This is a genomic window from Streptomyces sp. NPDC001714 (assembly GCF_042892755.1).
Taxonomy (GTDB): Bacteria; Actinomycetota; Actinomycetes; order Streptomycetales; family Streptomycetaceae; genus Streptomyces.
Genome location: NZ_JBIAUL010000014.1, coordinates 57672 through 115342, shown reverse-complemented (window position 1 = coordinate 115342; position 57671 = coordinate 57672). Strand labels below are relative to the sequence as shown.

General features: G+C 70.8%; 49 protein-coding genes, 1 tRNA gene, 1 pseudogene and 1 riboswitch (2 of these 52 cut by a window edge). Of the genes and pseudogenes, 33 read left to right on the top strand and 18 right to left on the bottom strand.

Annotated elements, in window-relative coordinates:
• From ACFY0P_RS32525 to ACFY0P_RS32485, 9 genes are all read left to right on the top strand, one after another.
• Window positions 1–379, top strand: the end of a protein-coding gene (locus ACFY0P_RS32525) for a polyprenyl synthetase family protein (protein ID WP_388921124.1). It extends 695 nt beyond the left edge of the window; the window shows 379 of its 1074 coding nt (coding positions 696–1074); its start codon lies beyond the left edge, outside the window; the stop codon is at window positions 377–379.
• Window positions 380–496: 117 nt separating this feature from the next.
• Window positions 497–2488: a squalene--hopene cyclase gene (gene shc / locus ACFY0P_RS32520; RefSeq protein WP_388921121.1), complete on the top strand. Its 1992-nt coding sequence runs from the start codon at window positions 497–499 to the stop codon at window positions 2486–2488.
• On the top strand, window positions 2488–3129 hold the full coding sequence (locus ACFY0P_RS32515) for a 1-hydroxy-2-methyl-2-butenyl 4-diphosphate reductase (RefSeq protein WP_388921118.1): 642 nt from the start codon (window positions 2488–2490) through the stop codon (window positions 3127–3129). Before shc ends, ACFY0P_RS32515 begins: the two co-directional genes overlap by 1 nt.
• Before the next feature lie 5 nt (window positions 3130–3134).
• Window positions 3135–4157: an adenosyl-hopene transferase HpnH gene (hpnH, locus tag ACFY0P_RS32510; protein ID WP_388921115.1), complete on the top strand. Its 1023-nt coding sequence runs from the start codon at window positions 3135–3137 to the stop codon at window positions 4155–4157.
• 4 nt (window positions 4158–4161) lie between these two features.
• Window positions 4162–5319 carry a flavodoxin-dependent (E)-4-hydroxy-3-methylbut-2-enyl-diphosphate synthase gene (ispG, locus tag ACFY0P_RS32505; RefSeq protein ID WP_388921112.1) on the top strand — a complete coding sequence of 386 codons (1158 nt, stop codon included), beginning with the start codon at window positions 4162–4164 and terminating at the stop codon, window positions 5317–5319.
• Between the two features lie 27 nt (window positions 5320–5346).
• Entirely contained in the window at window positions 5347–7359 is a 2013-nt protein-coding gene (dxs, locus tag ACFY0P_RS32500) for a 1-deoxy-D-xylulose-5-phosphate synthase (RefSeq protein ID WP_388921109.1), read from the top strand.
• Window positions 7356–8741 (top strand): aspartate aminotransferase family protein, encoded by a 1386-nt coding sequence (locus ACFY0P_RS32495; RefSeq protein ID WP_388921106.1) that lies wholly within the window; start codon window positions 7356–7358, stop codon window positions 8739–8741. The genes dxs and ACFY0P_RS32495 overlap by 4 nt, the downstream gene beginning before the upstream one ends.
• A 59-nt stretch (window positions 8742–8800) precedes the next feature.
• The gene (locus tag ACFY0P_RS32490) at window positions 8801–9424 is read left to right on the top strand and encodes a helix-turn-helix domain-containing protein (RefSeq protein ID WP_388921103.1); all 624 of its coding nucleotides are present in this window, start codon (window positions 8801–8803) and stop codon (window positions 9422–9424) included.
• The gene (locus ACFY0P_RS32485; protein WP_093497780.1) at window positions 9421–9543 is read left to right on the top strand and encodes a DUF6126 family protein; all 123 of its coding nucleotides are present in this window, start codon (window positions 9421–9423) and stop codon (window positions 9541–9543) included. Before ACFY0P_RS32490 ends, ACFY0P_RS32485 begins: the two co-directional genes overlap by 4 nt.
• Before the next feature lie 21 nt (window positions 9544–9564).
• Here ACFY0P_RS32485 and ACFY0P_RS32480 read toward each other — a convergent pair whose 3' ends face one another.
• The gene (locus tag ACFY0P_RS32480; protein WP_388921100.1) at window positions 9565–10362 is read right to left on the bottom strand and encodes a tyrosine-protein phosphatase; all 798 of its coding nucleotides are present in this window, start codon (window positions 10360–10362) and stop codon (window positions 9565–9567) included.
• A gap of 198 nt (window positions 10363–10560) precedes the next feature.
• Between ACFY0P_RS32480 and ACFY0P_RS32475 the strand changes: the two genes are divergently transcribed.
• The 4 genes from ACFY0P_RS32475 (at window position 10561) to ACFY0P_RS32460 (ending at window position 15894) form a co-directional block, all read left to right on the top strand.
• Window positions 10561–12633: an alpha-galactosidase gene (locus tag ACFY0P_RS32475; RefSeq protein WP_388921097.1), complete on the top strand. Its 2073-nt coding sequence runs from the start codon at window positions 10561–10563 to the stop codon at window positions 12631–12633.
• A 307-nt stretch (window positions 12634–12940) separates the two neighbouring features.
• Window positions 12941–13101: riboswitch (cyclic di-AMP (ydaO/yuaA leader) on the top strand.
• Between the two features lie 4 nt (window positions 13102–13105).
• A complete protein-coding gene (locus tag ACFY0P_RS32470; RefSeq protein WP_388921094.1) occupies window positions 13106–14056 on the top strand; it encodes a peptidoglycan DD-metalloendopeptidase family protein in 951 nt (316 codons plus the stop codon).
• Between the two features lie 190 nt (window positions 14057–14246).
• Window positions 14247–14963, top strand: coding sequence for a DUF6250 domain-containing protein (locus ACFY0P_RS32465; protein WP_388921091.1), 717 nt, complete (start codon window positions 14247–14249; stop codon window positions 14961–14963).
• Between the two features lie 145 nt (window positions 14964–15108).
• On the top strand, window positions 15109–15894 hold the full coding sequence (locus ACFY0P_RS32460; RefSeq protein ID WP_388921088.1) for an SGNH/GDSL hydrolase family protein: 786 nt from the start codon (window positions 15109–15111) through the stop codon (window positions 15892–15894).
• A gap of 44 nt (window positions 15895–15938) precedes the next feature.
• On the opposite strand, the gene ACFY0P_RS32455 is transcribed toward ACFY0P_RS32460, so the two are convergent.
• Both ACFY0P_RS32455 and ACFY0P_RS32450 read right to left on the bottom strand, forming a co-directional pair.
• A complete protein-coding gene (locus tag ACFY0P_RS32455; protein WP_388921085.1) occupies window positions 15939–16544 on the bottom strand; it encodes a TetR/AcrR family transcriptional regulator in 606 nt (201 codons plus the stop codon).
• Window positions 16545–16553: 9 nt separating this feature from the next.
• The gene (locus ACFY0P_RS32450) at window positions 16554–17111 is read right to left on the bottom strand and encodes a GNAT family N-acetyltransferase (RefSeq protein WP_388921082.1); all 558 of its coding nucleotides are present in this window, start codon (window positions 17109–17111) and stop codon (window positions 16554–16556) included.
• Here ACFY0P_RS32450 and ACFY0P_RS32445 point away from each other — a divergent pair.
• A complete protein-coding gene (locus ACFY0P_RS32445) occupies window positions 17110–17721 on the top strand; it encodes a helix-turn-helix domain-containing protein (protein ID WP_388921079.1) in 612 nt (203 codons plus the stop codon). The genes ACFY0P_RS32450 and ACFY0P_RS32445 overlap by 2 nt on opposite strands.
• A complete protein-coding gene (locus ACFY0P_RS32440; protein WP_388921076.1) occupies window positions 17718–17873 on the top strand; it encodes a hypothetical protein in 156 nt (51 codons plus the stop codon). The genes ACFY0P_RS32445 and ACFY0P_RS32440 overlap by 4 nt, the downstream gene beginning before the upstream one ends.
• 4 nt (window positions 17874–17877) lie before the next feature.
• Here the strand turns inward: ACFY0P_RS32440 and ACFY0P_RS32435 are convergent, their stop codons facing one another.
• A complete protein-coding gene (locus tag ACFY0P_RS32435; protein ID WP_388921073.1) occupies window positions 17878–19056 on the bottom strand; it encodes a Glu/Leu/Phe/Val dehydrogenase dimerization domain-containing protein in 1179 nt (392 codons plus the stop codon).
• A 140-nt stretch (window positions 19057–19196) separates the two neighbouring features.
• On the opposite strand from ACFY0P_RS32435, the gene ACFY0P_RS32430 reads away from it, so the two are divergent.
• The 8 genes from ACFY0P_RS32430 (at window position 19197) to ACFY0P_RS32395 (ending at window position 27173) form a co-directional block, all read left to right on the top strand.
• Complete coding sequence (locus ACFY0P_RS32430; RefSeq protein WP_388921070.1) at window positions 19197–20384, top strand: MBL fold metallo-hydrolase; 1188 nt, start codon at window positions 19197–19199, stop codon at window positions 20382–20384.
• A gap of 128 nt (window positions 20385–20512) precedes the next feature.
• Entirely contained in the window at window positions 20513–21673 is a 1161-nt protein-coding gene (locus ACFY0P_RS32425) for a DUF4037 domain-containing protein (RefSeq protein WP_388921068.1), read from the top strand.
• A gap of 415 nt (window positions 21674–22088) precedes the next feature.
• A complete protein-coding gene (locus ACFY0P_RS32420; protein WP_388921065.1) occupies window positions 22089–24419 on the top strand; it encodes an ATP-binding protein in 2331 nt (776 codons plus the stop codon).
• A gap of 68 nt (window positions 24420–24487) precedes the next feature.
• Window positions 24488–24922 carry a roadblock/LC7 domain-containing protein gene (locus ACFY0P_RS32415; protein WP_089107225.1) on the top strand — a complete coding sequence of 145 codons (435 nt, stop codon included), beginning with the start codon at window positions 24488–24490 and terminating at the stop codon, window positions 24920–24922.
• 2 nt (window positions 24923–24924) lie between these two features.
• Entirely contained in the window at window positions 24925–25296 is a 372-nt protein-coding gene (locus tag ACFY0P_RS32410) for a DUF742 domain-containing protein (protein ID WP_351714358.1), read from the top strand.
• Entirely contained in the window at window positions 25274–25873 is a 600-nt protein-coding gene (locus tag ACFY0P_RS32405) for an ATP/GTP-binding protein (RefSeq protein WP_351495158.1), read from the top strand. The genes ACFY0P_RS32410 and ACFY0P_RS32405 overlap by 23 nt, the downstream gene beginning before the upstream one ends.
• A gap of 61 nt (window positions 25874–25934) precedes the next feature.
• A complete protein-coding gene (locus tag ACFY0P_RS32400) occupies window positions 25935–26516 on the top strand; it encodes a GAF domain-containing protein (protein ID WP_388921061.1) in 582 nt (193 codons plus the stop codon).
• Between the two features lie 57 nt (window positions 26517–26573).
• Window positions 26574–27173 (top strand): TetR/AcrR family transcriptional regulator, encoded by a 600-nt coding sequence (locus ACFY0P_RS32395; protein WP_388921058.1) that lies wholly within the window; start codon window positions 26574–26576, stop codon window positions 27171–27173.
• 31 nt (window positions 27174–27204) lie between these two features.
• On the opposite strand, the gene ACFY0P_RS32390 is transcribed toward ACFY0P_RS32395, so the two are convergent.
• Window positions 27205–28350 (bottom strand): YbfB/YjiJ family MFS transporter, encoded by a 1146-nt coding sequence (locus tag ACFY0P_RS32390; RefSeq protein WP_388921631.1) that lies wholly within the window; start codon window positions 28348–28350, stop codon window positions 27205–27207.
• A 62-nt stretch (window positions 28351–28412) separates the two neighbouring features.
• Window positions 28413–28715: a muconolactone Delta-isomerase family protein gene (locus tag ACFY0P_RS32385; protein ID WP_384041824.1), complete on the bottom strand. Its 303-nt coding sequence runs from the start codon at window positions 28713–28715 to the stop codon at window positions 28413–28415.
• Window positions 28716–28822: 107 nt separating this feature from the next.
• On the opposite strand from ACFY0P_RS32385, the gene ACFY0P_RS32380 reads away from it, so the two are divergent.
• The 10 genes from ACFY0P_RS32380 to ACFY0P_RS32335 all read left to right on the top strand — a co-directional run bounded on the left by ACFY0P_RS32380 (window position 28823) and on the right by ACFY0P_RS32335 (window position 36282).
• Window positions 28823–29752 carry a LysR family transcriptional regulator gene (locus ACFY0P_RS32380; RefSeq protein WP_388921055.1) on the top strand — a complete coding sequence of 310 codons (930 nt, stop codon included), beginning with the start codon at window positions 28823–28825 and terminating at the stop codon, window positions 29750–29752.
• Between the two features lie 130 nt (window positions 29753–29882).
• Entirely contained in the window at window positions 29883–30596 is a 714-nt protein-coding gene (locus tag ACFY0P_RS32375; protein ID WP_388921052.1) for an SDR family NAD(P)-dependent oxidoreductase, read from the top strand.
• Between the two features lie 92 nt (window positions 30597–30688).
• Window positions 30689–31060, top strand: coding sequence for a YybH family protein (locus ACFY0P_RS32370; RefSeq protein WP_388921049.1), 372 nt, complete (start codon window positions 30689–30691; stop codon window positions 31058–31060).
• A gap of 176 nt (window positions 31061–31236) precedes the next feature.
• Window positions 31237–32265, top strand: coding sequence for an L-threonine 3-dehydrogenase (tdh, locus tag ACFY0P_RS32365; protein ID WP_388921046.1), 1029 nt, complete (start codon window positions 31237–31239; stop codon window positions 32263–32265).
• Window positions 32266–32296: 31 nt separating this feature from the next.
• On the top strand, window positions 32297–33490 hold the full coding sequence (locus ACFY0P_RS32360) for a glycine C-acetyltransferase (protein ID WP_388921043.1): 1194 nt from the start codon (window positions 32297–32299) through the stop codon (window positions 33488–33490).
• 102 nt (window positions 33491–33592) lie between these two features.
• Window positions 33593–34495: a LysR family transcriptional regulator gene (locus ACFY0P_RS32355; RefSeq protein WP_388921040.1), complete on the top strand. Its 903-nt coding sequence runs from the start codon at window positions 33593–33595 to the stop codon at window positions 34493–34495.
• A 61-nt stretch (window positions 34496–34556) separates the two neighbouring features.
• Window positions 34557–35168: a helix-turn-helix domain-containing protein gene (locus ACFY0P_RS32350; protein WP_388921628.1), complete on the top strand. Its 612-nt coding sequence runs from the start codon at window positions 34557–34559 to the stop codon at window positions 35166–35168.
• The gene (locus ACFY0P_RS32345; RefSeq protein ID WP_388921037.1) at window positions 35165–35701 is read left to right on the top strand and encodes a GNAT family N-acetyltransferase; all 537 of its coding nucleotides are present in this window, start codon (window positions 35165–35167) and stop codon (window positions 35699–35701) included. The genes ACFY0P_RS32350 and ACFY0P_RS32345 overlap by 4 nt, the downstream gene beginning before the upstream one ends.
• A gap of 30 nt (window positions 35702–35731) precedes the next feature.
• Entirely contained in the window at window positions 35732–36091 is a 360-nt protein-coding gene (locus ACFY0P_RS32340) for an MmcQ/YjbR family DNA-binding protein (RefSeq protein ID WP_388921035.1), read from the top strand.
• A 117-nt stretch (window positions 36092–36208) separates the two neighbouring features.
• Window positions 36209–36282 (top strand) — tRNA-Pro (locus tag ACFY0P_RS32335).
• 102 nt (window positions 36283–36384) lie between these two features.
• On the opposite strand, the gene ACFY0P_RS32330 is transcribed toward ACFY0P_RS32335, so the two are convergent.
• The 12 genes and pseudogenes from ACFY0P_RS32330 to ACFY0P_RS32275 all read right to left on the bottom strand — a co-directional run.
• A complete protein-coding gene (locus ACFY0P_RS32330; RefSeq protein WP_388921032.1) occupies window positions 36385–37752 on the bottom strand; it encodes a ricin-type beta-trefoil lectin domain protein in 1368 nt (455 codons plus the stop codon).
• Between the two features lie 56 nt (window positions 37753–37808).
• On the bottom strand, window positions 37809–39791 hold the full coding sequence (locus ACFY0P_RS32325; RefSeq protein WP_388921029.1) for an alpha-L-fucosidase: 1983 nt from the start codon (window positions 39789–39791) through the stop codon (window positions 37809–37811).
• 63 nt (window positions 39792–39854) lie between these two features.
• Window positions 39855–42263 carry a ricin-type beta-trefoil lectin domain protein gene (locus tag ACFY0P_RS32320; protein WP_388921026.1) on the bottom strand — a complete coding sequence of 803 codons (2409 nt, stop codon included), beginning with the start codon at window positions 42261–42263 and terminating at the stop codon, window positions 39855–39857.
• Between the two features lie 69 nt (window positions 42264–42332).
• Complete coding sequence (locus ACFY0P_RS32315) at window positions 42333–44165, bottom strand: RICIN domain-containing protein (RefSeq protein ID WP_388921023.1); 1833 nt, start codon at window positions 44163–44165, stop codon at window positions 42333–42335.
• 74 nt (window positions 44166–44239) lie between these two features.
• Window positions 44240–45700 carry an arabinofuranosidase catalytic domain-containing protein gene (locus tag ACFY0P_RS32310; RefSeq protein ID WP_388921626.1) on the bottom strand — a complete coding sequence of 487 codons (1461 nt, stop codon included), beginning with the start codon at window positions 45698–45700 and terminating at the stop codon, window positions 44240–44242.
• A 137-nt stretch (window positions 45701–45837) separates the two neighbouring features.
• A complete protein-coding gene (locus ACFY0P_RS32305; RefSeq protein WP_388921020.1) occupies window positions 45838–47484 on the bottom strand; it encodes a glycoside hydrolase family 27 protein in 1647 nt (548 codons plus the stop codon).
• Window positions 47485–47532: 48 nt separating this feature from the next.
• Window positions 47533–48960 carry an arabinofuranosidase catalytic domain-containing protein gene (locus ACFY0P_RS32300; protein WP_388921017.1) on the bottom strand — a complete coding sequence of 476 codons (1428 nt, stop codon included), beginning with the start codon at window positions 48958–48960 and terminating at the stop codon, window positions 47533–47535.
• A gap of 350 nt (window positions 48961–49310) precedes the next feature.
• Window positions 49311–50786 (bottom strand): annotated as a pseudogene (locus ACFY0P_RS32295) (endo-1,4-beta-xylanase); the annotation flags it as partial.
• A 78-nt stretch (window positions 50787–50864) separates the two neighbouring features.
• Window positions 50865–52022 carry a ricin-type beta-trefoil lectin domain protein gene (locus ACFY0P_RS32290; protein ID WP_388921014.1) on the bottom strand — a complete coding sequence of 386 codons (1158 nt, stop codon included), beginning with the start codon at window positions 52020–52022 and terminating at the stop codon, window positions 50865–50867.
• 59 nt (window positions 52023–52081) lie between these two features.
• Window positions 52082–54538, bottom strand: coding sequence for an RICIN domain-containing protein (locus ACFY0P_RS32285; protein WP_388921011.1), 2457 nt, complete (start codon window positions 54536–54538; stop codon window positions 52082–52084).
• Window positions 54539–54615: 77 nt separating this feature from the next.
• Window positions 54616–56205: an arabinofuranosidase catalytic domain-containing protein gene (locus ACFY0P_RS32280; protein WP_388921008.1), complete on the bottom strand. Its 1590-nt coding sequence runs from the start codon at window positions 56203–56205 to the stop codon at window positions 54616–54618.
• Window positions 56206–57074: 869 nt separating this feature from the next.
• Window positions 57075–57671, bottom strand: partial view of a TetR/AcrR family transcriptional regulator gene (locus ACFY0P_RS32275; protein WP_388921005.1) — the 3' portion only. The gene runs 48 nt beyond the window's last position; only the last 597 of its 645 coding nucleotides appear in the window; its start codon lies off the right edge, out of view; the stop codon is at window positions 57075–57077.

Sequence of the window (57671 nt, the reverse complement as noted above, 5' to 3'; positions counted from 1 at the left end):
CTTCCAGGCCGTCGACGACCTGCTCGGCATCTGGGGCGACCCGGAGTCCACCGGCAAGCAGACCTGGAGCGACCTGCGCCAGCGCAAGAAGTCCCTGCCGGTCGTCGCCGCGCTCGCCGCGGGCGGCCCCGCCTCCGAGCGGCTCGGCGAGATCCTCGCCGCCGACGCCAAGAGCAGCGACTTCGAGAACTTCTCCGAGGAGGAGTTCGCCGCCCGTGCCGCCCTCATCGAGGAGGCCGGCGGCCGCGAGTGGACTGCCGAGGAGGCGCGCCGCCAGCACACCATCGCCATCGAGGCCCTGCACGCCATCGACATGCCCGACCGGGTACGGGCACAGTTCACGGCGCTCGCCGACTTCGTCGTCGTACGAAAGAGATGATCATTATCGGTCGAATAGTCCTCGCGTAGTCGCCGGCCGGTGCGAACGCGCAGCCAGCACCGGCCGACGGCGGACCCACAGCAGAACGATTTCGCACGACTGCACGAAGGGGAAGCCATGACAGCGACGACCGACGGAAGCACCGGGGCCACCCTGCCGCCCCGGGCCGACTCGGCCAGCACCGACCTCACCACCCCTGCGGCGGCCGGGGTGCACGAAGCCGCCGAACGCGCGGTACGGCGCGCCACCGAGCATCTGCTCGCCCAGCAGGACGCGCAAGGCTGGTGGAAAGGCGACCTGGAGACCAACGTCACCATGGACGCCGAGGACCTGCTGCTCCGTCAGTTCCTGGGCATCCGGGACGAGTCCACGACCGCCGCCGCCGCGCTCTTCATCCGCGGCGAGCAGCGCGAGGACGGCACCTGGGCCACCTTCTACGGCGGACCCGGCGAACTCTCCACCACCATCGAGGCGTACGTCGCCCTGCGGCTGGCCGGGGACGCCCCGGACGCCCCCCACATGGCAAAGGCCTCGGCCTGGATCCGCGAGCGTGGCGGGATCGCCGCCGCCCGGGTCTTCACCCGGATCTGGCTGGCCCTGTTCGGCTGGTGGAAATGGGAGGACCTGCCCGAACTCCCGCCAGAACTCCTGTACTTCCCCAAGTGGTTCCCGCTCAGCATCTACAACTTCGGCCAGTGGGCCCGCCAGACCATCGTGCCGCTCACCGTGGTCTCGGCCAAGCGCCCGGTGCGCCCGGCCCCCTTCCCGCTGGACGAGCTCCACACCGACCCGGCCAACCCGAACCCGCCCCAGCCCCTTGCCCCGGTGGTGAGCTGGGAGGGCGTCTTCCAGCGGCTCGACAAGGTTGTCCGAGGCTACCGCAGGGTCGCGCTGGGCCGGCTGCGCGGCTCCGCCCTGAGGTCCGCCGCCCGCTGGATCGTCGAGCGCCAGGAGAACGACGGCGCCTGGGGCGGCATCCAGCCCCCGGCCGTGTACTCGGTGATCGCCCTCCACCTGCTCGGGTACGACCTCGAACACCCCGTGATGCGCGCCGGTCTGGAGTCGCTGGATCGTTACGCCGTGTGGCGCGAGGACGGCGCCCGGATGATCGAGGCCTGCCAGTCACCAGTGTGGGACACCTGTCTGGCGACCATCGCCCTCGCCGACGCCGGGCTGCCCGCCGACCACCCGCAACTGGTCAAGGCCGCCGACTGGATGCTCGGCGAGCAGATTGTCCGCCCCGGCGACTGGGCGGTCAAGCGGCCCCAGCTCCCGCCGGGCGGCTGGGCGTTCGAGTTCCACAACGACAACTACCCCGACATCGACGACACCGCCGAGGTCGTCCTCGCACTGCGCCGGGTCAGGCACCACGACCCGGAGCGGATGGAGAAGGCCATCGGGCGCGGGGTGCGCTGGAACCTCGGCATGCAGTCGAAGAACGGCGCCTGGGGCGCCTTCGACGTGGACAACACCAGCCCGTTCCCCAACCGGCTGCCGTTCTGCGACTTCGGCGAGGTCATCGACCCGCCGTCGGCCGACGTCACCGCGCATGTGGTGGAGATGCTCGCCTTCGAGGGCATGTCCCACGACCCGCGCACCCGGCGCGCCATCGAGTGGCTGCTCGCCGAACAGGAGCCGAACGGTTCGTGGTTCGGCCGCTGGGGCGTGAACTACGTGTACGGCACCGGATCCGTGGTACCCGCGCTCACGGCCGCTGGGCTGCCCGCCTCGCACCCGGCGATCCGGCGGGCGGTGACCTGGCTGGAGCAGGTCCAGAACGAGGACGGCGGCTGGGGCGAGGACCTGCGCTCCTACAAGTACGCCGACGACTGGAGCGGCCGCGGCGCCTCCACCGCCTCCCAGACGGCCTGGGCGCTGATGGCGCTGCTCGCGGCGGGGGAGAAGGACGCCAAGGCCGTCGAGCGGGGCGTCCGCTGGCTCGCCGAGACGCAGGCCGAGGACGGCTCCTGGGACGAGCCGTACTTCACCGGTACCGGCTTCCCGTGGGACTTCTCCATCAACTACCACCTCTACCGGCAGGTCTTCCCGCTCACCGCACTCGGCCGCTACGTGCACGGAGAGCCCACCCCCGAGGCAGAGGGGGACTGATGAGCGCCACGCCCGCGCCGGCCCCACTGCTGATCGCCTGCGCACTCGGCATCGAGCACCTCGCCCTGCGCGCCGGCGAACGCGGGGGCGCGGGCGGACCCGTCACCGTGCTGCGCACCGGCATGGGTCCCAGGGCGGCGGAACGGTCCGTCACCCGGGTCCTGGCCGACCCCGCGCTCGCCGCCGCCGCGGTCCTGGCGACGGGCTTCTGCGCGGGACTCGCCCCCGGGATGCACCCCGGCGACCTGGTCGTCGCCGAGGAGACCCGGGACCCCCGCGGCAGCGTCCCGTGCGTGGGCACCGAACTCCTCGTGAAGGAACTCGTACGGACGCTGCCCGGCCGTACCGTCCACACCGGCCCTCTCACCGGCTCCGACCACGTCGTCCGCGGTCACGAGAGGTCGGATCTGCTCGCGACCGGCGCTATCGCGGTCGACATGGAATCGGCGGCCACGCTCCTGAGCGCCGTGCACGCGGGCGAGCGCCCGGTTGCGGCCGTACGAGTGGTCGTGGACGCTCCTGAACATGAACTCGTCCGGATCGGCACGGTGCGCGGTGGAATATCTGCTTTCCGCGTTCTTCGATCCGTTCTTCCAGCTTTCTTCGAATGGCACCGTTCCTTGCTGCTCCCCCGGAGGTGAGCCAGATGGCCATGCCGCTGCGCCAGTCGATCAAGGTCGCTACCTACTTGGCTGAACAGAAGCTCCGCAAGCGGGACAAGTTCCCGCTGATCGTGGAGCTGGAACCCCTCTTCGCGTGCAACCTGAAATGTGAGGGCTGCGGCAAGATCCAGCACCCGGCCGGGGTGCTGAAGCAGCGCATGCCGGTCGCGCAGGCGGTCGGGGCGGTGCTGGAGTCCGGTGCGCCGATGGTGTCCATCGCGGGCGGCGAGCCCCTGATGCACCCTCAGATCGACGAGATCGTGCGGCAGTTGGTGGCGAAGCGGAAGTACGTCTTCCTGTGCACCAACGCGATGCTGCTGCGCAAGAAGATGGACAAGTTCTCGCCCTCGCCCTACTTCGCCTTCGCGGTGCACATCGACGGGCTGCGCGAGCGGCACGACGAGTCCGTTGCGAAGGAAGGCGTCTTCGACGAGGCGGTGGAGGCCATCAAGGAGGCCAAGCGGCGCGGCTTCCGGGTGACCACCAACTCGACCTTCTTCAACACGGACACCCCGCAGACCATCATCGAGGTGCTCAACTTCCTCAACGACGACCTCAAGGTCGACGAGATGATGATCTCGCCCGCCTACGCCTACGAGAAGGCCCCCGACCAGGAGCACTTCCTCGGCGTGGAGCAGACCCGCGAGCTCTTCAAGAAGGCCTTCGCGGGCGGCAACCGCAAGAAGTGGCGGCTCAACCACTCCCCGCTCTTCCTGGACTTCCTGGAGGGCAAGGTCGATTTCCCGTGCACGGCCTGGGCGATCCCGAACTACTCGCTCTTCGGCTGGCAGCGCCCCTGCTACCTGATGAGCGACGGGTACGTGCCGACGTACCGCGAACTCATCGAGGAGACCGACTGGGACAAGTACGGCCGCGGCAAGGACCCGCGCTGCGCCAACTGCATGGCGCACTGCGGTTACGAGCCCACCGCCGTCCTCGCCACCATGGGGTCGCTCAAGGAGTCGCTGCGCGCGATGCGCGAGACGGTCTCCGGGAACCGGGAGTGACCGCATGACCGCCATTTCCCTGGGCCTCCCCGAGGTCCCGGCCCGGCCGGCCGCCGGGCGGCGCGTGTCCCGGCAGATCCACGTCGGGCCCGTGGCGGTCGGCGGGGACGCCCCGGTCTCGGTGCAGTCGATGACCACGACCCGCACCTCCGACATCGGCGCCACCCTCCAGCAGATCGCCGAACTCACCGCGTCCGGCTGCCAGATCGTCCGCGTCGCCTGCCCCACGCAGGACGACGCGGACGCCCTGGCGACCATCGCGCGGAAGTCCCAGATCCCGGTGATCGCGGACATCCACTTCCAGCCGAAGTACGTGTTCGCGGCGATCGAGGCCGGCTGTGCCGCGGTCCGGGTGAACCCCGGCAACATCAAGCAGTTCGACGACAAGGTCAAGGAGATCGCGCGGGCCGCCAAGGATCACGGCACGCCGATCCGGATCGGGGTCAACGCGGGCTCGCTCGACCGCCGCCTGCTGGAGAAGTACGGCAAGGCGACTCCGGAGGCGCTCGTGGAGAGCGCTCTCTGGGAGGCCTCGCTCTTCGAGGAGCACGACTTCCGGGACATCAAGATCTCCGTCAAGCACAACGACCCGGTCGTGATGATCGAGGCGTACCGGCAGCTTGCCGCCCAGTGCGACTACCCGCTGCACCTCGGCGTCACCGAGGCGGGCCCGGCGTTCCAGGGCACGATCAAGTCGGCGGTCGCCTTCGGAGCATTGCTGTCCCAGGGCATCGGTGACACGATCCGCGTCTCGCTGTCCGCCCCGCCCGCGGAGGAGGTCAAGGTCGGCATCCAGATCCTGGAGTCGCTTAACCTGCGGCAACGGCGTCTGGAGATCGTCTCCTGCCCGTCCTGCGGGCGCGCCCAGGTGGACGTCTACAAGCTGGCGGACGAGGTGACGGCAGGTCTTGAGGGCATGGAGGTGCCGCTGCGCGTCGCCGTCATGGGATGCGTGGTCAACGGTCCCGGCGAGGCGCGGGAGGCCGATCTGGGGGTCGCCTCCGGCAACGGCAAGGGGCAGATCTTCGTCAAGGGCGAGGTCGTCAAGACCGTGCCCGAGTCGAAGATCGTGGAGACCCTCATCGAGGAAGCGATGAAGATCGCCGAGCAGATGGAGCAGGACGGCGCCGGGTCCGGAGCACCCGCCGTCACGGTGAGCTGAACAGCACGGACCGAGAGGGGGCCGAGCGTGACGATTCTGGAGACCATCCGGGGACCACGCGACCTGAAGGCGCTGTCCGAGGCGGAACTCGGCGAACTGTCCGAAGAAATACGCGAGTTCCTGGTGCACGCGGTCGCCAGGACCGGCGGCCACCTCGGGCCCAACCTGGGCGTCGTGGAGCTGACCGTCGCGCTGCACCGGGTCTTCGAGTCCCCGGTCGACCGCATCCTCTGGGACACCGGCCACCAGAGCTACGTCCACAAGCTGCTGACCGGCCGTCAGGACTTCTCCAAGCTGCGCGGCAAGGGCGGCCTGTCCGGCTACCCCTCGCGCGAGGAGTCCGAGCACGACGTCATCGAGAACAGCCACGCCTCCACCGCGCTCGGCTGGGCCGACGGCCTCGCCAAGGCCCGCCAGGTGCAGGGGGAGAAGGGCCATGTCGTCGCGGTGATCGGCGACGGCGCGCTGACCGGCGGGATGGCCTGGGAGGCGCTCAACAACATCGCGGCCGCCAAGGACCGGCCGCTGATCATCGTCGTCAACGACAACGAGCGGTCGTACGCCCCCACCATCGGCGGCCTCGCCAACCACCTCGCCACGCTGCGGACGACCGACAGCTACGAGCAGGTGCTGGCGTGGGGCAAGGACGTGCTCCTGCGCACCCCGATCGTGGGCAACACCATCTACGAGTCCCTGCACGGCGCCAAGAAGGGCTTCAAGGACGCCTTCGCCCCGCAGGGCATGTTCGAGGACCTGGGCCTGAAGTACGTCGGCCCGATCGACGGTCACGACATCAAGGCGGTCGAGTCGGCGCTCCGGCGCGCGAAACGTTTCCACGGGCCGGTGCTCGTGCACTGCCTCACGGAGAAGGGCCGCGGCTACGAGCCCGCCCTCGCCCACGAGGAGGACCACTTCCACACCGTCGGCGTGATGGACCCGCTCACCTGTGAGCCGCTCACGCCGTCCAACGGCCCTTCCTGGACCTCGGTGTTCGGCGACGAGATCGTCCGGATCGGCGAGGAACGGGACGACGTCGTGGCCATCACCGCGGCCATGCTGCACCCCGTCGGCCTCGGCAAGTTCGCCGAGCGCTTCCCCGACCGGGTCTGGGACGTCGGCATCGCCGAGCAGCACGCGGCGGTCTCGGCGGCCGGCCTCGCGACCGGCGGACTGCACCCGGTCGTCGCCGTCTACGCCACCTTCCTGAACCGTGCCTTCGACCAGTTGCTGATGGACGTGGCGCTGCACCGGTGCGGGGTGACGTTCGTCCTGGACCGCGCCGGTGTGACGGGCGTCGACGGGGCGTCGCACAACGGCATGTGGGACATGTCCGTCCTCCAGGTGGTGCCGGGCCTCAGGATCGCCGCCCCGCGCGACGCCGAACAACTGCGGCTCCAGCTGCGCGAGGCCGTCGCCGTGGACGACGCGCCCACCCTGGTGCGGTTCCCGAAGGAGTCGGTGGGCCCGGAGATCCCGGCGGTCGACCGGGTCGGAGGGATCGACGTCCTGCACCGCGGGGAGGACCCGCGGGCGTTGCTGGTCGCGGTCGGCGTGATGGCCCCGGTGTGCCTCCAGGCCGCGGAGCTGCTGGCCGCGCGGGGCATCGCCTGCACGGTGGTGGACCCCCGCTGGGTCAAGCCCGTGGATCCCGCGCTGCCGCTGCTGGCGGCCCGGCACGAGCTGGTGGCCGTGGTCGAGGACAACAGCCGGGCGGCCGGGGTGGGCGCGGCGGTGGCGCTGGCGCTGGGCGACGCCGAAGTGGATGTGCCGGTACGGCGGTTCGGGATTCCGGAACAGTTCCTGGCGCATGCGAAGCGGGGGGAGGTGCTCGCCGACATCGGGCTGACGCCGGTGGAGATCGCCGGTGCCATCGGGGCGAGTTTCGACAGGCGGGCCGTTGAGGGCGCCCAAGGGGGTGCCGTGGGGGGTCGTGCGGCGGGTGCGGCGGCGTCCGGGACGGCCGTGCAGATCCCCGCGCCCCTTCAGGGCGCCGAAGCCGAGGGCGCTTTCATCGACGGCGCCGTCAAGGAGAAAGAATGAGTACGGAGTTCGACCTCGGTGCGCTGCTCGCCGCGCGTGGCGGTGAGCGGTACGAGCTGCACGGGAAGTACCTGAACCACCAGCTGCCGCGCATGCTGCACACCATCGGCTTCGACAAGGTCTACGAGCGGGCCGAGGGCGCGCACTTCTGGGACGCGGACGGCAACGACTACCTGGACATGCTCGCCGGGTTCGGGGTGATGGGGCTGGGCCGTCACCACCCCGTCGTCCGCAAGGCACTGCACGACGTCCTGGACGCCCAGCTGGCCGACCTCACCCGCTTCGACTGCCAGCCGCTGCCCGGACTGCTCGCCGAGCGGCTCCTGGCGCACAGCCCCCACCTGGACCGGGTGTTCTTCGGCAACAGCGGCACCGAGTCGGTCGAGACGGCCCTGAAGTTCGCCCGCTTCGCCACCGGCAGACCCCGCGTCCTCTACTGCGACCACGCCTTCCACGGCCTGACCACCGGTTCGCTGTCGGTCAACGGCGAGGACGGCTTCCGGGACGGCTTCGCCCCGCTGCTGCCCGACACCGCCGTACCCCTCGGTGACCTGGACGCGCTCGCCCGGGAGCTGAAGAAGGGCGATGTGGCCGCCCTGATCGTCGAGCCGATCCAGGGCAAGGGCGTGCACGAGGCCCCGCCCGGCTATCTGCGCGCCGCACAGGAACTGCTGCACAAGCACAAGGCGCTGCTGATCGCCGACGAGGTGCAGACCGGTCTCGGCCGCACCGGCGACTTCTACGCCTACCAGCACGAGGAGGGCGTGGAGCCGGACCTGGTCTGCGTGGCGAAGGCACTGTCCGGCGGGTACGTGCCGGTCGGCGCCACCCTCGGCAAGGACTGGATCTTCAAGAAGGTCTACTCGTCCATGGACCGGGTCCTGGTCCACTCGGCCAGCTTCGGCGCCAACGCCCAGGCCATGGCGGCCGGGCTCGCCGTTCTCTCGGTCATGGAGAACGAGCAGATCGTCGCCAACTCCCGGGCCGTGGGGGAGCAGCTCAAGTCCCGGCTCGCCGCGCTGACGGACAAGTACGAGCTGCTCGCCGAGGTACGCGGCCGGGGCCTGATGATCGGCATCGAGTTCGGCCGGCCCAGTTCGCTGAAGCTGCGCAGCCGCTGGACCATGCTCCAGGCTGCCCGCAGGGGTCTGTTCGCCCAGATGGTCGTCGTGCCGCTGCTGCAACGGCACCGGATCCTCACCCAGGTCTCCGGCGACCACCTGGAGGTGATCAAGCTCATCCCGCCGCTGATCGTCGACGAGACGGACGTGGACCGCTTCGTGGACGCCTTCACTGACGTCATGGACGACGCCCACAGCGGCGGCGGCCTGATGTGGGACTTCGGCAAGACCCTGATCAAGCAGGCCGTGGCCAACCGCTAGCTTTTTGTCTCTGAGGCAAGAAAATTGCCTCGGAGACAAAGCTGCGGCTGAATGGAGGCATGACCTCCTCCGACGACAAGAGCGCCGGCGGGCCGGTCGACGACCTGCCCGCAGTCGCCCCGCAGCTGCGCTCCCTGCGCCGCCGCGCAGGCCTCACCCTGGAGGCCGCTGCCCGGGACGCGGGACTGTCGCCCGCGCATCTGTCCCGGCTGGAGACCGGACAGCGGCAGCCCTCGCTGCCGATGCTGCTCGCGCTCGCGCGTGTCTACAGTACGACGGTATCGGACCTGCTGGGTGAGACCGTCGCCGACCGGGACGCGATCGTGCGTTCCGGCGACATGGAACCGACCCGCGCCGGTGGCTGGACGTACTGGCAGGCCGGGGCGCCCGGCCGGGGGATGCAGGCGCTGCGCGTCCGGGTGCCCTACGGCTCCCAGGGCGACATCGTGCGGGTGCATCCCGGGGAGGAGTGGCTGTACGTCCTGCGCGGCCGGCTCCGGCTGCGCCTCGGTGACACCACCCATGTGGTCGCGGCCGGCGACAGCGCGCACTTCGACTCGCTGACCCCGCACCGGCTCGCCGCCGAGGATCAGGACGGGGTCGAGCTCCTGTTCGTCCATACCCTGCTGCAGAGTCCCACGGCCGCGCTGTGCCTGGGACCGATCACTGGAGAGATGCCGTGAGCAACATCGAGGAGAAGTTCCCCCGGTCCCTGTGGATCCGACTGGTCATCTACCTCGCCGTCGGGCACGTACTGGCCGGTTTCCTCTACCTGCTGTTCGCCCTCGGCGGCAAGGGCTGAGCCGCCGCCCTCCGCCCGGCCTCAGTCGAGCAGGCGCTCGCGCAGCCGCTCCCGGGTCTCCGGGGTCAGCTTCAGGCCCTGCTCCAGGTAGGTGTCGACGTCGCCCCACGTCTCCTCGATGCTCTCGAAGGCCGCCGACAGGTACTCCGCGCGGGCGTCGAAGAGCGGGCTGAGCAGGTCCATCACCTCGGGGCTGTACGCACTGTCCCCGCCGCCGCTGCGCCGCACCTTGTAGCGGCGGTGCTTGGCGTTGGACTCCAGGTAGTCGGCGAGGATCGCGTCCCGCTCCACACCCACCGCCAGCAGCGTCACGGCTATGGAGATGCCCGCCCGGTCCTTGCCGGCCGCGCAGTGCATCAGCGCCGGGACGCTGTCCTCGGCGAGCGCGTGCAGCACGCGCGAGTGCTCGTCGGTGCGGTCCTTGACGATCGTGCGGTACGAGCCGACCATCCGGGCCGCCGCCTTGCCTTCCCCCAGGAGCCCGCGCAGCTGGTCGATCTCCCCCTCACGGACCATCTTCCAGAAGTCCGCGCCGTGCGCCGGGTCGGTCAGCGGCAGGTTCAGGTTCCGCACACCGGGCAGCTCGACGTCCGGGCCCTCCAGCTTCTGGTCGGCCGCGTTGCGGAAGTCGAAGATCGTGTGCAGGCCGAGCGAGGCGAGGAACTCCGCGTCCTGCTCCGTCGCGTGCGCCAGATGCCCGCTGCGGAACAGCACACCCGGCCGCACCCGGCGCCCGTCCCCGGTCGGCAGGCCGCCCACGTCACGGAAGTTGCGCACCCCGGCCAGCTCGGGCTCGGTCGACGGGACCTGCTGCGTCACGGGGGGCTCCTCCCGGCCGGCCCCGTCGGCGCTGCTCGTCGACGGGCACTGGATCGACCATACGACATCGGTTTCCACGGGCAATGAGTTGTCCACAGGCATCGCACGTGCGGCCCATGCCCCTTGCTTCCGGAGCCCGTGGCCATTGATGATGTTGGGGCTTGAGCGGATCTGTTGGCCCCTGTGTGAGGTTTCTCGATGGTGGACATCGCCGAAAACGGTCGTACCTGGCTCCTGTCGGGCCCCGGCAGCAGCTACGCGCTGCATCTGACGGAGGCCGACGAACTGCTCCACCTGCACTGGGGGCCCAGGATCCGGCTCGCCGACGCCGAGGAGCTCAGCACCCGGGCACTGCCCGGCTACTGGCCCTTCGAGTCCACCCTGGACGGCCGGGAGGAGTACCCCGTCGAGGGCGGCCCCCGCTTCGTCCGTCCCGCGCTGTCCGTGCGGACCGAGGAGCGCCGGGGCACCGAGTGGACCTTCGACGCGTACGAGGTCGAGGAGGACGGGCTCCGGCTGCGCTTCACGGACGACGGGATCGTCATCACCCTGCACTACCGGATGCGCGGCGACGTCGTCGAGCGCTGGGTGACCGTCGACAACGAGGCGCACACGCGCGTGGAGCTGCTGCGGGCCGACCCCGCCACCTGGACGCTCCCCGACCGCGAGGGCTGGCGGCTCTCCCAGCTGCACGGCCGCTGGGCCGCCGAGTCCCGGCTCACCAGCGCCCCGCTCACCTACGGCGAGAAGGTCATCGGCAGCCGCCGCGGCCACACCGGCCACCAGCACCTGCCCTGGGTCGCCCTCGACACCGACGCCACCGAGGAGCGCGGCGAGGTCTGGGGCTGCGCCCTCGGCTGGTCCGGCTCCTGGCGGATCGCGGTCGCCCAGCTCCCCGACGCGCGCGTGCAGATCACCGGCGGCGCCGGCTACGACGACTCGGGCCTGCTGATGCTGGCCGAGGGCGAGTCGTACACCAGCCCCGTCTTCGCGGGCCTGTGGAGCGACGGCGGCTTCGGCGGGGCCAGCCGTGCCTGGCACGCCTACCAGCGGGCGTACATCATCCCGGACGCCGACCAGGACCGGCCGGTGCTGTTCAACTCCTGGGAGGCCACCACCTTCGACATCTCCGAGGAGCAGCAGGCGACCCTCGCCCGCCGGGCCGCCGCGATCGGCGTCGAGCTGTTCGTGGTGGACGACGGCTGGTTCGGCGCCCGCACCAGCGACCGCGCCGGCCTCGGTGACTGGACGCCCAATCCGGACCGCTTCCCCAAGGGCCTCAAGCCCCTCGCCGACTACGTGCACGCCCTCGGCATGCAGTTCGGCATCTGGGTCGAGCCCGAGATGGTCAACCCGGACAGCGACCTGTACCGCGCCCACCCCGACTGGGTGCAGTACCAGCAGGGACGAAAGCGGACGGAATTCCGCAATCAGCTCATCCTCAACCTCGCGCGCGAGGACGTCCAGGAGTATCTCTGGGAGCAGCTCGACGCCCTTCTGTCCAGCGCCCCGATCGACTACGTCAAGTGGGACTTCAACCGGTGCTTCACCGACGCGGGCTGGCCCGGCGAGCCCTACCCGCAGCGCCTGTGGGTCGACCACGTGCGCGGGCTGTACGCCCTGCTCGACCGGCTTCGCGCGGCCCACCCGAACGTCGCCATCGAGTCGTGCTCCGGCGGTGGCGGGCGGATCGACCTCGGCATCATGAGCCGCACCGACGAGGTGTGGACCTCCGACAACACCGACCCGCTGGACCGGCTCGCCATCCAGCACGGGTTCAGTCAGATCCACCCCGCCCGGGTGATGTCCGCCTGGGTCACCGACAGCCCGAACCACCAGCTCAACGGCAGGGTCAGCAGCCTGCGCTTCCGGTTCATCAGCTCCATGGCCGGTGCGCTCGGGGTCGGCGGCGACCTCTCGCGGTGGACCGAGGAGGAGCTCGCCGAGGCCGGCCGCTGGGTGGAGCTCTACAAGGAGATCCGGCCCCTGGTGCAGCGCGGCGACCAGTTCCGGCTGCGGCCGCCGGCCGGTGGGCTCAGTGCGGTGCAGTACACCCTCGGCGACGAGACCGCCGTCCTCGCCTGGTTGCAGGCGCAGAGCTACGGCGAACCGGCGCCGGCGCTCAGGCTGCAGGGACTCGATCCCACAGCCTCGTACGAATGCCGCGAAACGGGCGAAGTGCACCGGGGTGCCGTTCTGTTGCACCACGGGCTGCGCACCGGACTCACGGGTGACCTGGATGCGGCAGTCATCCGACTCCGCCGCATCTGATGCATCTGCCCGAATTGATGCCTTCGTTATAGCTAGCTCTGAAATAAGAGGACGTGGCATGACGTGCGTGAGGAGCGTCATATTCGTGACCGTCCGTCGCGCGTCATGCTCACGTAATTCCAGTGCTTCGCAAGAGGATTGGAACACCGAACAGGCCGGAATTCACGGAGGGTGACCGGGAATTCCGACAAGGGATCAAGTGAAACACGGACGGGTGGAACCGGCCGCTTGTCCACGTCCGTCCTACTCGCTTACGTTCGCCACACATCCGGTCGGAACGCCGAATCCTGCCGCCGCCCGGAGTCCCCACACACACTCACCCGTGCCCGGCAGGAGCGGGGGACCCACCAGGTAAGACCGCCTGTTCCGGTTCCCGGGACGGCTTGGGGTGTAGTCACGTTCTCCCGCGTGGCCGGGCAGCTCCAGCCCGAACCCGACAGCTCACCTCGCAGGCGCCGGAGAGGAATGCGTCATGCCCGCGAAGGGTAAGCACCGCCGCCCCAAGTCCCAGCGTCTCACCCGCTCGATGGCCGTCGCCGGAACCGGTGGCGCCGCGCTGGCTCTGCCGCTCATGGGGGCCACCGGCGCCCACGCGGCCACTACGCAGTCCGTTTCCGAAAAGGCCACGCAGTCGCTTCCGGCGGTCCAGAAGACCGCGGTGAAGGAGGCGCTCGCCGGGAATTCCGGGGCCGCGCATTCCGCGCACCGCATCTACACGGTGGTGCCCGGTGACTATCTCTCGAAGATCGCCCGCGAGCAGAACGTCCGCGGCGGCTGGCACCGGCTCTACGCCGACAACCGGCAGGCCGTCGGCGACAACCCCTCGCTGATCCACCCCGGCCTCAAGCTCGCCCTCGGCGGCCGGCACGCCGCGACGACGGACGCAACGGGCTCCGGCTCCCGCTGGCAGCCACAGTCGAACCCGCAGTCGTCCACCTCGTCTTCGTCTTCGTCTTCGGCCTCATCCTCATCCTCGTCCTCGGACGGCTCGGACGGCTCGGCGACGACCGCCTCCGGCTTCACCCTCCCGGTCGCCGGCGGCGCCGTCGGCACCGGCTATCACGTGGCCGGCAGCATGTGGTCCAGCGGCTACCACACGGGCGTCGACTTCGTCGTCCCGACCGGCACCCCGGTCAAGGCCGCCGGCGCCGGCACGGTCGTCACGGCCGGCTGGGGCGGCGCCTACGGCAACCAGGTCGTCATCCGGCTCACCGACGGCTACTACGCGCAGTACGGCCACCTCTCCGCCCTCTCCGTCTCGGTCGGCCAGACCGTGACCGTGGGCCAGCAGGTCGGCCTCTCCGGCGCGACCGGCAACGTGACCGGCCCGCACCTCCACTTCGAGATCCGCACCACCCCCGACTACGGCTCGGACGTGGACCCGGTCGCCTACCTCCGCTCCAAGGGTGTCGCCGTCGGCTGACCCGGCGCCTCCACTCGTCCGACACGCACTCCGAAGGCCGGACCCCCGATCCCCGGGTCCGGCCTTCGGTATGTCCTTCTCGTGGCGGGAGTGCTCAGGGCATCGACAGGGGCGGCAGCGCGGCGGCACAGTGAACCCGTTTGGTGCAAGCGCTTTCCATCATTCCCGCACCGCGGAGGGAACCCGCCGTATGACGACCACCCGCCGAGCCTTCGGAACCCTGGCCGCCGGAGCCGCCCTCGCGGCCCTCGGCCCCGCCGTGCCCGCGACTGCCGCGCCCCGGCGCCGTCGGCTGCTCGCCCACGACGACTTCCGCCACGGCCTCGGCCAGTGGTTCGTGGAGTTGGAGCAGGGAGGTACGGTCACCGCCTCGCGTGGGACCCTGGAGGTCGACGTGCCCGCCGGCGCGACCCTCTGGTTCCGGCGCCGGCTCGAAGGACCGTACGTCCTGGAGTACACCGCCACCCCGGTCTCGGCGGGCGGTGCCGACGACCGCGTCTCGGACCTCAACAACTTCTGGAACGCCACCGACGTCCGCTCCCCGGACGACCTGTTCGCCACCCCGCGCGGGGGCGCCCTCGCCGAGTACGACTACCTCACGACGTACTACGCCGGCTATGGCGCCAACTACAACACCACGACCAGACTGCGCCGTTACGTCGGCGAGCCCGGTGTGCGTCCGTTGATCTACGACTACACCGAGCCGCTGCTCGTCGCCAACGAACCCAACCACGTCCGGATCCTCTCCGACGGCCCGGCCGTGCGATGGTGGAACAACGGTCGGCTGGTGTTCGACTACACCGACCCGGAGCCTTATACCGGCGGGCACTTCGCGTTCCGGACCACCTGGAGCCACTTTCGGATCAACGACTTCCGCGTCTGGCGATCGACTCCTCAACGTCGCTGATCAGGGCCTTATTCCGGGCTTGGCAAAGTATTTAAAAGTGTCTTATCTCACCGAGCGTCAACCCCTTATTACGGTCGCGTAGGTCACAGTCGAAGGTGAATCATGGTCCGATGTGGGAGACGACGCGAAGAGTGACAATGCATCAGTGATCGGGTCGTACGCGGCGGTGGGGGACAGCTTCACCGAGGGCGTGGGCGACCCCGGCCCCGACGGGGCGTTCGTCGGCTGGGCCGACCGGTTCGCGGTACTGCTGTCGGACCGGCGGCCCGAAGGCGACTTCAGTTACACCAACCTCGCCGTGCGCGGCAAACTGCTCGACCAGATCGTGGCGGACCAGGTGCCGCAGGCCCTGGAACTCGCCCCCGACCTGGTCTCCTTCTGCGCGGGCGGCAACGACATCATCCGCCCCGGCACCGACCCCGACGAGGTGGCCGAGCGGTTCGAGCGGGCCGTGGCCCAACTGACCGAGGCCGTCGGCACGGTGCTGGTGACCACCGGGTTCGACACCCGGGGCGTGCCCGTCCTCAAGCATCTGCGCGGCAAGATCGCCACGTACAACGGGCATGTCCGGGCCATCGCCGACCGGTACGGCTGCCCGGTCCTGGACCTGTGGTCCCTCAAGACCGTGCAGGACCGGCGGGCCTGGGACGGCGACCGCCTGCACCTGTCCCCCGAGGGGCACACGCGCGTGGCCCTGCGCGCAGGGCAGGTGCTCGGCATCGAGGTGCCGGCCGACCCTGACCAGCCATGGCCCCCGCTGCCGCCCCGCGGCACCCTGGAGGTCCGCCGCGACGACGTGCACTGGGCCCGCGAGTACCTCGTCCCGTGGATCGGGCGCCGGCTGCGCGGCGAGTCGTCCGGCGACCACGTGACGGCCAAGGGGGCGCTCTCCCCGGACGACATCAAGATGCGGATCGCTTCGGTGGCTTGAGGCGCAACCGGCGGGTAAGGGGTGGCCTCATGGCGGGTCGCCCCTTACCGCTGCTCGGGCAGCAGCCCCAGTTCGCGTGCCAGCGCCTCGTCGACCCACTCCTGCGCCCGGGCCCGGGGTACGGCGCCGGGGTAGGACGTCAGCTGGACGGCGAGCCCGTCGAGCAGCGCGGTCAGCCGCAGCGCCGCGGCCGTGGGGTCGGGGCACCGGAACTCGCCCGCGGCCACCCCTTCGGCGATGACCTCGGCGATCGCCGCTTTCCACTGCTGGTCCAGGCCCTTGGTGACATCCCGCAGCGCGGGCTCCCGCAACGCCACCGCCCAGCCCTCGATCCACAGCCGCCAGCCCTTGGCCTGGCCGGTCGGCGCGTACCAGCGCACCGCGGCCCGCAGCCGGCGCAGCGCCGACGTGCGGCGGCCCAGCAGCTTGCGCAGATGCGCCAGGTCGTCCTCGGCGGCATAGGTGAAGGCGGCGGCGACCAGCTTCTCCTTCGTCGAGAAGTGGTACAGCACCAGCGCGTTGCTCACGCCGAGGGCCGAGGCCACATCGGCGATCCGCACCGCCGCCACGCCCCGCGCCTCGATCTGCTCGATGGCGGCCCGCAGCAGTTCCTCCCGCCGCTCCGCCACGCTCAACCGCACTCTCGCCACGCGGTCACCCTAATCGGTCGTCCCCCCGGCCGCGTCGCCGTCCCAGGCCAGCGGCAGCCGCATGATCGTCAGGTCCAGCCAGCGGCCGAACTTGGTGCCCACCTCGCGGACGGTGCCGACGTGCTCGAAGCCGAACCGGTCGTGCAGCCGGATCGACGCGGCGTTCCGGGCCTCGATGCCGGCGATCATCACATGGTGACCGGCCCCGCGCGCCGAGGCGATGAGCGGGCCGAGGAGCGCGGAGCCGACCCCCAGCCCATGGCTGCCCTCGCGGACGTAGACGGAGTTCTCCACCGTATGCCGGTAGCCGTCCAGCGCGCGCCACGGGCCGTAGACCGCGAACCCGGCCACCTCGCCCGGTGCGTCGGCCGTCTCGGCCACGAGGGCCGAGCCGCGTTCGAGGTGGGCGGCGAACCAGGCCGCGCCCTCGGCGGGAGACTGCGGGGTCTCGGTCCACAGGGCCGTCGAGTGCTCGATCGCGTGGTTGCGGATCGCACGGACGGCCTCCTCGTCACCGGGCCGGGCCGGCCGTACCGTCACCACGCTTCTCTCATATATTGGATTCATGTCCAACATAGTAGAACCACCGGCGGACGCCTTGGCGCGGCAGATCGCCGCCCGGGTCCGCGTCGAGCGGGAGCGCCGCCGCTGGACGCTGGCGCAGCTCGGGGACGCCTCCGGTGTCTCCCCGGCGATGATCAGCCGGATCGAACGCGGCGAGAGCAGCCCCACCGCGGTCGTGCTGGGCAAGCTGTCCGCCGCCTTCCAGCTCAGCGTCGCCTCGCTGCTGGCCCTCGCGGAAGGCACGCAGGACGTGCAGGAGCCCGTGGCCGACACCCCGGGCGTGCGGCGCGGCGCCGACGCCGCCGAGTGGCGCGACCCCGGCACCGGTTACCGACGCCGGCAGGTCACCGGCCCGCGCTTCCCGGCGGAGATCGCCGAGATCCGGCTGCCCGCCGGAGCCCGGGTGCCCTACCCGGCCGCGGCCTTCGCCTTCGTACGACAGCTCGTCTGGGTCCTCGACGGCCGGCTCACCTTCCACGACGGCGACACGGTCCACGAACTCGATGCCGGCGACACCATCGAACTCGGCGCACCGGCCGAGCGGGTCTTCGCCAACACCACCGACGCCGAGTGCCGTTACGCCGTCGTCCTCACCCGTGACACCCGGCCGTGAGCCGGCCGCTGCCCCGGGGCGGCACGTTCCTGCCGGCCGCCATAGCCGTCCCGGCGGTCGCCGCGCCCCTGCTCGACGCGTTCGGCCGGCAGGGCACCAGCCTCACCGCCCTGAGCGCGTTGCTGCTCGCGACTGCTCTCGGACGCCGCTGATCCGTCACCGGTACCAGCCGAAGCGCTCCGCGATCACCGGCAGCCGGTCGGTCACCAGGGCGTGGGCCGCGGCGCGGGGCGTCGTGCCGTCGCACTCCGCGCGGTCCAGCATCAGCTCCACCAGGGCCCGCATCGAGCGGCGGATGTGGGCGAACGCCTCGTCGGCGTCGGGGCCGATGTCGCCGAACAGGGTCCACCACCACCAGGCGTTGGTGCCCGAGTTGACCACCACGTCCGGCAGCACGGTCACCCCGCGCGCGGTGAGCCGTTCCTCCGCCTCGGGGAGCACCGGCATGTTGGCCGCCTCCACGATCCAGCGGGCGGTGACCAGGTGCTCGTTGGCGGCGTCGACCACGTACGACACCGCCGCCGGCACCAGCACCTCCGCGTCGGCGGACAGCCAGGCGTCACCCGGCAGTTCCACGTCTCCGTAGCGCAGCACCGCGCGGTCGACGGTGCCGTACGCGTCCCTCGCGTGCAGCAGCGCCTCGACGTCCAGCCCCGACGGGTTGGCGATCGTGCCCTTGACGTCGGCGACCGCCACGACCGTGAGCCCCGCGTGGCTGAGGAACCGCGCCGTGGCCCCGCCCATCGTGCCGAGGCCCTGCACGGCGACCCGCGTCCCCGCGTAGGGCACCCCGGCCCGGTCCAGCGCCGTCAGGGCGGACTCGGCGACTCCGCAGCCGCCGGCCAGCTCGTCGAGGCCGATCCCGTCCACCTCGACGGCGAAGGCGTCCGCCAGCCGCCGCCGGGCCGCCGCCTCGTCGTCCAGCAGCGGGTACACGGCCTGGATCGAGGAGACCAGCCCCGCCTCGGCCGCCGCCCGGTCCACCAGGTCCTGGGTGAGCCCGAGGTCCTCGCCGGTGGTCCAGAAACCCTCCACGTACGGCCGCATGGCGCGCAGGTAGCGGACCAGCAGGGCGTACGCCCCCGGGTCCTGCGGATCACAGTCGATGCCGCCCTTGGCGCCGCCAAGGGGAACGTAGCGGCCCTCGGGGTTGTAGTGCAGGGCCTCCTTCATCGTCATTCCGCGCGCGAGCCCGGTCACCTCCTCCAGGGTGCAGCCCGGCCGCATCCGGAGGCCGCCGCTGGCCACACCCCGCACCAGCCGGTCGACGACCAGGAATCCCCGGCGGCCGGTGACGTGGTCGGTCCAGACCAGGGACATCAGGGGAGCGGTCACGGGGGCTCCTCGGGAGCGGTGTGAAGAAACGGTGTTACTGAACAGTGGGTCAGTATCAGGAGGGCGGTGGGGCGGTGTCAACGCCGACTGTCTGACGGGCCGACCATAATGGGGGCCTCGGCGACACCACTGGAGGTACCGTGACCGGCTTGCGTTCCCTGAGCTCCGGGCTCCGCGTGCTGCGGCCCGCTGCCTTCGGCGTGGACCCCGGCGGCGAGCGGCTGGCCCGCATCCAGGGCTCCCCGCACTTCAAGGACGGCGTCTTCCAGAACCCCGGCGGCACCACCCGGATGCGGCCCTCGGGCTCGATGCTGGAGTTCGCGAAGACGTACTTCGAGAAGGAACAGCGCGCCCGCAGAGCCCCCCGGGGCACCGTCCCGGTGCACCCCACCACCGTCGCCGACCTCGCCGTGCCCGCCGCCACCGGCCTGCGGGTGACGTGGATGGGCCACTCCAGCGTCCTCGCCGAGATCGACGGGCACCGCGTCCTGTTCGACCCGGTCTGGGGTGATCGCTGCTCCCCGTTCCCGTTCGCCGGGCCCAAGCGGCTGCACCCCGTACCGCTGCCGCTGGCCGCGCTCGGCCCGGTCGACGTCGTGGTCATCTCGCACGACCACTACGACCACCTCGACCTGCCCACCATCAAGGCGCTGGCCGGCACGGACACCGTGTTCGCCGTGCCGCTCGGCGTCGGCGCCCACCTCGAACACTGGGGTGTCCCCGCCGACCGGCTGCGCGAGCTGGACTGGCACGAGGAGACCAAGGTCGGCGGGCTCACCCTGACGGCCACCCCCGCCCGCCACTTCTGCGGCCGGGGACTGCGCAACACCCAGCACACCCTGTGGGCGTCCTGGGCCGTCGCCGGCGAGGAGCACCGGATCTACCACAGCGGTGACACCGGCTACTTCGACGGCTTCAAGGACATCGGCGCCGACCACGGGCCCTTCGACGTGACGATGATCCAGATCGGTGCGTACAGCGAGTTCTGGCCCGACATACACATGACGCCTCAGGAGGGCATGCGCGCCCACCTCGACCTCCAGGGCGGGCAGCCGCACGGGGTGCTGCTGCCGATCCACTGGGGGACCTTCAACCTCGCCCCGCACGCCTGGGCCGAGCCGGGGGAGTGGACCAAGGACGCCGGCGACGAGGCGGGTCAGGCGGTCGCGCTGCCGCGCCCCGGCGAGCCCTTCGAGCCGTCCGGGAAGCTGCCCGCGGACCCCTGGTGGCGTTCGGTCTCGGCGCCGATCGCCCGGCCGTGGCACCACGGGAAGCAGCCGGAGGGCGCGCCCGGGCAGGGGGATCTCGGCCTCGCGGGCGACCTGTGACGAAGGGCCTGTGGGCAGGAGACGTGACGAACGGCCTGTGACGCCGTCACCGGTGTGGCGGTGCCGTGAAAGTGGCGTGCATGCCCCTGCACAACCTGGGCAGGGGCATCGTCATGAGCCATGCACATATGCCAAGTCGCACTTTTTTACCGGGACTTGAGCTGTCCCGGCGCTTCTACACCGAGGCCGTACGCCCCCTGCTGGAGGAGGCCGCTCCCGGCATACCCCACTCCGCGGCCCGCATCGGCACGGGCTCCGAGGTGCTCGGTTACGACACCGAGCGCTCCGTCGACCACGAATGGGGTCCACGGCTCCAGCTCTTCCTGCACTCCCACGATGTGAACCGCCACGCCGGACGCATCAGACATGTGCTCGCCGAACACCTTCCGAAGACCTTCCACGGCTGGCCCACCCGTTTCGCCGCCACCGAGGACCGCGACATCCGCGTCATGCGGGTCACGGGCGGCCCCGTGCACCACCGCGTCGAGGTGACCGGCGTCTCCTCCTGGTTCCGGGCCGCTCTCGGCTTCGACCCCGCCGCCGGAGTCACCGTGTCGGCCTGGCTCGCCCTGCCCACCCAGCTCCTCGCCGAGGTCACCGCCGGCGCCGTCTTCCACGACGGCCTCCACACCCTCACCCCGGCCCGCGCCGCCCTGCGCTGGTACCCCCACGACCTCTGGCTCCACGTCCTCGCCTGCCAGTGGCAGCGCATCTTCCAGGAGGAGGCCTTCGTCGGCCGCTGCGGCGAGGCCGGCGACGAACTGGGCTCCGCCGTCGAGGCCGCCCGCCTGGTCCGCGACCTCATGCGGCTCTGCCTGCTGATGGACCGGCGCTACCCGCCGTACGGCAAATGGCTCGGCAGCGCCTTCGCCCGCACCCCGGCGGCCCCGCGGCTCACCGCCGAACTCAACGCCGTTCTCGCCGCCACCGACTGGCACCTGCGCGAGCGTCATCTGGTCCAGGCGTACGAGATCGTCGCCCACCTGCACAACGAACTGGAGCTCACCGACCGGGTCGACCCGGCCGCGCGCACCTACCACTCCCGGCCCTTCCGGGTGCTGCGCGCCGACCGCTTCACCCGGGCCCTCGTCGCCCGCATCAAGGACCCCGAGATACGGGAGCTGCGCAGGGTCGGCGCGGTGGACCAGTTCATCGACAGCACGGAGGTCCTGAGCCGCCCGGACCTGACCCGGGCCGCGACCGACGCCGTGACGGGCGTCGACGCCCACGACGGTCCGCCCCGCGTGCCGACGAAGCGCCGGCGAGGCCGAGTCGGTGACTGTGGGTGACGTTCTGGGGTGTGGTGGCGGGGGTGGGGGTGGCCCTGCGGCCGTCCCGGGAGGCCGACCGGGGGCGTGCGCGCCGACCGGGGAAGGCGGGACGGATGACCGGAAGCCCCGGCTCGCGCCTTCTGCGTGTGACCGTTTCTGAGCAGGTCGGATCAGTGGGTGACAGTTCGAGGGCGGGGCGGTGAGGGGGTTATCGGTCTTTCGTACGACGGCTCATACCAGAGCGGGACCATCTCCGGGGGACTTTGTCAACTGCCCACCGCACATGATGCGTCGGCGACTACTGTGAGTGTCCGCCGGACGGCACGGGGCCGAATTCTTTTGCGGTCCCCTCGCCCGGCACCGCGATGGCGCATGCCCGACTCGCGCGACCCGCGCGAGAAACCAGGCCCGACGGACCAGTACGAGGACGCAGATGTCTCACCTCCGTGCACCGGCCGCCCGCGCCGACCGCCGTGAGGGCGGCCGGCACGGACGACCGGTCGCCCGACCCGTTCCCGCGCTGCCCGAGACCATACGGCCTCAGCTCATGCGACTGGCGGTGCTGCCACCGGTCGCGGTGGCGCTCAGCGGCTGCGCGGCCGTCCTGTTCACCGTCCGCTCCACCGGCGCCCGGCCCAGCCTCACCCTGCTGGCCGTGCTCGCCGGGGCGGTCTCGGTGACGGCTGCGGGCATCGTGATCGCCGCCGTGGCCGCCGGGCGCGCCGCCCGCTCGGTCAGCGACCGCGTCGGCATCCTGCGCCGCAACGCCGCCCGCGGCGAGGCCGATCTGCTGGCCCTCGTCGACGCACTGCGCCGCGGCGAGACCCCGCCCCAGCGCAAGCCGCGCGGCGGACCGCCCGGGGACGCGGACGACTTCGAGCTGCTCGCCGCCGACCTGTCCCGCGCGCACGACGGCGCCGTCACCGCCGTCGTGCAGGCGGCCCAGCTCTCCAGCCAGGCCGGCAGCGAACAGAAGCTGGAGGTCTTCGTCAACCTGGCACGGCGGCTTCAGTCCCTCGTGCACCGGGAAATCTCGATCCTCGACGAACTGGAGAACGAGATCGAGGACCCGGACCTCCTCAAGGGTCTCTTCCACGTCGACCACCTGGCCACCCGGATCCGACGCCACGCCGAGAACCTCGCCGTCCTCGGCGGTGCCGTGTCCCGGCGACAGTGGAGCAACCCCGTCTCCATGACGGAGGTGCTGCGCTCCGCCATCGCCGAGGTCGAGCAGTACTCCCGGGTCAAACTCGTCCCGCCGATCGACGGCGAACTGCGTGGGCACGCCGTCGCGGACGTCATCCACCTCCTCGCCGAACTCGTCGAGAACGCCACGGTGTTCTCCGCCCCGCACACCCAGGTGCTGCTCCGTGCCAACCTCGTCACCTCGGGCCTCGCGGTCGAGGTCGAGGACCGCGGACTCGGCATGCCGGTCGGCGAGCAGTCCAGGATGAACGCCCTGCTCGCCGACCCCGACCAGGTCAACGTCGCCAGCCTGCTGGCCGACGGCCGCATCGGCCTCTTCGTCGTCTCCCAGCTCGCCCGCCGGCACGGCATCAACGTCCGCCTCCAGACCAACATCTACGGCGGCGTCCAGGCCGTCCTCGTCGTCCCGCAGGGCCTGCTGGGTACGGCACCGGGCGCGACCGGGGCGCCCGGTGCCGTACCGCAGCCGCGCGACGCGGCGAACGGGGGCGGTGCGCCGGCGGCGCCCACCGGTGCGCCCGGAGCCGGGGCAGCCCGCCGGTCCGACGGCACCGGGGCGCCGACGGGCGTCCGCGGCGGCGCCACCGGGCCGGACACGGGAGCCGGAATCAGAGCCGTCGCGGGCGGAGCGCCGGCCGGCCGAGGGCCCGGGCCGCAGCAGGGTCCCGCCACGGCCGCCGGCGGCGGGCGGCGGCGGCATGCCCAGCAGGGGGGCGCGCCCGCGCCGCTGCCGGTGCGCGGCACCCAGGAGACCCGCCCGAACCCGGCCGAGGCACTGCCCGGTATCCGCCCCGAGGACCGGCCGGCGGTCGCCGAGCACGCGGGTACCGCGCCGGTACCGCGCGTCGGCGCCGTGCGCGGCACGATGGGCAAACCCCAACTGCCCCGCCGCCGCGCCCAGGAGCACATCGTTCCGCAACTCCGTGGCGGGCCGGCACCCCGCCAGGAGAACGAGAACCCGGCCGGACACGACCCCGGTCTGATGGCCGCCTTCCAGCGCGGCATCGGCCTAGCCGAGGCCCAGCAGCACCTCGAGGCGACCGAGACGGAGCCGACCGCCGCCGAGCCTATGGGCGGGGCACATGGTGCATCCCCCCATGACGGGTTCACCGGTACGGGCTTCGCCGACATGGCCACCCGCGAGGTATCCGGCGATCGGCCGAGCAACACGTCCCATGCCACGCACATGGATGCAGCGCACATGGACGCCCCGCACATGCAGGCGGCACACGTGGAGGCCGGGTACCTGACCCCGGACCACACAGCTCCGGACCACACGGCCCCAGACCACACAGTCCCGGACCAGTCGGTCCGGGACCACATGACGCCAGACCCCATGGCACTGGACCCCCTGGCCCCAGGCCACCTGACCTCGGGCCACATGACCACAGGCCGGCCGGCCACGGACCACATGGCCCCCACACACATGAGCCGGACCCACCGGGACCCCGCCGACACCCAGTCCGCGTCCCGTCCCCAGTCGTACTCCCAGGCCCTGCGCCCGGTGCACACCTCCGAAGTCACCGCCCGGCCCGACGGGAGCGCACCGGCCGGATGACCAGCACCGTTTTCACCCCCACCCCCAGCGCTCCCGCAGATCTTCGTACCCCAAGGAGTCGATCCACCATGGCGAGCGATGCGCCGACCGCCCAGGTATCCGACCTCGACTGGCTGATGAGCGGCCTAGTGCAGCGCGTACCGCACACCACCAGCGCGGTGCTCCTGTCCTGCGACGGACTGGTGAAGTCCGTCCACGGCCTGGACCCGGACAGCGCCGACCACATGGCGGCGCTCGCCTCCGGCCTGTACTCGCTCGGCCGCAGCGCGGGCGTCCGGTTCGGCGACGGCGGGGACGTCCGCCAGGTCGTCGTCGAACTCGACTCGACGCTGCTGTTCGTCACCACCGCCGGCTCCGGCACCTGCCTCGCCGTGCTGGCGGGCCGCGAGGCCGACGCCGCCGTCCTCGGCTACGAGATGGCGATGCTGGTCAAGAGCGTCCGCCCCTACCTCGTCACCGCGCCCCGGCAGCACGCCGTCGAATCCACGGCGATGAGGCCTTGAGGGTGGCGGCAGCCGGCGACGGGCCCTGGCTCGACGACGCGGCCGGGCGCCTCGTGCGCCCGTTCACGGTCAGCAACGGCCGGACCGAGCCCAGCATCGCCCTCGACCTCATGTCGCAGGTGATGGCGACCGGGTCCACGCCCCTCGGCTACCTCGGCCCCGAACACGCGCAGGCCCTCGACCTGTGCCGCGCCCCCGTCTCGGTCGCCGAGGTCGCCGCGCACCTCAAACTGCCCGCCGTGGTCACCAAGGTGCTGCTCTCCGACCTGGTCGACTGCGGGGCGCTGACCGCCAAGCCCCCCGTGTTCCACCACAACCCCACTGACCGGTCCCTCCTGGAGGCAGTACTCGATGGACTACGACGACAGCTCTGATCCCTTCCCCACCGCGCTGAAGATCCTGGTGGCCGGTGGGTTCGGGGTCGGCAAGACCACCTTCGTGGGCGCGGTCAGCGAGATCGCGCCGCTGTCCACGGAGGAACTCCTCACCACGGTCAGCGCCGCGACCGACAGCCTCGACGGGATCGAGAACAAGGTCGAGACGACCGTGGCCATGGACTTCGGCCGCATCACCCTGGACCCGGAACACGTGCTCTACCTGTTCGGCACGCCCGGACAGGAGCGGTTCTGGTTCATGTGGGACGAGCTGTCCGAGGGCGCGCTCGGCGCGGTCATCCTCGCCGACACCCGACGCCTGGAGGACTGCTTCGCGGCCGTCGACTTCTTCGAGGAGCGCGGCCTCGGCTTCATCGTCGCCATCAACGAGTTCGACGGTTCCTACCGCTACGACCCCGAGGAGGTGCGCGCCGCCATCGACCTCGACCCGGAGGTCCCGGTGGTGCGCTGCGACGCCCGTATCTCCAGCTCCGGAGTCCAGACCCTGCTCACTCTCGTCCGCCATCTCATCGCCCACGCTCCGGTCTCCGCGCCGAGCCACGGCGCCCACATGTGAATCTCATACACCCCTCACGGAGCCCATATATGACCCACGTCCACTGCGACGGAGCCCGCGCATGAGGTACGACCCGTCACGCCCGGCCGGCCGGCTGCTGCTCACGCCGGAGGACAAGGAGGCCCCCGAGCGCACCCGGCGCCTAGGCCAACTGCGTCTGGGCGCAGACCCGGACCCCGCCCTCGACGCCTACGCGGACCGGCTCGCCGAGGTCACCCGGGCGCCGTACGCCATGGTCAACTTCATCGACCTGAACCGTCAGTTCTTCGCGGGCCTGCACCTGCCGGACGTGGCACCGCCCGTGGTACGGGCCGACGGCAGCACCCCGGTCCTGGGCCGCGAGCTGTCCCGCGACCACGGTTTCTGCCCCCATGTGGTGGTCCGGCGCAAGGCGCTGGTGCTGGAGGACGTCTGCGACTACCCGCGGTTCGCGGGCAACCCCGTCGTCGACGAGTTCGGCATCCGGTCCTACCTGGGCGCCCCGCTGATCGACAGCACGGGGACGGTGCTCGGCACGGTGTGCGTGGTCGACGTGGAGCCACGGCCCTGGGGCCGGCCCGGTCTGGAGACCATCAAGTCGTCGGCGGCGGAGCTGGTGGCCCGCATCGAGCGCCGCGAGGCGGACGGGCTGCCGCTGCTGTGACGACGGGAACAGCCCCTTCACTAGCCGACCGGTCTAGTACCTCCGTACGCTGGTCGCATGGGACGTACCAGTGACGCCAGGCGGAAGATTCTGGACGCCGCTCGCTCGCTGATCGAAGGGCGCGGCTACTCCGCACTCGGCGTGGCCGAGATCTGCAAGGCCGCCGGGGTGCCGAAGGGCAGTTTCTACTACTTCTTCGAGTCCAAGGAGGCCCTCGCGCTCGCGGTCGTCGACGAGCACTGGGCGGCCCAGAAGCGCGACTGGACCCGGGCCCTGACCGCAGACGCGGCGCCGCTGCGGCGGCTGCGACGGCTGTTGGAGGAGACCGAGGCCGGTCAGCTGGCCGGTCAGCAGGGCTGCGGGACCGTGGCGGGCTGTCTGTTCGGAAACCTCGCCCTGGAGCTGAGCAACCAGACCGAGGCGGTCCGCGGGCGGCTGCAGGACATCTTCGACGCGCAGGTGGACATGGTGGAGTCCGTGGTCGCCGAGGCCCGGGAGCGCGGCGAGGTGGACGTGACCGACACCCGGGAAGCGGCGCGGGCGGTGGTGGCCCAGCTGGAGGGCCAGGTGATGTTCGCCAAGCTGTACAACAGCACCCGGCGGCTGAGCCCGCTCTGGGACAACTGCCGGGCGCTGCTCGGCGTGACAGCGGCCTAGGGGGCAGGGGCCAGGAGCCAGGTGTCCGGGCTTAGGGCCTGGGGACGGTTGTCTCGGTCGGCCGCGGCTGTCGTAGGGCCACAGTGTGGTCCCCGCCCATGTGGTGCGGAAAGCCGATCCGCAGCACGGCGGCCGCGACGGCGGCCATGAGGACCACCAGGGCGGCCAGGAGCAGGGCCTGGTGGTAGCCGTGCCGCAGCAACGGGGCGACGACCAGGGGGCCGAGGATCTGGCCGACGGAGTAGCCGGCGGTCAGCAGGGCGACGGAGCGCGGGAAGCGCAGGTGCGCGCCGGTGGCCAGGGCGAGGGTGCTCACCCCCAGGAACGTGGCGCCGAACAGTAGGGCCGAGCCGAGGGCGGCGGCCGTACTCCCGGTCAGCGCCGGCAGCGCGATGCCGGCCGCCTGGATCGTGAGCGCGGTGAGCAGCAGGCCGGGGCGGGACCAGCGGCGCCCCAGCCGGGCCCACAGCGCCGAGGACGGTACGGCGGCCAGCCCCACCAGCACCCATGCGCCACTGCCGACCCAGCCGGGGGAGCCCTGGCCGATCGCCGCGACCAGGAAGGTACCGGCGACGATGTAGCCGACGCCCTCCAGGAAGTAGCTGACGAAGAGTGCGCCGAACCAGCGGTGGGTGCGGCCCCCGGGCCGCCCTTCGTCGGTTCCGCTCGCGGTTGGCGCGTCCTCGGTCCGCAGCCGCCAGGAGGCCGCCGCCAGCACCCCGGTGAGCGCGGCGGCCGCCCACCAGGCCGCCCGCCAGTCGGCGACGGACCGCAGGGCCAGGACCAGCAGACCGGACAGGGCGATGCCGGCACCCACCCCGCCGAAGGCCCAGCCGGGCAGGTGCGCCGGGTGGTCCCGCAGATGGTGCAGCAGGGAGGCGACGGCGATCACGAACACCAGGGCGCTGGCCACGCCGGCCAGCAGCCGCAGCGTGCCCCACACCGCCGTGCTGTGGGTGAGGGGCATCGCGGCGAGCGTGGCGGCCAGCAGGAGCAGGCAACCGCGCAGCACCGCGCGCGACCGGACCAGCGCGGGGGCCAGGGTGCCGGCGAGCGCGCCGACGAGATAGCCGGCGTAGTTGGCGGTGGCCAGGTTCGCCCCGGCACCGGCGGACAGGCCCGCCTGGTCGTGCATCAGGGGCAGGATCGGGGTGTAGACGAAGCGGCCGACGCCCATGCCCGCGGCGAGCGCGGCGGCGGCCCTGGCGACATGCGTCCAGGGGGAGGGAGAGGTGAGGGTCATCGGGTGCCGTCGGCCCGGCCCGGGTCGTTGGGGTGGGACTCCAGGGGGGTGACGGTGAGCGTCATCCACGGGCGCAGCGGCAGGGTGCCGAGCACCTTCTCGTGGAGTTCCTCCTCGTCGGCGGCGCGCCAGACACCGATGCTGCGCAACTCGCCCACCGGGCGCCACAGCCGGGCCAGATGACCCGTCGCGGCCAGTTCCCTCGCCCGGACGGCCTCCGCGGCCCGCCGCCGGTCGACCTCGTCCTGGCCCGTGCCCTCGGGGATGTCGGTGGTGATCTCGACCAGGAACTCGCGCACGATGTGCTCCCTTCGTCGTCGGTCACTCCATCGTGCGCCGCCACCGGCACCCCTGCCACGACCGGCTGACTCGCTGCTGAGAGGCGTGGCCTCCCAGCGCGCGTAGCATGACGCGCGTGGAACTGCGCCAGCTGCGGTACTTCGTCGCGGTCGCCGAGGAGCTGAACTTCGGCAGGGCCGCCGAGCGGCTGCTCATCGCTGGCCCCTCGCTCTCCCAGCAGATCAAGGCGCTCGAACGGGACCTGGGCGTCCGGCTGTTCGACCGGGACCGCCGCTCGGTCTCCCTGACCCCCGCCGGCGCCGCGCTGCTCCCGCACACCCGGGACCTGCTGGAGCGGGCCGACGACCTCAAGCGCCGGGCGGGCCGCCTCTCGGGCTCCGAGGCGGTACGGCTCGGCTACGTCAACTGGCTTCCGCCGGACCTGGGTGCGCGGACGGCCACGGTGGCCCGGGTGCATGTGGACGCCTGGGTCGCGCCCTCCCACACCCAGGCCGCCCGGGTCGCCGACGGCAGTCTGGACCTGGCCGTCTGCTGGGTGCGTACCGAGGACCTCGAACGGCACGGGCTGCGCGCCCGGCTGATCGGCGCGGACCGGCTGTACGCCGTCGCGAAGGGCACCGACAGGAGCGACCTGCCGGCCCGGGACACCGACATCCTGATCGACGACGACGTCACCTCCTGGGCCTCCTGGAACGTGTACGCACAGGAGCTCACGCAGGCCGTCGGCGCCCGCCCGGTGCGGATCTCCGACGGAGCCGTCACCGGCCCCGCCTACTTCGACCACGTCCGGCGCTGCACCCGGCCCGTCCTCAACTCGCCGAAGGGCCAGACCGCTCCGCTCCCGCCCGACCTGGTCCGCCGCGAGATCGTCGCGCCGAAGGTGTACTGGACCTGGTCCCTGGTCTGGCGCGCGGGCGAGGACCGGGCCGGCGTCCTGGCCGTCGTCGACGCCCTGTGCGACGGCGTCGGCGACCTCGGGATCCACGCCCCGGACGCCTGGCTGCCCGCGGGCGACCCGTACGCACTCCGCGGCTGAGCTGCGCTGGGAGGCCGCGCCTCCCAGCCGGGAGGAAACCGATCCTGGCAGCTGCGACGGACCCGGCCTAGCTTCCGAATAGTCGACCGGTCGGCTAGTGACACGGTCAGCCACTACGGAGAAGGTCATCATGAGCACGCAGCAGCAGAAGGTCGCGATCGTCACCGGTGCCTCGCAGGGCATCGGCGCCGCCCTCGTCGAGGGCTACCGCAAGCTCGGCTTCGCGGTCGTCGCCACCTCGCGCACCATCGCCCCCGCCGACGACGCGGACGTCCTGACCGTCCAGGGCGACATCGCCGACCCGGCGACCGCCGAGCGGGTCGTGGCCGCCGCCGTCGAGCGGTTCGGCCGGATCGACACCGTGGTCAACAACGCCGGCGTCTTCGTCGCGAAGCCCTTCACCGAGTACACCGCCGCGGACTACGCCGCCGTGACCGGCATCAACGTCGCCGGCTTCTTCCACCTCACCCAGCAGGCGGTCCCGCACCTGCTGGCCCAGGGCGGCGGGCACGTCGTCAGCGTCACCACCAGCCTGGTCGACAGCGCGGACGCCCGGGTCCCGTCCGTCCTGGCCTCGCTGACCAAGGGCGGCCTGCAGTCCGCGACCAAGTCCCTGGCGATCGAGTACGCCACCCGCGGCATCCGCGTCAACGCGGTGTCGCCCGGCACCATCAAGACCCCCATGCACCCGGCGGAGACCCACGAGTTCCTCGCCGCTCTGCACCCGGTCGGCCGGATGGGTGAAGTGAGCGACATCGTCGACGCGGTGCTCTTCCTGGAGACCGCGCCGTTCGTCACCGGCGAGATCCTGCACGTCGACGGCGGTATGAGCGCCGGACACTGACGGCACGGCACGTCACCCCAGCACCTCACCCCAGCACCTCACCCCAGCACCTCACCCCAGCGCCTCACCAGGGCACACGAAAAGGAGCGGACATGACCAGCACCGCGGACGACACGGCGATCCTGACCGGGGTCCTCGACCGGTGGAAGGCGGCCGTCGACGCACACCAACCCGAGAGCGTCGCGGCCCAGTTCACCGAGGACGCCGTCTTCCAGGGACTGCATCCCTACAGCGTCGGACGAGAGGGCGTCGCCGCTTACTACGACTCCCAGCCCCTCGGGATGAAGGCGGCGTACCGCGTCCTGGAGACCCGGCGGCCCGCCGACGGCGTCGTCCTCGGCTATCTGGCCGTCGAGTTCTCGTTCACGGACCGGCCCCCGCTGGACGTGAAGCTCTCCGTCCTCGTCACCCGGACGGGCGAGGACTGGCACATCGCCCACTACCAGGTCTCCCGCCTCGACTAGCCGTCTCCTGCCGGGTGTTCCGGGGGTGTGAAGCCGAGCTGTGGCGGCGCTTAAGAAATCCTCGATGGACCGATGTGCCCCGGCGCGGCAGATTGCAGTGAGATTCCACCCCCTCCCCGGCCGCGGGCCGCTTCGGCGTCCCCGCGGCCGGGACCTCACGCACAGGAGCCGTAGCGTTGAAGGCGCTGGTCAAGGAGAAGGCGGAGCCCGGGCTGTGGCTCACGGACGTGCCGGAGCCCACGGTCGGTCCCGGTGACGTGTTGATCAAGGTCCTGCGGACCGGCATCTGCGGCACGGATCTGCACATCCGGGCCTGGGACGGCTGGGCCCAGCAGGCCATCACCACCCCGCTCGTGGTCGGGCACGAGTTCGTCGGCGAGGTCGTGGCGACCGGCCGGGACGTCACCGACGTCAAGGCGGGCGACCGCGTCAGCGGCGAGGGCCACCTCGTCTGCGGCAAGTGCCGCAACTGCCAGGCCGGACGGCGCCATCTGTGCCGGGCCACGGTGGGCCTCGGCGTCGGCCGGGACGGCGCGTTCGCCGAGTACGTCGCGCTGCCCGCCGGCAACGTCTGGGTGCACCGCGTCCCCGTCGACCTCGACGTGGCCGCGATCTTCGACCCGTTCGGCAACGCCGTGCACACCGCGCTCTCCTTCCCGCTGGTCGGCGAGGACGTCCTGATCACCGGCGCGGGGCCGATCGGTCTCATGGCCGCCGCCGTGGCCCGGCACGCGGGCGCCCGGCACGTCGTGATCACCGACGTCAGCGAGGAGCGCCTCGACCTGGCCCGCAAGATCGGCGTGAGCCTCGCCCTGAACGTGTCGCAGGCCGAGATCGCCGACGGACAGCGGGAGCTGGGGCTGCGCGAGGGCTTCGACATCGGCCTGGAGATGTCCGGCCGGCCCGAGGCCATGCGCGACATGATCGCCAACATGACGCACGGCGGCCGGATCGCCGTGCTCGGCCTGCCCGCCCAGGAGTTCCCCGTCGACTGGGCCCGGATCGTCACCTCGATGATCACCATCAAGGGCATCTACGGCCGTGAGATGTTCGAGACCTGGTACGCGATGTCGGTGCTGCTGGAAGGCGGACTCGACCTCGCACCCGTGATCACCGGCCGCTACGGCTACCGCGACTTCGAGGCGGCCTTCGCCGACGCGGCCAGCGGCCGCGGCGGCAAGGTCATCCTCGACTGGACCGTGTAATTCTTCGCGTCGTTCCTTAGGAGCTTCTGGAATGTTCGACTCCGTGCGCGACGACCTGCGCGTCACCCTCGACGAGATCCGCGCCGCCGGCCTGCACAAGCCCGAGCGTGTGATCGGCACCCCGCAGTCCGCGACCGTCGCCGTCACCGCGGGCGGCCGCCCCGGCGAGGTCCTCAACTTCTGCGCCAACAACTACCTCGGCCTCGCCGACCACCCCGAGGTGATCGCCGCCGCCCACCAGGCCCTGGACCGCTGGGGCTACGGCATGGCCTCCGTCCGCTTCATCTGCGGCACCCAGGAGGTCCACAAGGAGCTGGAGGCCCGCCTGTCGGCGTTCCTCGGCCAGGAGGACACGATCCTCTACTCCTCCTGCTTCGACGCCAACGGCGGCGTCTTCGAGACCCTCCTCGGCGAGGAGGACGCGGTGATCTCCGACGCCCTCAACCACGCCTCCATCATCGACGGCATCCGCCTCTCCAAGGCCCGCCGCCACCGCTACGCCAACCGCGACCTGGCCGACCTGGAACGGCAGCTGAAGGAGGCGCAGGGCGCCCGGCGCCGGCTGGTCGTCACCGACGGCGTGTTCTCCATGGACGGTTACGTGGCCCCGCTGCGCGAGATCTGCGACCTCGCCGACCGCTACGACGCGATGGTCATGGTCGACGACTCGCACGCCGTCGGCTTCGTCGGCCCGTCCGGCCGCGGCACCCCCGAGCTGCACGGCGTGATGGACCGCGTCGACATCGTCACCGGGACCCTCGGCAAGGCCCTCGGCGGCGCCTCCGGCGGATATGTCGCGGCCCGCGCCGAGATCGTCGCGCTGCTCCGCCAGCGCTCCCGCCCCTACCTCTTCTCCAACACCCTCGCCCCGGTGATCGCGGCGGCCTCGCTGAAGGTCCTCGACCTGCTGGAGGCGGCGGACGACCTGCGGGTCCGGCTCGCCGAGAACACCGCCCTGTTCCGCCGCCGGATGACCGAGGAGGGCTTCGACATCCTCCCCGGCGACCACGCCATCGCCCCCGTGATGATCGGCGACGCGGCGCAGGCGGGCCGGATGGCCGAGCTGCTGCTCGAGCGGGGCGTGTACGTGATCGGCTTCTCCTACCCGGTGGTCCCGCAGGGGCAGGCCCGGATCCGGGTCCAGCTGTCCGCGGCCCACTCGACGGCGGACGTCGACCGCGCGGTGGACGCCTTCGTCGCGGCCCGGGCGCAGCTGGCGGGCTGAACGGAGCCGGCAGGCGAACGGAATCGGCGGGCTGAGCGGAGCCGACGGCTCGAACGGCTCCGCCGGTCCGAGCGGCTCCGACATATTGCGATAATCGACCTCATGATCGAAGCGCGGCGGCTCCACATCCTCCGTGCGGTGGCCGACCACCGCACGGTGACGGCGGCTGCCGCCGCGCTGTATCTGACCCCCTCGGCCGTCTCCCAGCAGCTGGCGGCCCTCGAGCAGGAGACCGGCCACCGCCTCGTCGAGCGCAGCGCCAAGGGGGTACGGCTGACCGCGGCCGGCGAGATCCTGCTCGCCCACACCAACGCGGTCCTCGCCCAGCTGGAGCGGGCCGAGGCCGAGCTGGCCGCGTACGGCTCCGGCGAGGCAGGCACGGTCACCGTCGCCGCCTTCGCCACCGGCATCGCCCAGGTGGTCGCCCCGGCCGTGGCCCACCTGGCCCGCACCGCCCCCGGCATCCGCATCCGCGTCCAGGACGCCGAGGGCGACGCCAGCCTCCCGATGGTCCTGGACCGGCAGGTCGACGTCGCGGTCGCCGTCGAGTACCGAGGGGCCCCGCCCGCCGACGACCCCCGGCTCACGCACGTGCCGCTGTACGCCGAGCCGTTCGACTCCGTCGTCCCGCTCCACCACCGGCTGGCCGAGGCCTCCGAGGTCCCCCTCGCCGAACTGGCCAAGGACACCTGGATCGGCCCCTATCCCGGCAACCCCTGCCACGACGTGGTCGTCCTGGCCTGCGAGAGCGCCGGCTTCCAGCCCCGCCTCGAACACTCCTCCGACGACTTCCGTGCCGTGGTGGCGCTGGCCGCGGCCGACGCGGGCGTGGCCCTCGTCCCGCGCTCGGCGCTCCGCGGCATGGACCTGACCGGCGTGGTCGTACGCCCCGTGGACGGCGTCGCTCCGACCCGCCGCGTCTTCGCGGCCGTACGACGCGGAGCCGAGGACCATCCGCTGATCCGTCCGGTGCTGACGGCCCTGGGCGAGGCGGCCCGCCTGTGAGCCTTCCTTGACACTGGCGTTTCACATCAGGGATATCGTCCCGGATATGAAACAAGTCGAGATGGCCGCCCCCCAACCCGAGGTCCCCGAGCCCGGCGTCCCCGGTCTCGCCGCCCCCGACCCCGTCGACGCCCGCCTCGGCAGCCGCCTCGCCGAACTGCGGACCGAACACGGCTGGTCCCTGGGCGAGTTGGCGGAGCGCACCGGGGTCAGCAAGTCCACCCTGTCCCGGGCCGAACGGGCCGAGACCAGCCCCACGGCAGCCCTCCTCAACCGCCTCTGCAACGTCTACGGCCGGACCATGTCCCAGCTGCTCAGCGAGGTCGAGGCGGAACCCGCGCCCGTGCTGCGCGCCGCCGAACAGCAGGTGTGGGAGGACCGTGCCTCCGGCTTCGTACGCCGGTCCGTGTCACCGCCGCACGGCGGACTGCGCGGCGAACTCGTCGAGGGCCGCCTCGCGGCGGGGGCGGACATCGCCTACGACCGCCCGCCCGTGCCCGGCCTGGAGCAGCACATCTGGGTGCTCGACGGGAGCCTGGCCGTGACGGCGGAGGGGGCCGAGCACCTCCTGGACCGCGGCGACTGCCTGCGGCTGCGGGTGTGGGGGCCGACGCGGTTCCGGTGTGCCGGGCCGGGGGAGGCGCGGTACGTGCTGGCGGTGGTGCGGCCGTGAGGACCCTGCGGCTGGAAGCGGATCAACTGCAGGAACATGTGGGGGAGTTGGCCGAGCTGCTGGCCGACACGGTGAACGGTGGGGCGTCCGTCGGCTTCCTCGCCCCCTTCGAGCGGGAGCAGGCCGTCGCCTGGTGGCGGGAGCGGGCGGCCGCCGTGGCCGCCGGCCGACTCGCCGTCTGGGCCGCGCTGGACGGCGCCGGCCGGACCGTCGGCACGGTCGGCCTCGCCTTCCCCTACCCCGGCAAACCCAACAGCCCGCACCGCGCCGAGCTGGTGAAGCTGATGGTCCACCGCGACGCCCGGGGTCAGGGCATCGGACGCGGGCTGCTGGCCGTCGCCGAGGAGGCCGCGGCCGCCGCCGGGATCACCCTGCTCCATCTGGACACCGAGACGGACAGCGCCGCCGAGCACCTCTACCGCTCGGCCGGCTGGACCCGCGCCGGCGTCATCCCCGACTACGCCCTCGACCCCGCCGGGGTGCTGCGCCCGACGACCCTCTACTACAAGCACGTGGGCGCTCCGGCCAGGTGACTGTCGGTGGCAGGGGCTACGGTTCGGGGCATGCCGGAAGCCGAAGACGTACGCCGTGTCGCCCTGTCCCTGCCGGACACCAGCGAGAAGATCGCCTGGAGCATGCCCACGTTCCGGGTCGCCGGGAAGATGTTCGCCACGCTGCCCGAGGACGAGACCTCCATCGCCGTGCGCTGCCCCAAGGAGGAGCGCGACGAACTGGTGCTCGCCGAGCCGGGCAAGTTCTGGATCGCCGACCACGAGGCCCAGTTCGCCTGGGTCCGGGTCCGGCTCGCCGCGCTGGAGGACGAGGGCGAGCTGCGCGACATCCTCGCCGACTCCTGGCGGCAGGCGGCCCCGCCCCGACTGCTCGACTCCTACCCGGCGTTGGGGCTGCCGGACGGAAAGTGATCACCCCATCCGCACCGTCGCGGCCGGCCGGGGCAAAAGGCGTGCGCGACCACCGAGCCGAGTGCGGTATTGTTTCCCTGCACGTTTCGCCCGGGGAAACCCCAGGTCAAACGGCACCGGGACGTGGCGCAGCTTGGTAGCGCACTTGACTGGGGGTCAAGGGGTCGCAGGTTCAAATCCTGTCGTCCCGACTTTACGAAGTCGCAGGTCAGAGGCCATGTCGGAGCAATCCGGCATGGCCTCTTGATCATTTTTGGTGAGACCTCGGGCACCGAGGCGCCTGGCCCCGGTGGTCAGTTCTCGAGCCGCCAGTGCTGGTTCGCGCCGCCCGTGCAGTTCCACAGCTGGACTTTCGTTCCGTTCACGGTCCCCTGGCCGTTGGCGTCCAGGCAGAGTCCCGACTGCGCTGCGGTGATCGTGCCGTCGGGATTGACGTTCCATTGCTGGTCCGGCTGCCCGGTGCAGTCCCAGATCGCCGCGGGGGTGCCGTTGCCCGCGGACTGGCCGACGCCCAGGCACTTGGTGCCGTAGACCGTCAGCTGCTTTCCGGTGCTGTAGGTCCACCGTTGGTTGGAGCCGCCGTTGCAGTCCCACAGTTGTGCCTGCGTGCCGTTGGCCGTCGTGGAGTTGTTGATGTCCAGGCAGCGCCCCGACTGCTGCCCGACGATCTCCTGGTTGCCGGAGGGCGGTGGCGGCGGCTGGTTCGAGCCGAACTGTGTGAAGAACTGCCACACCGCTGCCGACGTCCAGGTGCGCCAGCCGTCACCGGTGGAACCGTCTATGGGACCGGGGTCATGGCCCGCTCCGTCGAACGCGGCCCAGACGACGGGGTATCCGGACCTGCATCCGGAGTAGGTGGTGATGATGTGCGTCAGGCTTCCGTAGGCCGGCTCGGGCGGGTTCTGCGGGGTGCAGCCGTTGTTCCGGACGAAGGTGTCGCGCAGGTCCCGTCCCGACTGGATGGGCAGCACGTTGTCCCTGAGGCCGTGCAGACCCATGTAGGCGATGGGCTGGTTGCCGCCGTCGCACCCGCTGAGGTTCGCGCCGGAGTAGACCGCGACCGCACGGAAGACCGTCGCCCGGGAGCAGGCGAGGGCGTAGGACATGGCACCGCCGTAGCTGAAGCCCGCGGAGAACAACTGGGTGGTGTCGACGCACAGACCTGCTTCGATCTGGCTGACCATGGCGTCGACGAAGGCCACGTCCTGGCCGCCGGGATTGGCCCAGCCGTTGCCGTTGCCCTGGGGGGCGACGAAGATCGTGCCGTTGCCCGCGTTGCCCGCGTTGCCCGCGTTGCCCGCGTTGTCCGCCAGGCGCCGCAGGCCGTAGTAGGACCAGTTGTATCCGTCCGTTCCGCCCGAGTCGACGTCGTTGGCCGTGCCGCCCCGCCAGTGGAAGCCGAAGATCAGCCGGTAGGGGTGGTTGTTGTCGTAGCCGGCCGGGACCCGCAGGATGTAACTGCGCGTCTGGCCGCCGCTCTGGATCGTGTGGGTGCCACTGGTCAGGGCCGGGGCCTTGCCGCAGCCGGCGGTCGCACTGAGGGCGCCGGGAGTCGTGGTCGACGCGGGCGTCCCGGGGCCGCTGCCGAACGAGGAGCCCGCGGCCGACAGGACGAGAAGTAACGCAGCCGCGATGGACGTCAGGAGTGGTGTGCGTTTCATGCGCTCCTTCTTCCGTGGTGGGGGGTTGGACAGGGCGCGTCGGTCACCGGGGCGGCTCACACGCCGGTGATGGTCCATGCGTTGTTGGTGCTGGAGTTCGGCGTCCACAGCACCGCGGTCGAGCCCACCGCGGTGCTGCCGCTGCCGTCGAGCGCGGTGCCGGTGCCGCGGTTGACGATCTGGTAGCGGTCGCCGCCGAGGCCGACCAGCGACCACTGCTGGTTGTTGCCCCCGTTCCACGCCTCCTGCCGGGCGGGAGCACCGTTGGCGGAGTTGCCCCAGCTGTCGGCGGCCATGCCGTTGGTGCGGTTGATGATGCGGTAGTAGCCGTTGCCGAGGTCGATCAACTGCCACTGCAGGTTGGCGCTGCCGTCGTAGTTCCACTGCTTGAGGTTGGAGCCGGCGGCGACGTTGCCCCCGCTGTCGAGCACCAGCCCGCTGGTCACGTTGGCGATCTTCACCCAGGTCGTCGAGCCGCCCGGTGCGCCCAGGACGGGAATCTCACCGGAGAAGGTGAGCTTGACCGTGTACGCCAGTGCGCTGAACGGCGGGTTCGACGAGGGCATGGCCAGATGAAGGCCGCTGCCGTCCTGCGTCGGGGTGGGCAGGTTGACGTAGGTGCCGGCCGCGTTGTCGAGCAGTTGAGCGCCGGTCAGGCTGCTGAGGTTGATCCGGTTGGAGTTCAGCGTCGTGATGGTCGTGGTGCCGCCCTGCCAGCCCAGCGTGGTGGCGTAGAGCACCTTGTTGTCCTGGCTGCGGGTGAACCGGATGTCCTTCGGAGTGCCGGCCACCGGGCCGCTGAACGAGCCACCGCCCATCGGCGTGGGGCCCTCGCCGTAACTGGTCCAGGAGCGGGTGCCGTAGATCGCCTCTCCGAAGCGGCCGAGCCAGTCGCCCATGGCGAGCAGGATCGACTGCTGTCCGGAGGGGATGGTGCCGTCGGCCATCGGGGCGATGTTCAGCAGCATGGTGCCGCCCTTGCTGACGCGGTCGATCAGCGAGTGCAGCAGTGCCTGCGTCGAGTAGTAGCCGATCCCCACCGTGTAGCACCAGCTGGAGGAGGAGATGCTGTCGTCGGTCAGCCAGTAGGGGGTGAGCAGTCCGGCCGGGCCGCCGCGCTCGAAGTCGAAGACCTCGCCCTTGTTGTCGAGGCCGTCCTTGTAGGTCGCGGCCACGTCCTTGTTCCAGGAGACGGCCTGGTTGTAGTAGTGCGCGAGGAACTGGAGCCGGTAGGACTCCTGTACCAGGTTCAGGTCGAAGTCCTGCCAGAGCAGGTCCGGCTGGTAGGTGTCGATGACCTCGACCAGCTTGTCGTACCAGAGCTTGTTCTCCGCGGCCGAGCCCTGCTGGCCGAAGAGGACGCGCAGGGCCGGGTCCGACTGGGACGGCACGTGGTCGTAGTAGCCGTTGAAGTGGTAGGCGTGGTGCAGGGACGCCATGAACTTCAGGCCCTGCCCTCGGATGGCCTGCGCGTGCAGCCCCACGAGGTCGAGTCGGGGGCCGTGCTGGACGGAGTTCCACGGGTTGGCGCGGCTGTTCCACATGGAGAAGCCGTCGTGGTGCTCGGCGACCGGGCCTGCGAACCGCGCGCCCGCGGCCTTGAACAGCCGCGCCCAGGCGTCCGGGTCCCAACGGCCGCCCTGCGAGGCGAGCTTGGGGGCGAACTGCACGAAGTTGCCCGCCTTGTCGCGGGCTCCGTCGATGAAGTTGTTGTACGGCCACGCCGAGGGGTCGCCGTAGGTGGCGATGTGGTGCTGGTTCTCGGCCGAGCCGCCCACGTACATGTTGCGCGGGTACCACTCGTTGCCGAACGCGGGGACGCTGAAGACGCCCCAGTGGTAGTAGATGCCGAACTTGGCGTCCTTGAACCAGGCCGGAGCCGGGGGGTGTTGGTCCACGGAGGGCCAGCTCGCGGTGTAGCTCGTGGGGCCGTCGGTCGCGGCGGCCTCGGGGGCGAACCGCAGCAGGCCGAGGGCCGTGGCCGCGCCGGCCGCCGCCAGCAGCCGGCGGCGGCTGATCGGAAGGGGTGAGGAAGTCATGCGGACCTCTCGGCGTCATTGACGGGGTGGGTGTTCGCAGATCTCACAGGGCACCGGATCAGTTCAGTTGCGCGCCCACTTCTGGTTGCTGCCGCCGCTGCAGGTCCACAGCTCCAGCAGCGTGCCGTTGGCCGTTCCCGCGCCGGTGGCGTCCAGGCACAGGCCGGACTGGGCGCCGGTGATCGTGCCGTCGGTGTTGAGCGTCCACTGCTGGTTGCCGCCGCCGTCGCAGGTCCAGATGTCGACCTTGGTGCCGGGGCTGGTGCCGCCGCCCGAGGCGTCCAGGCAGGCGTTGCCGTAGACCCGCAGTTCACCGGCGGGGGTGCTCGTCCACTGCTGGTTGCTGCCGCCGTTGCAGTCCCACAGCTCCACCTGGGTGCCGGACGTCTGCGACTGGTTCGGCACGTCCACGCACCGGCCGGAGCCTGCCCCGACGATCGCCGCGGTCGTGCCGCCGCCGGGTCCGCCGCTGCCGGGGGTGAGGGACAGGTTGTCGAACTGTGCCGTCTCGCCCTGGCTGGTCGCGTAGCCGACCTGTCCGGAGGCCCAGGTGCGGTCGCTGACGGAACCGACCGTGGAACCGTCGACGACGGCGGTGAGGGTGGTGCCGGAGAAGGCCAGCGCCAGGGTGTGCCACCGGTTGGTGCCCAGTGCCGCGGTATTGCCGTGGGCGAGGGTGGAGACATTGCCATTGGTGTCGGAGTTCAGGATCGACCAGGCACCGGTGTCGCTGACCCGCAGGTGGTAGGCGTTCAGTCCTCCGGTGCTGCTGTAGTCCTGGCCGCCCGCGCGCCCTATCAGCTCGGCGTATCCCGGCTGTTCCAGCAACACGTCGGACGAGACTGTGTAGTTGCTCCAGCCGGTGTCACCGAGCAGGGCGTGCGGGTCGGACAGCGCGTCCCAGGTGATCGGTTTCTGCGGGCTCATCTGGCGCACGCACTTGCCGCTGCGGCCGCCGCCGCAGGCCGCCACCTCGAAGGCGCCCTGCCAGTCCAAGAGGTACTTCGCCTCGGTGCCGGTGGCGTAGCCGTCGAAGGAGTCGCTGTACGGCATGCTCATCGTGCCCTGGGCGGGGCCGGTGGCAGTGCCCTTGCCCTGGCCGGTCGTGGTGGTCAGGGTGTAGACGTGATGGGGCTGCACGGTCAGGCTGAAGCCGCCGCCGGACGGGGTGATGTCCGTGGCGTGCACGAAGTAGTCGGCCTGGTTGCCGGAGTTGACGTCGGTCGACCAGACGTGGACGGCTCCGGTGGACAGCCCTCCGGTGACGTCGAAGTTCAGAGTCTGGGCGCTGCCGGCGTCCATGGTCTCGATGACCGTGGAGTAGTCGGAGTTGTTCGGGGACTTCAGCGAGACGTAGCTGCCGTTGTTCCGGTTGCCGCCGATGTAGCCGCTGGAGGCGTCGAGGTACTTCCAGCCCGGGGCTGTGAACTGGCTGGTGTGCGCCATCACCCAGGTGTTCTTGCCGATCGCGTAGTGGCCGGACCAGGGCTGCGAGGCCAGCGCGAGCCCCATGGTGGGATACGGCAGGTTGGGCGTGATCGCCGCGACCACCGGCCAGTTGAGGTACGCGGTCATGCGGCCGTCGATGTATCCGCGGTTGATCCCGCGGGCCATGGCCGACGCTCCCGCGTTGTAGTCGTCGGAGCCGTTCTCGCTCGCCCACAGAGACTTTCCGGACGACGTGGCGGCCGACGGAACCGAGCAGTTGGACTGGGAGGAGCGGTAGCCGCAGGGGTAGTGCGTGCCGATGACGCTCACCGCGGCGGCGAACGCCGGGTTGGAGTTGACGTCGCCCGCCACGTTCCAGTCCGAGTCGGCCGCTACGATCTTGACGCTGCCGTAGCCGTTGGAGTTGAGCGCGCTGCGCAACTGCTCGTACCAGGAGATGTTGTAGCCGCGCTCGTTCCAGCCGCCGAGGTAGTCGATGGTGAGGCCGTGCTGTTTGGCGCAACCCAGCCATGAGACCAGGTAGTTGACCATGTCGGTGGACCAGAAGTTCCCGCCGCCGATCCAGCCGGGAGCGCCCCAGGCGAGGCCGTACAGCTTGATGTTCGGGTTGCGGGCCTTGGCCTGCTCCATCAGCCACCATTCGTAGCCGCGGTCGCAGTTCAGGTCGGAGCGGGTGTGCTGGTGGCTGGGCTCGGCTCCCGAGGTGGAGTTGGTGTCTCCGCCGATCTCGGCCTTGAGGATCTGCAGGGAGGCGCCGTAACCGGGCTTGAAGAGGTAGTCGAGGACCTGGCCGCGTTCGGGCTCGGGGTAGTCGATCAGGAGTCTGCTGTTGCCGCCTCCGCCGCTGATCGCGCCGACGCCGTCGAAGGTCCGTCCGCCGGACGCGCCGTTGACGGTGATGGAGGTGGCGGCGTGGGCCGTGGCGGCGGCCGTGCCGACGAGGCCGCCGGCGGCCAGGACGAGGCCCGCGAGCACGGCCGTCGAGGCGCGCAGGCGCCGTAACAGCCGTCTGAATGCTGACACGGTGGGGGGTTCCTTTCGCAGGTCGGTGGGGTTCGCGGTCGGTGGGGTCCGCGTCGGGTGCGGTATGTATCAGCGGACGGCGAAGTCCTGGTTGGTGCCCGGCGCGTTCTTGCACTGCCACTGGTCCAGTTGCTGTCCCGCGGTGCCGCCGGCGCCGTAGACGTCCAGGCACAGACCGCTGTTGCGGTTCTGGAAGGCGTAGGTCCCGTCGGACTGGCGCACGGGCAGCCAGAGGGCGTTCGCCGCCGTGCCGGGGGCCTGCTGGACGATGTCCGGGGTGCCCGCCGCCGTGGAGCCGCCGGCGACCGCCACGTCCTGGCCGGAGCTCTGGGTGCGCAGTTCGCCGTAGCCGTCCGAGGCCGGCACGAACCGGAACTGCTGGTTGCTCTGCCCGTTGCAGGTCCACTGGTCGATCGCGGCGCCCGCGGTGCCGGAGTTGCCGTACACGTCAAGGCACAACTGGTCGCTCGCGACCACGAGCTGGTGGTAGCCGTCCGGGAAGCTCCCGCCGCCGGACGTTGCCGGGGTGAGATGGACGGCGAAGGCGTCGTGCGCGCTCTGGAACGTGAACGGCACGGTGACCGAGCCGCCGGAGGTGCTGACGTTCTGGTCGTACACGGTCTGTGGGGCGGCGAGCGGCGCCTGGTCCGGGATGCGGTGCACGGTGACGTGGACGCTGCCGGCGTTCGTCAGCCACGGGACGGACGACAGCCCGTTGAAGGTCACCGATGCGGCGCCGGTGTAGCCGTTGGAGTCGCCGATGACGGCCACCGCGCGCCCGGCGGCGGAGTCCTCGGAAGCGGCGATGGCCGTCGAGCCGACCTGGCCGGAGGTGTCGACGAGGGTGCCCGTCATGTCGGCGTAGTCCCGAAGCGCCCACCAGTTGCCGGTCGGCTGCCAGCTGCCCCCGCTCTGGGTGAGGACTCCCGTCAGGTTGGGGGTGACGCAGCACACCCAGTTGCCGCGCATGGCGTTGGCGTACCCGGACTGCGCGAACCGCGCCAGGTACCAGGCCGTCACCCCGGCGGTCTGCCGGTCGGCGGGCTGGTACTCGTTGGCGGACAGCGGCCGCGCCCCGATGCCCGCCGAGCTGAGCGCACTGTTGAGGGACTGCGCGACGGTGACGGGGTCGTCGACGTCGCCCTCGTCATGGTTGGTGATCATGTCCGGCACCGTCCCGGCCGCCTTCACGTGCGCGAGCCAGGTCTGCCATTCACCCGGGTTGCGCTGCGGGGTGAACGCGAGGGACGGTCCCACGATCTGCGCGTCGGGGGCGATGCGCCGGATCTCCCGGTAGGCGGTGTCCCACATCTGGAAGTACTGGGCGCTGTTGACACCCCGGGTCCAGAAGTAGGAGATGTCGGGCTCGTTCCAGATGTCGTAGGAGAACTTCAGTCCCGACGCCTGGAGCGCTCCCACGGTGGAGTCGATGAAGCTGACCCAGTTCCCGCAGTTGCCGTTGTCGCACGGGTACGTCGTGTTGGACGGCTGGCCGCCGTTCGCGCCGTAGATGTCACTGACGAGCACCTGGTACTGCGCGTGGTACGGCGGCCGGGTCAGCCGTTTCGCCTGCGCGATGATCGAGTCGACGTCGGCCCGACTGGCCGCACCGTACTGGTAGTTGTCCTTGATCCAGCCGCCGGAGAACCAGCCCCCGCCGCGGAAGGCGTTGATCCCCAGCGGCTGGATGAACTGGTCCACGGGTTGGCTGCCGTCCTGGGTGAAGCCGTAGAGAAACCCCTCACCCACACCGGTCGACGGGCCTCGCGTCGACGCCAGGTTCACGCTCAGCGCCTCGCCCGCGGCGGCACGGCTCCCGGCCGCCGACAGCAGTTGCAGCACGAACGCCAACACGACGCCGACGGCGAGCAGCACACGGCGGTCCCTCGCTCGCGTCCTCATACGGACCTCCTATGGGCCAGGGGTTCAGCGATACAGCGATTCGGCGATACAGCGATTCATCGGGTCAGCTCAGGTCAGCTCAGCGACCACTTCTGGTTGGATCCGCCGTTGCAGGTCCACAGCTGTACGAGGCTGCCGTTGGCGGTGGCGGCGCCGGTCACGTCCAGACACAGGCCGGACTGGGCACTGGTGACGGTGCCGTCGGCGTTGAGGTTCCACTGCTGGTTGGTCTGGCCGTTGCAGGGCCAGGTGATGACCTTCGTGCCCGGACTGGTGCCCTTGTTGTAGGCGTCCAGGCACAGTTGGCGGCTGCCGGAGTACACGGTGAGCTGGTGGGACGCGGTCGCGGTCCACGTCTGGTTCACCGCGCCGTTGCAGTCCCAGATCTGCGGCTGCGTACCCGCCGTCGTGGATGCGCCCGGCACGTCGAGACACTTGGCCGCACCCATCGCATGCACGGCACCCGTCGTGCCGCTACCGCTTCCCGTGCCGTAGCCGGCGGCGGTGACGGCGGCCTGTACGGCGTTCTCGGTGGCGTCGGAGGGGTAGCCCGCCGTCATCGCGCCTTCGAAGAACTCGCCCACGCCATTGGGACTGTTGTCGCCCCCGGTGCCGAGCAGGACCGAACTGTCGACCTTCATCGGCGAGTAGCCGTTCGGCAGCGGACCGGAGAAGGTGGTGGTCAGGCCGCCGCTCGTGCCGTTGCCGTATTTGAGGGTGAAGTTGCTGGTGCCGTTGTTCTTCAGCCACGCGCTGACGAACGGATAGTGCACGCCGGGGTTGTTCGGGTCCTTGTTGGAGCCGGTGTTGGTGTGGAACATGCCGTTCTCCAGGTCGGCCTCGACCCAAGGGCCGCTGCCCGTGCAGCCGCCGAACCAGCAGGCGGTGCCCCAGTAGATGGCGTTCATGGTGGCGTTGCCGGTGTCCGTGTGGGAGTTCTCGCCGCTGCCGTAGTCGAAGCAGCACCACTGGCTCGTGTAGTTCGACGAGGTCACCATGTAGATGCCCTCGGGCTGGGCGCCGGTGGGCACGCCGTTCGCGTGGTCGAGCCGGTAACCGACACCCGGGGTGACCTTGACACCGAACACCTGGTGACCGGCCGCGGTCACCGGCAGGGCCATGGCGTCCGCCCCGACGTCGGATCCGTTCGGACCCGGGCCCTTCCAGTAGCCGCCCCAGGAGATCGGCATGTCGTTGTGCCTGGTGGTCTGGTCGTAGATCTTCGTGATCGTGCACGACGTGCCCGCGCAGAACGACACCTGGGAGGCGCCGTCGGCGTACCCGCCCGGAGCGAGCACCCCGATGTCGCGGTAGCTGTGGTCGGAGGACCGCTGGATCTGGTACAGCGGCCCGTTGTACGCCGCGAAGAGTGCCCTCGTGGTGGCGTGCGCCGTGACGCACGGCGTACCGCCCGCCGCGTAGAGGTCGCACGGGAGCGACGCGTCCGCCGCGGGCACGGGCGCGTGGACGGCGGCGGGTGTGCCGGTCCTCGCGGAGGTGGCGAACGAGGGTGTCCCGAGCGCGGCCAGGGCCATCGCCAGGGCGATCAGGAGCACGGCCGGGAAACGCCTTCGTCGGCGATCGGTTGCTGATCCGGGCAAGGAGACCTCCTGGGTGGCGGTGCCGCCGTACGGCGGCACCGAAGCTGCCGGTGGCCGTGGGGAGGACGGGGTCATCCCAGCGTCCACCGCTGGCCGCTGCCGCCGTTGCAGGTCCACAGCTGGGCGAGGGTTCCGTCAGCCGTGGCCCCGCCGGTGACGTCGAGGCACAGACCGGACTGGGCGCCGGTGATCGTGCCGTCGGAGTTCAGCGTCCACTGCTGGTTGCTCTGGCCGTTGCACTGCCAGATCTCCACCTTCGTCCCCGGTGCGGTCTGGTTGTTGTAGGCGTCCAGGCACATCTGACCGCTGCCGGAGTAGACGGTGAGCTGGTTGGAGGTGGTGTGCGTCCAGGTCTGGTTGGCGCCGCCGTTGCAGCTCCAGATCTCCACCTGGGTGCCCGCGGTCGTGGTGGAGTTCGGCACGTCCAGGCACTTGCCCGCGCCGACCGCGTGCAGCGGGCCGGTCACGCCGGTGCCGCCGCCACCGCTGGTGCCGCCCGCGACCCGGTACATGACCGTGCCGTGCGCCGGTACCGAGGCGCTGATGGTGCCGGAGGTGGTCGAGGACGCGCCCGACCACAGGTCGGTGAGGGTGTAGGCGGACGCCCCGGTCTTCCCGATCGCCGAAGCGGTTGTGGTGATGGTCGCGGTGGAGCCCGTCTCGTTGAACAGGGCCACCGACACGTCCCCGTTGGCGAGCGGCTTGGCCAGCACGTCCAGGCCGCCCGAGGAGGACACCATGGTCCCCTGCTTGCCGAGGGAGTCCTGGTCGACCGCGATCACCCGGGAGTTGGTCAGGACGGACAGGGTGGAGGCACTGGCCGAGGGGATGTTGGTGCCCGCGATCAGCGGTGCGGCCATCTCCGCCCACAGACTGAACTCGCTGCGGCTCTCGGTGGCCGTCATCGAGCCGTTGCCGACCTCCAGCATGTCCGGGTCGTTCCAGTGGCCGGGGCCCGCGTAGGAGGCCAGTCCCACGTTGCTGTGGAAGATCGACAGCATGCTGGAGAAGGTCGGGCTGATGTCCCCGGTGGTGCGCCAGCTGTTGCCGACGTCCGCGCCCCAGGTCCACACGTTCTCCTGGCCCCAGTTGCACAGGCTGTACAGGATCGGCCGTCCGGTGGCCGCCAGGGCGTCCCGCATCGCGGTGTACCGGGTGCGCGCCGGCACGCCGGTGTTGTTGCAGTTGTCGTACTTCAGGTAGTCGACGCCCCATGCCGCGAACGACTGCGCGTCCGTGGTCTCGTGGCCCAGACTGCCCGGGTATCCCGCGCAGGTCGCGGTGCCCGCGTCCTCGTAGATCCCCAGCTTCAGCCCCAGCGAGTGCACGTAGTCCGCGGTGCCCTTGATGCCGTCGGGGAACTTCGCCGGGTCCGGCACCAGGTGGCCGCCGGAGTCCCGGCTCTGGGTCATCCAGCAGTCGTCGATGTTGACGTACGTGTAGCCGGCCGCCTGCATGCCGTTGGTGTGCATCGCCTGCGCGGTGGACTTGATCAGCGACTCGGAGACGTTGCAGCCGTAGGCGTTCCAGTCGTTGAAGCCCATCTGCGGGGTCGGCGCGAGCCCGTTGCCGAGTGCGGCGGCGGGCCCTGCCGTGCCGAGGGAGAGGAGGGGGGCGGTCGCGGTGAGCAGCACGGCCGAGAAGGCCAGCGCGAGGGTTCTGCGCAGGGAGCGCAGCGGGGGCAGCGACCGGGGATGCCTGGCTCTCGCAGTGTTCATGGGCATAAGTCATCGACTCCTGGAGCGAGTTGGGGAGCTGGGTGCGGGTCAGCGGTAGCCGGCGGCGGTGATGTCGGCCTGTACCGCGTTGTCGGTCGCGTCGGAGGGGTAGCCGGTGACCATGGCTCCCTCGTAGAAGGTGCCGGCGCTCAGGTTGGCGCCGCCGCCGGGCTTGCAGCAGTCGCCGCCGCTGCCCAGCACGATGGCCCCTTGCTTCTTCATGGGGCTGTATCCGCCGGGCAGCCCGCCGTCCCACAGGGTGGTCAGGCTGCCGGACTGGGCGTTGCCGCCCTTGAGGGCGAACCTCGACGTGCCGTTGTTCTTCAGCATCGCGGTGACGAACTTGCTCGGAAACGCCCGCTGGTTGGGGTTCCAGGACTGGCTGCCGCCGGGGTACAGGCCCCATTCGAGATCGGCCTGCACCCAGGGGCCGCTGCCCGAACAGCCGCCGAACCAGCACTCGGTGCCGAAGTTGATCGCGTCCATCGCCCCGGCGGCGTCGGCCTTCCTGGTCGTCTCGCTGTTGCCGTAGTCGAAGCAGCAGCCGTTGTTGACGTGGGTGCCGCTGGTCACCATGTACGCCCCTTCGGGTGCGGCACCGGTCGGCACGCCCGTCAGATGGCCGTCCCGCCAGTAGCTGTTGCCGGGGTTGATGTACAGCGAGTACGCCTTGGTGCCGCCGGCCGTCAGCGACTCGGACGTCGCTTTCGCGGGACTGCTCTGACTCGACCCCGGGACCTGGGCCGATCCCTGGTACCACAGGTCGTTTCCGTGTCCGGACTGGTCGCGGACGACCGTGATCACGCACGAGGTGCCCGCGCAGAACGCGTCCTGCGCCGCCGCGTCGGCGAAGCCGCCCGCCGCCAGGACGCCGATGTCCCTGGTGGCGTTGTCCGAGGCGCGCCTGACCTGGTAGAGGGAACCGTTGTACGAACCGTAGAGCGCCCGCACGGTGCTGTGCGCGGCGACGCACGGCGTACCGCCCGCGGCGTAGATGTCGCACGGGCCCGTCCCACCGGTCGGAGGCGGAGGTGTCGACGTGGTCCACTTCTGGTTGCTCTGTCCGTTGCAGGTCCACAGGATGACCGCGGTGCCGTCGGCCGTTCCCGCCCCACTCACGTCCAGGCAGAATCCGGAGGCGACTCCGGTGACGGACCCGTCGGAGTTCTGTCGCCAGACCTGGGTCGCCCGCCCGTCGCACCCCCGGATGACCACCGGGGCTCCGGGAGCCGTCCGGGTGTCGTAGGCGTCCACGCACCGGGTGCCGTTCATCGTCCTCAGCTCACCCGCCGCCGTGAACTCGAACGCCTGGTTGGCCTGGTCGTTGCAGTCCCAGATCTCCAGCCCCGTGTCCGGTGTGTCGACGTTGCCCTCGACGTCCAGGCACCGCCCCGACGCCGAACTCACCAGGGCTGCCGCGGACGTCGGCGCCGACCAGGTCGGCGCGGTCGCCAGCAACATGGCCAGCAGCGCCATCACGGATACGGCGGCCGCGGCCGGTAAGCGTGACGCACGAGCCGCGGGGCTGCGGTGCGGAGCGGATGGAGGCTGCATTCTGTGTCCTCGGCTATGCGGGGGAGGGAGGGGACGAAGAGTGCCGTGCACGCACAGGGAACACTCAGACATCCCATGTCGCATAGTGATCCCATAGGGTCATGGGCCTGTCAATAGAAGTTTCCGAGTCTTCCGGAGCGCGATCCATCCCATGTTTTCCCTGGTCGGGCCGCTCTTAGGGCAGCCGAAACCCGCGTCCGGCGACGACCAGGAGTGCCGGACGCGGCGTTCGTCGGGGGATCAGGTGCGAGCGTCGGGTGCCGGTCGCCTCACCTGAAGTTCCAGTGCTGGTTGGCGCCGCCGTTGGAGTCCCAGACCTGGACGGGGCTCCCGTTGGCGGTCTGCCCCGCGGGGACCTCCAGCGCCCGGCCGGACGCGGCATTGGTCAGGGTGTAGGACCCGTCGCCGTTCCGGCTCGCCCGCCAGTGCTGGTTCGCGCCGCCGTTGTTGTCCCAGATCGTCATCCGTGTGCCGTTGCCGGTCTGGCCACCGGGCTCGTCCAGCACCCGCCCACTGGCGATGTTGGTCAGCGTGTACGAGCCGTCGCTGTTCTGGTTCGCCCGCCACTGCTGGTTCGCGGCGCTCCCGTTGGCGTCCCAGACCTGCACCGGGGTGCCGTTCCCGGTCTGCCCGCTGGGCACGTCCAGCACCCGCCCCGCGGAGGCCACGCTCACCTGGTACACCTGGCCCGAGACGATGCCGCCGCCCGGGTTCCCCGAACCGCCGCCGCCCAGCGCGGACAGGACCGCGTCGTAGGCGGGCTTCTTGTTGCCGTTGTTGTCGAACAGCAGCGGGTTCTCGCCGCTGCGCCAGGAGTCGTTGTCCCGGATGCCCCACACGGTGATGCCGGTGCAACGCGCGACGTTCATGCATGCCTTGATGGTGTTGGAGTATGCCGTCGGTGACGCCTGGGCGATGTCCAGCTCGGTGATCTGTACGTCGACGCCGAGCGCGGCGAAGTTCGACAGCGTGGTCTGGAAGCTCGCGGGCGGACCGCCGGTGCCGAAGTGGGACTGGAAGCCGACGCAGTCGATGGGCACGCCGCGCGACTTGAAGTCGCGCACCATGTTGTAGACGCCCTGGGTCTTGGCGTCGCTCCAGTTCTCGATGTTGTAGTCGTTGTAGCAGAGCTTGGCCGCCGGGTCGGCCGTCCGCGCGGTGCGGAACGCCTCCTCGATGAAGCCGTTGCCCAGCACGTCCTGGAACACCGAACTGCGGTGCTGGCCGCTGCCGTTGTCGGCGAACGCCTCGTTGACCACGTCCCAGGCGTAGATCTTGCCCTTGAAGTGGTTCATCTCGGTGGTGATGTGGTTGTCCATCACGCCGCGCAGGGTGTTCGCGTCCCTGATGGAGCTGACCCAGGACGGGAGCTGGGAGTGCCAGACGAGGGTGTGCCCGCGCATCCGCTGTCCGTGCGCGGCGGCGTGGTTGACGATCTGGTCGCCGGGCCCGAAGTTGAAGTTGCCGCGGGACGGTTCGGTGGTGTCCCACTTCATCTCGTTCTCCGGGGTGATCATGTTGAATTCCCGGTCGAGAATCGTGGAGTACGTCGAGTCGCCGAGCTTGGCGGCGGGCACGGCCGTGCCGAAGTAGCGGCCGCTGTCGGCCGCTGCCGCGCCCAGCGTGCCGGAGGCCGCGTGGGCGGCGGGGCTCGCCGGGCCGGCCAGGGCCAGAGCCGTGCCGGCTGCCAGGACGGCGGCCAGGGCCAAGGCCTTGCGTGGACGGGGCTCTGCGTTGAGCCAGGGCATGAGGGATCGTTCTCCTTGTGTGTAGTGGGGGGATCGGGACACCGACCACAAGCCGGTGCCGGGGCCGAGTCGGGCCGGTCACAGAGCCGAGCTGACCGGCAGTGCGGTCCACTGCTGGTTGGATCCGCCGTTGCAGTCCCACAGGACCAGTTGCGTACCGTCGGTGGCAGACGCACCGGGGTCGTCGAGACAGCGGCCGGAAACGGGGTTGCGGTAACCGCCGTTGTAGGCCTGCCACTGTTGGTTGGTGCCGCCGTTGCAGTCCCAGATCTCGATCTTGGTGCCGTTGGCGGTACCGCCGCTCGTGGCGTCCAGGCACTTCCCGAGCGCCCGCAAGGTGCCGTCCGAGCGCGCGGACCACAGCTGCGCGTCGGCACCGTTGCAGGACCAGATCTGCACGGCGGTTCCGTTGGCGCTGTTGCCGCCGTTGACGTCCAGGCACTTCCCCGCGACCCCGGAGCGCACCGGCTCGCCCACGGAGACCGGCGGCTTGATCCAGCCTGCCGCGTCCGCGGCCTGGACCCCGGCGTTGAAGGCGTCAGCCATCTTGCCGAAGCCGTTGTCGTTGGGGTGCAAGGAATCGGACAGGTCCGCGGTGGTCAGAGCGCTCATGTCCACCAGGCGTACATGCTTGCCGGCGGCCTGCTCGGCCTGGACGATGCCGGGCAGTTTGGCGTTGAACGCGGGGCGGGTGGCCTCCTCGGTGCCGCTGGTGGAGACGATCACGGTGCCGACGAGGACGGTCGCGTCAGGGGCGTCGGCCGTGATCTGGTCGATGAGCGCATGGAGCCGTTCGGCGGCGGGTTCAGCCTGAGAGCCGCCGTTCAGATCATTGGTGCCGATCTCCAGGGTGATCACGTTGGGCCGGTACCGGGCCAGCACGGAGTCCGCGATGCCGGCTATCTCGCCGATGTGCCAGCCGGAGTGGCCTTCGTTGTCGGGATCTGACATCGTGCCGTTGCGGCCCGATCCCACGAAGTCCAGGGCATGCCCCTCGTTCACCAACCGGTTCCACAGGAAGCCCCGGTAGCCGTTCCCGGACGGGCTGCCGACGCCCCAGGTGATGGAGTCGCCCAGCGGCATCAGCCGCAGGGCGGTGGGCGCGGCGGCGGCCCGTGCGGCGGCGGCCGGTGATCCGGTGCCGGTGACGGCCGCCGCGGGCAACGCGGTGCCGGTGCCGACTGCTGCCGTCAGTGCGACGGCTGCGACGGCCAGGAGTGCCTTGGACTTCTTCATCTGTGTTCCTCACTGAGCGCGGGACAGTGGGTGGGGGTGAACGAGCGGGTGGGAGTCGGTCAGCGCGGGGTGAAGTCCTGGTTGCTGCCGGCCGTGTTCTTGCAGGGCCATTGGTCGAGCTGTTGGCCGAGGTTGCTGCCGCCGCCGTAGACGTCCAGGCACAGGCCGCTGCTCTGGTTCTGGAAGGAGTACGAGCCGTCGGACTGCCGTACCGGCAGCCACAGGGCGCCGGTCGCCCCGCTCGACGCCTGCTGCACGATGTCCGGCGTCCCGGCGGCCGTGACGCTGCCCGAAACCCCCACCACCAGGCCCGAGTTCTGCGCCTGGAGCTGCCCGTAACCTCCGGAGACCGGCATGAACTGGAACTGCTGGTTGCTCTGCCCGTTGCAGGTCCACTGGTCGACGACGGCGCCCGCGCTGCCGGATCTGCCGTACACGTCCAGGCACAGGCTGTCGCTGCCGATCACCAGCTGGTGGTATCCGGTGGGGAAGTCACCACCGCCGCCCGATGCCTGAACGCCCGCCTGCTGGATGACCTGCTGCGCGCCCGACGGCCAATTGGTGCCGCTCACCTGGACGTTGCCGGTCAGGACGTTGTTGTGCGGCGGGCCGGTGGCCACGTACGTGTTGCCGCCGTTGTACCAGTTGCCGGAGAACGTGCTGTCGTCGGTGTGGTTGTTCGCGTTGGCGTTGGTGAGCGCCCAGTTGCCGGCGTCCTGCACCACGTTGTTCGACACCGTCAGATACCGGGAGCCCTCGTCGAGGTACAGCGCGGTGGTGCGGTGGTTGTCGTACATGTAGTTGTCGGAGATCACCGAGCCGGGGTTCGCGGACAGGTTGTAGATGCTGCCGCCGTCGAACATCGCGTTCTTGGTGTCGAAGATCAGGTTGTGGGTGACGGTGTTGTTCTTCAGCGTCGTGGGGGTGCTGTACACGGGCTGGTAGTCGTACGTGCCCCGGTTGACGTAGTCCTGGCTGCCGCCCGGGTCGTTGACGCCCCAGCCCCAGCCGATGTCGATCCCGTCGTAGGGCAGGTGGTCGCACTGGTTGTGGGTGATGGTGGCGTTGGTGACGTAGGTGGACAGGATGGCGGCGGTCTCCTTGTAGTCGGTGCCGACCCCGCTCACCTTGTTGTTGCTGATGGTGATGTTCTGGTTGGTCATCTGCGGGTTGCCGGGGTGGTGCGCGTCCGGCTGGATCCCGCCGACCTGGATGCCGCTGCCGGCGGTGTCGGTGAACGTGTTGCCGGTGATGGTGACGCCGTTCGCGCCGAGTCCGGTGCCGGAGGCGTTGGCGACGCCGTCGTTGCCCACGCCGACCCCGGCCTGTCCGAGCTCGGAGAACGTGTCGCCGGAGAAGGTGATGCCGGTGGCGGCCGAGACCTGGACGGCCGCGGGCATCTGCGCCCAGTGGTTGCGGGTGGCCTCGAACTGTGTGCATCCCGACGTGCAGGTGCTCAGCCAGTTGGCGGGCATCGCGTAGGCGCCGGTGATGTGCGCGCCGCTCTGCTGGTCCGCGTAGCCGTCGGGTCCGCTGGGGCCGAGCCAGGAGGTTCCAGTGAACCGGATGCCGCTGAAGCCCAGACCGGCCACCGGTGAGCCGTAGCTGCCGCTGATGCCGAGCAGGCTCTGCAACCGGGGCAGTTCGACGTCGAGGCTGTTCGGGTTCTGCCCCGGCTGGGCCCGGTAGTACAGGTCGCCGGTGGACGAGTCGAGGTACCACTGCCCGGACTGCTGCAGGAACGCGTAGTTGTTCTCCAGGTACATCGTCCCGCCGGCGAACGGCGCGTTGATGGTGTCGTAGCCCCAGGAGTTGTTGTTCCACGCGGGCTGCTGCATGGTGACGGTCCTGCCGCTGATCGACTGGACCGGCGCATAGCGGTCGGTGAAGGAGTTGAGGCTCTCGACTTCCATGTGGTTCTGGTCCGAGAGGCCGGCCAGGTAGTCGAGGGAGGAGTCGGTGACGGTCAGGCCGGTCTGGGTGAAGGCGAAGGCGGAGCGGGGCACCTGGATCGCCGCTCGCGGCGCTTCCCTGCCGTTCACGTACAGCTGGCGGGTGCTGATGCCCGTACCTACGTGGACGGACCAGATGTTCTTTGTCTGGTCATGGACCTGCCAACCCGTGATCTCCTGGGCGCCGGTCACGACCGGCTGCTGCCCGGACATGGCCTGGTAGGTGATGGTGTGGCCGTTCTGGCCGCCGTCGTCGGAGCCGAAGGCAAGTGGCTTGGTCAGCCGGTAGGTGCCACCGGCCAGGTGGACGACGACGTCCGAGTCGGCCGAGAGCCGGTGCGCGGGCTGCTCTGCCTGATCGATGGTGGCGAACGGCTGCCCGGCGGTGCCGTTTCCGCCGGGAGCCGCATCCGGCGCCACGTACAGGTCGGCGGCCGCGGCCAGGCGTTGTGCCGGTACCGCGTACGCGACCCCGGCGGTGGCCGGACTGCCGGCGAGTAGGGCGAGCAGAGCTGTGGGGGCGGCCCACAGGCCGCGGAGCGCTCCGGCTCTGAGCATGGTCATCCTCCGGTGGTGGCGCGTCTGGTGGCGGGTGGCCCGTGGCCGGCGGTGTGCCCGGCCACGGGCCGGAGCCGGTCAGGTCAGTTGAGGCTCCATTGCTGGTTGGACCCGCCGTTGCACGGCCAGAGTTCCGCCAGGGCGCCGTTGGCCGTGGAGGCGCCGGTGACGTCGAGGCAGAGCCCGGACTGGGTGCCGGTGACGGTGCCGTCGGCGTTCACCTGCCACTGCTGGTTGGCGCCGCCGTTGCACGGCCAGGTCACCACCTTGGTACCGGCGGACGTCTGGTTGTCGTACGCGTCCAGGCACATCTGGCTGCTGCCGCTGTAGACCGTGAGTTGCCCCGAGGACGTGCGGGTCCAGGTCTGGTTGGCCCCGCCGCTGCAGTCCCAGATCTGCAGCTGCGTGCCGGCCGTGGTCGACGAGCCCGGCACGTCCAGGCACTTGCCGGCGCCGACCGCGTGCAGCGCGCCGGTGCCCGTCCCGCCCCCGGAGGAATTGGCGTAACCGGCCGCGGTGATGTTGGCCTGGACGGCGTTCTCGGTGGCGTCCGACGGGTAGCCGGAGGTCATCACGCCTTCGTAGAAGGTGCCTTGGGCGCCCTTGCTGTTGTCGCCGCCGGTGCCCAGGATGATGGCCCCCTGCTTGCGCATCGGGTTGTAGCCCGCGACATTGGGGCGCACCCCGTCGTAGAACGTGGACAGGTTGCCCGACTGGGCGTTGCCGCCGCGGATTGCCCAGTGGTTGGGGCCGCCCTTGATGATGGCGGTCGTGTAGCGGTAGTTGATGGTCGGGTCATTGGCGTTGTAATGCTGGTTCACGCCGGAGAACAGGCCGTTCTCCAGGTCGGCCATGATCCAGGGGCCGTTGCCGCTGCCGTAGCCCCAGACCTTGATGTTGCCGAAGTAGATGGCCTCCATGGTGCCGTTGCCGTCGTCGTTGCTGTCCGTCTCGGCGTTGCCGTAGTCGAAGCAGCAGCCGCCGTTGTAGTGCGTGCCGTCGAGGATCGCGTACATGCCCTCGGCGTTGTCCCCGGTGGCGATGCCGCTGGTGTGGTTGTTGCGATAGCCCGTGCCGGGTGCCACGAAGACGCCGTAGGCCTTGTGTCCGCCCACCGTGGTGGGCGCGGCGGTCGCGTTCGCGAGGTTGTCGGGGCCGCCCGCCGCGCCGCCGCCGGGTGCCTGGGTGAGGTTGTTCCCACGGCCCGACTGGTCGTAGATGATCGTGATCAGGCAGGTCGTCCCCGAGCAGAACGAGTCCTGGGCGGCGGCGTCGGCATACCCGCCCGCGCTCAGGACGCCGATGTTGCGGGTGGTGTTGTCCGAGGCACGGCGGACCTGGTAGAGCGGCCCGTTGTACGAGGCGTACAGGGCTCGCGTGGTGCTGTGCGCCGCCACGCAGGGCGTCCCGCCTGCCGCATAGAGGTCGCAGGGTCCGGACGTGGCGGCCCGGGCCGTGCCGGCCGTGGCGGTGGCGCCGGCCAGAGCTCCCGCGACGAGCGCGGCCGCCGCCCCCGCCCGGGCGAACGACTTCCACCGGGAGCGGGTCGGCGAAGGAACATGCGCTCGGGACGGCGCGTTCCCGGGCCTGCCACGGTGTCGTACCGTCGCGAGTAACCGCGCGACGCCACCACGCCCGGACGGCAGGTGGCGTCTTGTGCGTGTGCTTCCCATCTGATCTCCCTACCGTGCCGGAGCAACCCGCTCGGGTTGTGGTGGCGGTGCTGACACATGCCGAAGCGTTTGAACGTGCCGTGGTGCAGTGGGATTGCGGAGAGGTTTCGGAGGGAGACGGTGCTCCCGGTCTCGCGGGGCTGTCACGGGTGTGGAGCCCCCTGCCGCCAACCTCCATTGCCGAATCGATTCGACTGCTGATTCCCGCGGTGCGCAAGCTCTCTGCGTGGTCGAAAAGTTGCGGTGTGGCGGCAGCGGTACGACGGTGGGGCCGCCTGTCGCTCGGGCGATGAGGCAGTCACGGAGGTGCCCGGCGCCGTAGCCGGGATCGCTCGGCTGACCCACCATCATGCCGTTGAACAGGGGATACAGCCCAACAGACGGGTCACTGAGCACCGGTTCGCGGGACACCGGCCGAAGCGGTCGGACTTCGACCGTCACGTCGGCCCCGCACTCGCCGCGCGGCATGCCGCCCACCCCACGCATCGCCGGTGGTGTCTCCCGTCGAAGCGCTTGCGTCGAACCGATTCGCTCAATTTCCTCCGGTGCTTCGTGGGATCTGGAACGTATGCCGTTCCGGAAGCCGGGTGCCGTTCCCGCGGACTATCGAGGGGCCTTTTGATCGTTTCTGGGGACCGGTCGGCGGCCGGCCCCCGACTCCGCGCTCGCACCGGACCAGGACGATGTCATCCCGGTGGCGGCTGGGCCCAAGGGGCCGGTGGAGATCAGTACCCGGGCGGGTCAGGAGTCGGAAGCCGTGCTGGAGCCCGAACCGCCGATCCTCGCGCATTGAGCCTCTCCCACCTGGCAGCGGCCGGGAACCGATGAGGCCGTCGGTTGTGAGGATGACGGACCTCGTGGTGGCGGGTTCACGACGTGCTGGGCGAGTGCGCGAGCTGCAGGCGTGGTGCCGGCGGCAGCGGCGTGGGAGCTGCCGCCTCCGGTGCGGCGCGGAATGCCTCGATCACGTAGGCGGCGAAGCGGCGGGAGGCCGTGACACGGGCGCTAAGCGGCGTGTCTTGGAGGCCCCGGTGAGCCATGAGCATGAGGATCAGGTCGTCGACCACGAAGCCGTGGCGGAGCCGGCCGGTCTCCTGGGCGCGGCGGGCCAGTTCGGCGACCGCGCGCAGAGTCCGCTCTCGGTCGGAAACGAAATCCATGGCCTCCGGGAAGGCCGTCATGAAGGCGTCGGCGAATCCCCGGCTGTGCGCGTGGAGTTCGCAGATGCGCTCGACCAGGCTCCGGAATCCGTGCCAGGGGTCCGGGTCCGCGAGGGCGTCGTGGACGGCGGCGTGGCAGGCTCGCCGCTGCTCGGCGAAGGTCTCCGCGATCAGTGCCTGCTTGGTCGGGAAGTGCCGGTACAGCGTGGCGGGGCCGACGCCTGCCTGCCGGGCGACCTTCCGCATGGGCGCATTCAGGCCCTCCTCGCCGAACACCGCGCGGGCGGCCTCCAGGATGCGGGCCCG

Bases quoted from the DNA above. Each gene is read 5' to 3' on its own strand.
- shc (WP_388921121.1), top strand. From the start codon at position 497: ATGACAGCGACGACCGACGGAAGCACCGGGGCCACCCTGCCGCCCCGG.
- ACFY0P_RS32515 (WP_388921118.1), top strand. From the start codon at position 2,488: ATGAGCGCCACGCCCGCGCCGGCCCCACTGCTGATCGCCTGCGCACTC.
- hpnH (WP_388921115.1), top strand. From the start codon at position 3,135: ATGGCCATGCCGCTGCGCCAGTCGATCAAGGTCGCTACCTACTTGGCT.
- ispG (WP_388921112.1), top strand. From the start codon at position 4,162: ATGACCGCCATTTCCCTGGGCCTCCCCGAGGTCCCGGCCCGGCCGGCC.
- ACFY0P_RS32495 (WP_388921106.1), top strand. From the start codon at position 7,356: ATGAGTACGGAGTTCGACCTCGGTGCGCTGCTCGCCGCGCGTGGCGGT.
- ACFY0P_RS32490 (WP_388921103.1), top strand. From the start codon at position 8,801: ATGACCTCCTCCGACGACAAGAGCGCCGGCGGGCCGGTCGACGACCTG.
- ACFY0P_RS32475 (WP_388921097.1), top strand. From the start codon at position 10,561: ATGGTGGACATCGCCGAAAACGGTCGTACCTGGCTCCTGTCGGGCCCC.
- ACFY0P_RS32470 (WP_388921094.1), top strand. From the start codon at position 13,106: ATGCCCGCGAAGGGTAAGCACCGCCGCCCCAAGTCCCAGCGTCTCACC.
- ACFY0P_RS32465 (WP_388921091.1), top strand. From the start codon at position 14,247: ATGACGACCACCCGCCGAGCCTTCGGAACCCTGGCCGCCGGAGCCGCC.
- ACFY0P_RS32445 (WP_388921079.1), top strand. From the start codon at position 17,110: ATGTCCAACATAGTAGAACCACCGGCGGACGCCTTGGCGCGGCAGATC.
- ACFY0P_RS32450 (WP_388921082.1), bottom strand. From the start codon at position 17,111: ATGAATCCAATATATGAGAGAAGCGTGGTGACGGTACGGCCGGCCCGG.
- ACFY0P_RS32425 (WP_388921068.1), top strand. From the start codon at position 20,513: ATGCCAAGTCGCACTTTTTTACCGGGACTTGAGCTGTCCCGGCGCTTC.
- ACFY0P_RS32420 (WP_388921065.1), top strand. From the start codon at position 22,089: ATGTCTCACCTCCGTGCACCGGCCGCCCGCGCCGACCGCCGTGAGGGC.
- ACFY0P_RS32415 (WP_089107225.1), top strand. From the start codon at position 24,488: ATGGCGAGCGATGCGCCGACCGCCCAGGTATCCGACCTCGACTGGCTG.
- ACFY0P_RS32405 (WP_351495158.1), top strand. From the start codon at position 25,274: ATGGACTACGACGACAGCTCTGATCCCTTCCCCACCGCGCTGAAGATC.
- ACFY0P_RS32400 (WP_388921061.1), top strand. From the start codon at position 25,935: ATGAGGTACGACCCGTCACGCCCGGCCGGCCGGCTGCTGCTCACGCCG.
- ACFY0P_RS32395 (WP_388921058.1), top strand. From the start codon at position 26,574: ATGGGACGTACCAGTGACGCCAGGCGGAAGATTCTGGACGCCGCTCGC.
- ACFY0P_RS32390 (WP_388921631.1), bottom strand. From the start codon at position 28,350: ATGGGCGTCGGCCGCTTCGTCTACACCCCGATCCTGCCCCTGATGCAC.
- ACFY0P_RS32380 (WP_388921055.1), top strand. From the start codon at position 28,823: ATGACGCGCGTGGAACTGCGCCAGCTGCGGTACTTCGTCGCGGTCGCC.
- ACFY0P_RS32375 (WP_388921052.1), top strand. From the start codon at position 29,883: ATGAGCACGCAGCAGCAGAAGGTCGCGATCGTCACCGGTGCCTCGCAG.
- ACFY0P_RS32370 (WP_388921049.1), top strand. From the start codon at position 30,689: ATGACCAGCACCGCGGACGACACGGCGATCCTGACCGGGGTCCTCGAC.
- ACFY0P_RS32360 (WP_388921043.1), top strand. From the start codon at position 32,297: ATGTTCGACTCCGTGCGCGACGACCTGCGCGTCACCCTCGACGAGATC.
- ACFY0P_RS32355 (WP_388921040.1), top strand. From the start codon at position 33,593: ATGATCGAAGCGCGGCGGCTCCACATCCTCCGTGCGGTGGCCGACCAC.
- ACFY0P_RS32350 (WP_388921628.1), top strand. From the start codon at position 34,557: ATGGCCGCCCCCCAACCCGAGGTCCCCGAGCCCGGCGTCCCCGGTCTC.
- ACFY0P_RS32340 (WP_388921035.1), top strand. From the start codon at position 35,732: ATGCCGGAAGCCGAAGACGTACGCCGTGTCGCCCTGTCCCTGCCGGAC.
- ACFY0P_RS32330 (WP_388921032.1), bottom strand. From the start codon at position 37,752: ATGAAACGCACACCACTCCTGACGTCCATCGCGGCTGCGTTACTTCTC.
- ACFY0P_RS32325 (WP_388921029.1), bottom strand. From the start codon at position 39,791: ATGACTTCCTCACCCCTTCCGATCAGCCGCCGCCGGCTGCTGGCGGCG.
- ACFY0P_RS32315 (WP_388921023.1), bottom strand. From the start codon at position 44,165: ATGAGGACGCGAGCGAGGGACCGCCGTGTGCTGCTCGCCGTCGGCGTC.
- ACFY0P_RS32310 (WP_388921626.1), bottom strand. From the start codon at position 45,700: ATGGCCCTGGCCGCGCTCGGGACACCCTCGTTCGCCACCTCCGCGAGG.
- ACFY0P_RS32305 (WP_388921020.1), bottom strand. From the start codon at position 47,484: ATGAACACTGCGAGAGCCAGGCATCCCCGGTCGCTGCCCCCGCTGCGC.
- ACFY0P_RS32300 (WP_388921017.1), bottom strand. From the start codon at position 48,960: ATGGCGCTGCTGGCCATGTTGCTGGCGACCGCGCCGACCTGGTCGGCG.
- ACFY0P_RS32290 (WP_388921014.1), bottom strand. From the start codon at position 52,022: ATGAAGAAGTCCAAGGCACTCCTGGCCGTCGCAGCCGTCGCACTGACG.
- ACFY0P_RS32285 (WP_388921011.1), bottom strand. From the start codon at position 54,538: ATGACCATGCTCAGAGCCGGAGCGCTCCGCGGCCTGTGGGCCGCCCCC.
- ACFY0P_RS32280 (WP_388921008.1), bottom strand. From the start codon at position 56,205: ATGGGAAGCACACGCACAAGACGCCACCTGCCGTCCGGGCGTGGTGGC.